General features: G+C 51.0%; 29 protein-coding genes and 1 pseudogene. 9 read left to right on the top strand and 21 right to left on the bottom strand.

Features of this window, described 5'->3' with window-relative positions:
* Window positions 1-98: 98 nt before the first annotated feature.
* From ACN4EG_RS15925 to ACN4EG_RS15915, 3 genes are all read right to left on the bottom strand, one after another.
* Window positions 99-1,934, bottom strand: a complete 1,836-nt coding sequence (locus ACN4EG_RS15925; RefSeq protein WP_431630857.1) for a tetratricopeptide repeat protein — start codon at window positions 1,932-1,934, stop codon at window positions 99-101.
* An 82-nt stretch (window positions 1,935-2,016) separates the two neighbouring features.
* A complete protein-coding gene (locus ACN4EG_RS15920; protein WP_431630855.1) occupies window positions 2,017-3,303 on the bottom strand; it encodes a M16 family metallopeptidase in 1,287 nt (428 codons plus the stop codon).
* A gap of 146 nt (window positions 3,304-3,449) precedes the next feature.
* A complete protein-coding gene (locus tag ACN4EG_RS15915; RefSeq protein WP_431630853.1) occupies window positions 3,450-3,725 on the bottom strand; it encodes a hypothetical protein in 276 nt (91 codons plus the stop codon).
* 280 nt (window positions 3,726-4,005) lie between these two features.
* Between ACN4EG_RS15915 and ACN4EG_RS15910 the strand changes: the two genes are divergently transcribed.
* Both ACN4EG_RS15910 and ACN4EG_RS15905 read left to right on the top strand, forming a co-directional pair.
* Window positions 4,006-5,088: a DUF3474 domain-containing protein gene (locus ACN4EG_RS15910; RefSeq protein WP_431630852.1), complete on the top strand. Its 1,083-nt coding sequence runs from the start codon at window positions 4,006-4,008 to the stop codon at window positions 5,086-5,088.
* A gap of 440 nt (window positions 5,089-5,528) precedes the next feature.
* Window positions 5,529-5,747: a hypothetical protein gene (locus ACN4EG_RS15905; protein ID WP_431630851.1), complete on the top strand. Its 219-nt coding sequence runs from the start codon at window positions 5,529-5,531 to the stop codon at window positions 5,745-5,747.
* 601 nt (window positions 5,748-6,348) lie between these two features.
* Here the strand turns inward: ACN4EG_RS15905 and ACN4EG_RS15900 are convergent.
* The 3 genes from ACN4EG_RS15900 to ACN4EG_RS15890 all read right to left on the bottom strand — a co-directional run bounded on the left by ACN4EG_RS15900 (window position 6,349) and on the right by ACN4EG_RS15890 (window position 10,834).
* On the bottom strand, window positions 6,349-8,727 hold the full coding sequence (locus ACN4EG_RS15900) for a DUF3769 domain-containing protein (RefSeq protein WP_431630849.1): 2,379 nt from the start codon (window positions 8,725-8,727) through the stop codon (window positions 6,349-6,351).
* A 142-nt stretch (window positions 8,728-8,869) separates the two neighbouring features.
* Window positions 8,870-9,025 carry a photosystem II reaction center protein I gene (locus ACN4EG_RS15895; protein ID WP_431630848.1) on the bottom strand — a complete coding sequence of 52 codons (156 nt, stop codon included), beginning with the start codon at window positions 9,023-9,025 and terminating at the stop codon, window positions 8,870-8,872.
* 78 nt (window positions 9,026-9,103) lie between these two features.
* Window positions 9,104-10,834, bottom strand: coding sequence for a hypothetical protein (locus ACN4EG_RS15890; RefSeq protein ID WP_431630847.1), 1,731 nt, complete (start codon window positions 10,832-10,834; stop codon window positions 9,104-9,106).
* 155 nt (window positions 10,835-10,989) lie between these two features.
* Between ACN4EG_RS15890 and ACN4EG_RS15885 the strand changes: the two genes are divergently transcribed.
* On the top strand, window positions 10,990-14,340 hold the full coding sequence (locus ACN4EG_RS15885) for an alpha-mannosidase (protein ID WP_431630846.1): 3,351 nt from the start codon (window positions 10,990-10,992) through the stop codon (window positions 14,338-14,340).
* On the opposite strand, the gene pruA is transcribed toward ACN4EG_RS15885, so the two are convergent.
* The 4 genes from pruA to argZ form a co-directional block, all read right to left on the bottom strand.
* Entirely contained in the window at window positions 14,337-17,366 is a 3,030-nt protein-coding gene (gene pruA / locus ACN4EG_RS15880) for an L-glutamate gamma-semialdehyde dehydrogenase (RefSeq protein ID WP_431630845.1), read from the bottom strand. The two genes, ACN4EG_RS15885 and pruA, sit on opposite strands and share 4 nt — an antisense overlap.
* A 348-nt stretch (window positions 17,367-17,714) precedes the next feature.
* The gene (gene cphA, locus ACN4EG_RS15875; RefSeq protein ID WP_431630842.1) at window positions 17,715-20,438 is read right to left on the bottom strand and encodes a cyanophycin synthetase; all 2,724 of its coding nucleotides are present in this window, start codon (window positions 20,436-20,438) and stop codon (window positions 17,715-17,717) included.
* A gap of 83 nt (window positions 20,439-20,521) precedes the next feature.
* Entirely contained in the window at window positions 20,522-21,328 is an 807-nt protein-coding gene (locus ACN4EG_RS15870; protein WP_431630840.1) for a cyanophycinase, read from the bottom strand.
* 320 nt (window positions 21,329-21,648) lie between these two features.
* Window positions 21,649-23,790, bottom strand: coding sequence for a bifunctional arginine dihydrolase/ornithine cyclodeaminase (gene argZ / locus ACN4EG_RS15865; protein WP_431630838.1), 2,142 nt, complete (start codon window positions 23,788-23,790; stop codon window positions 21,649-21,651).
* An 871-nt stretch (window positions 23,791-24,661) separates the two neighbouring features.
* Between argZ and ACN4EG_RS15860 the strand changes: the two genes are divergently transcribed.
* The gene (locus tag ACN4EG_RS15860; RefSeq protein ID WP_431630836.1) at window positions 24,662-24,883 is read left to right on the top strand and encodes a DUF4327 family protein; all 222 of its coding nucleotides are present in this window, start codon (window positions 24,662-24,664) and stop codon (window positions 24,881-24,883) included.
* Between the two features lie 13 nt (window positions 24,884-24,896).
* Here ACN4EG_RS15860 and ACN4EG_RS15855 read toward each other — a convergent pair whose 3' ends face one another.
* Complete coding sequence (locus ACN4EG_RS15855; protein ID WP_431630834.1) at window positions 24,897-25,127, bottom strand: DUF2283 domain-containing protein; 231 nt, start codon at window positions 25,125-25,127, stop codon at window positions 24,897-24,899.
* 418 nt (window positions 25,128-25,545) lie between these two features.
* On the opposite strand from ACN4EG_RS15855, the gene ACN4EG_RS15850 reads away from it, so the two are divergent.
* The 4 genes from ACN4EG_RS15850 (at window position 25,546) to ACN4EG_RS15835 (ending at window position 29,028) form a co-directional block, all read left to right on the top strand.
* A complete protein-coding gene (locus ACN4EG_RS15850; protein ID WP_431630833.1) occupies window positions 25,546-25,722 on the top strand; it encodes a hypothetical protein in 177 nt (58 codons plus the stop codon).
* A 120-nt stretch (window positions 25,723-25,842) separates the two neighbouring features.
* Entirely contained in the window at window positions 25,843-27,483 is a 1,641-nt protein-coding gene (locus tag ACN4EG_RS15845; RefSeq protein WP_431630830.1) for a transglutaminase-like domain-containing protein, read from the top strand.
* Between the two features lie 20 nt (window positions 27,484-27,503).
* The gene (locus ACN4EG_RS15840; protein ID WP_431630828.1) at window positions 27,504-28,427 is read left to right on the top strand and encodes an isoaspartyl peptidase/L-asparaginase family protein; all 924 of its coding nucleotides are present in this window, start codon (window positions 27,504-27,506) and stop codon (window positions 28,425-28,427) included.
* A 175-nt stretch (window positions 28,428-28,602) separates the two neighbouring features.
* Entirely contained in the window at window positions 28,603-29,028 is a 426-nt protein-coding gene (locus ACN4EG_RS15835; protein ID WP_431630826.1) for a hypothetical protein, read from the top strand.
* Here the strand turns inward: ACN4EG_RS15835 and ACN4EG_RS15830 are convergent.
* The 3 genes from ACN4EG_RS15830 to ACN4EG_RS15820 all read right to left on the bottom strand — a co-directional run bounded on the left by ACN4EG_RS15830 (window position 28,995) and on the right by ACN4EG_RS15820 (window position 35,261).
* Entirely contained in the window at window positions 28,995-32,675 is a 3,681-nt protein-coding gene (locus ACN4EG_RS15830; RefSeq protein WP_431630825.1) for an nSTAND1 domain-containing NTPase, read from the bottom strand. The two genes, ACN4EG_RS15835 and ACN4EG_RS15830, sit on opposite strands and share 34 nt — an antisense overlap.
* 21 nt (window positions 32,676-32,696) lie before the next feature.
* On the bottom strand, window positions 32,697-34,619 hold the full coding sequence (locus ACN4EG_RS15825) for a phosphorylase family protein (protein ID WP_431630824.1): 1,923 nt from the start codon (window positions 34,617-34,619) through the stop codon (window positions 32,697-32,699).
* 66 nt (window positions 34,620-34,685) lie between these two features.
* Complete coding sequence (locus tag ACN4EG_RS15820) at window positions 34,686-35,261, bottom strand: hypothetical protein (protein WP_431630823.1); 576 nt, start codon at window positions 35,259-35,261, stop codon at window positions 34,686-34,688.
* A 228-nt stretch (window positions 35,262-35,489) separates the two neighbouring features.
* On the opposite strand from ACN4EG_RS15820, the gene ACN4EG_RS15815 reads away from it, so the two are divergent.
* Window positions 35,490-38,111: a U32 family peptidase gene (locus tag ACN4EG_RS15815; RefSeq protein WP_431630821.1), complete on the top strand. Its 2,622-nt coding sequence runs from the start codon at window positions 35,490-35,492 to the stop codon at window positions 38,109-38,111.
* Window positions 38,112-38,128: 17 nt separating this feature from the next.
* Here ACN4EG_RS15815 and ACN4EG_RS15810 read toward each other — a convergent pair whose 3' ends face one another.
* The 7 genes and pseudogenes from ACN4EG_RS15810 to ACN4EG_RS15780 all read right to left on the bottom strand — a co-directional run.
* A complete protein-coding gene (locus ACN4EG_RS15810) occupies window positions 38,129-38,656 on the bottom strand; it encodes a hypothetical protein (protein ID WP_431630820.1) in 528 nt (175 codons plus the stop codon).
* Window positions 38,657-38,940: 284 nt separating this feature from the next.
* The gene (locus tag ACN4EG_RS15805) at window positions 38,941-41,313 is read right to left on the bottom strand and encodes a tetratricopeptide repeat protein (RefSeq protein WP_431630818.1); all 2,373 of its coding nucleotides are present in this window, start codon (window positions 41,311-41,313) and stop codon (window positions 38,941-38,943) included.
* Between the two features lie 364 nt (window positions 41,314-41,677).
* The gene (smpB, locus tag ACN4EG_RS15800) at window positions 41,678-42,166 is read right to left on the bottom strand and encodes an SsrA-binding protein SmpB (protein WP_431630816.1); all 489 of its coding nucleotides are present in this window, start codon (window positions 42,164-42,166) and stop codon (window positions 41,678-41,680) included.
* 64 nt (window positions 42,167-42,230) lie between these two features.
* On the bottom strand, window positions 42,231-43,016 hold the full coding sequence (locus ACN4EG_RS15795; RefSeq protein WP_431630815.1) for a molybdopterin-dependent oxidoreductase: 786 nt from the start codon (window positions 43,014-43,016) through the stop codon (window positions 42,231-42,233).
* 43 nt (window positions 43,017-43,059) lie between these two features.
* A complete protein-coding gene (locus ACN4EG_RS15790; RefSeq protein WP_431630814.1) occupies window positions 43,060-43,686 on the bottom strand; it encodes a Uma2 family endonuclease in 627 nt (208 codons plus the stop codon).
* 40 nt (window positions 43,687-43,726) lie between these two features.
* Window positions 43,727-44,593 carry a universal stress protein gene (locus tag ACN4EG_RS15785; RefSeq protein ID WP_431630812.1) on the bottom strand — a complete coding sequence of 289 codons (867 nt, stop codon included), beginning with the start codon at window positions 44,591-44,593 and terminating at the stop codon, window positions 43,727-43,729.
* A gap of 177 nt (window positions 44,594-44,770) precedes the next feature.
* Window positions 44,771-44,905: pseudogene (locus ACN4EG_RS15780) on the bottom strand (IS110 family transposase); the annotation flags it as partial.

The raw sequence follows: 44,905 nt of genomic DNA, 5'->3' as shown, positions 1-44,905 counted from the left end.
CCATCGTTGTGTTTAACCCAAATACTTATGTTAAAGGAATCTCACTCTCAAAATCAGCGATGCGTGAAATTGAAACTCGTTTGCAGCGCAATCCAGATTTACCCAAATGGGACATCCTGATTCAACCTGCTGCTGGGTAGATTTGTTCCTGGAAATCTCCTAAGGACTTGTTGGAGATTGATATAGGCGTTTCGCTGGGTATCAGCAATGGAGATTTTATTCCGATCGCTCAATCCTGCTCGCAGAGACTCTTGAATAGTGATAGCAGTCCGTAAAATGGATTCTGCCTCTCTCAGTCGATTCAGTTTGAATAAGGTCAGACCTAGATTACTGAGAGATATACTTTCTCCCCATCGGTCTTTAATTTGCCGCTTGATGGCTGAACTTTGTTCATAATATTCAAGGGCTTGGGCATAGTTACCCAGCGCATCGTAAGCAATTCCTAGGTTGCCGAGAGAGCTTCCTTCTCCCAGTCGGTCTTTGATTTGCCGCGTGATAACTAAACTTTGTTCCTGATATTCAATAGCCTTGGCATAGTTACCTAGCGCATAGTAGGCAGTTCCCAGATTGCTGAGAGAGCTTCCTTCCCCCCGTTGGTCTTTGATTTGCCGCTTGATGACTAAACTTTGTTCCTGATATTCAATAGCCTTGGCATAGTTACCTAGCGCATAGTAGGCAGTTCCCAGATTGCTGAGAGAGCTTCCTTCCCCCCGTTGGTCTTTGATTTGCCGCTTGATGACTAAACTTTGTTCCTGATATTCAATAGCCTTGGCATAGTTACCTAGCGCATAGTAGGCAGTTCCCAGATTGCTGAGAGAGTTGCCTTCCCCCCGTTGGTCTTTGATTTGCCGCGCAATGGCTAAATGTTGTTCGTGATATTCAATGGCTTTAGCATAGTTGCCCATCGCGTGGTAAACCAGTCCCAGATTGCCAAGAGAGTTGCCTTCCCCTAGTCGGTCTTTGATTTGCCGCGCAATAGCAAAACTTTTTTCGTGATATTCAATGGCTTTAGCATAGTTGCCCACTGCATCATAAGCCAGTCCCAGATTGCCGAGAGAGTTGCCTTCCCCTAGACGATCTTTGATTTGCTGCTTAATGGCTAAACTTCGTTCCTGATATTCAATGGCCTTGGCATAGTTACCCAGTGCATAGTAAACCAGTCCTAAATTACCGAGCGAGTTACCTGCCCCCTGTCGGTCTTTGATTTGCTGCTTGATGGCTAAACTTTGTTCGTGATATTCAATGGCTTTAGGATAGTTACCCAGCGCATAGTAAGCCAGTCCTAGATTGCCGAGAGATTTGCCTTCCCCTCGTCGGTCTTTGATTTGCTGCGCAATGGCTAAACTTTGTTCCTGATATTTAATGGCCTTGGGGTAGTTGCCCAGCAACTGGTAAGCTAGTCCCAAGTTGCCGAGAGCGTTACCTTCTCCCCATTGGTCTTTGATTTGCCGCTTAATAGCTAAAGCTTGTTCCTGATATTCAATGGCCTTGGGATAGTTGCCCATTGCCTGGTAAGCAAGTCCCAAATTACCGAGCGAGTTGCTTTCCCCCTGTCGGTCTTTGATTTGCTGCTTGATGGCTAAACTTTGTTCCTGATATTCAATGGCCTTAGGATAGTTGCCCAGCGCGTGGTAAGCATTTCCCAGATTGCCGAGAGCGTTGCCTTCTCCCAATCGATCTTTGACAGATCGATAAAGCGTTAATGCCTGTTGCCAGGATTGTAATGCAGCTTCGACCTGACTGATGTCAAATTGTTGAATGCCTTGCTGAAGGAGTCGCTCAGCTTCGCTGGCTCGAAGGGCATCGGCTTCTGCTTTTTGGGCAATAGGACTGGTTTGCGCGATCGCCACAGGTGCAGGCAACACCACGATTCCCGGAGCGATCGCAACACCCATCAAGCTTACCCACAGCCCCAGGGATAACTTTCCAGCCATTGACATTTCTAGTCCTCTTACTGCCTATTCCTCCATAAATTGAACATCTCAGAACCTATGCGTTCAGGAAGAACTCAGCAGACTACAGGGTGATCCAAGATTCCGGGCCAAGGAGAGAAACGCAGGGGTGACCCAAGTAACTTTCGGCGGCTGCCTGGGCAATGTCCGGCGTGATAGCGGTTATAGCCGATGGGAAATGCCGATCGAAATCCACCCCTACGCCTAGAAACTCATACCACCCCAACGTTTGGGCAATTTGACCGTTGGTTTGCTTACCCAAGGCATACTGCCCCAGTACCTTATTTTTAGCCGTTTGCAATTCTTCGTTGGGCAGGGTGTGTGCAGCGAGGCGATCGATCTCCGTCTTCAGGCCATCCAACGCCGTCTGGGTATTTTCCGGGGCAGTCCCCATATAGGCCACAAAATGGGAAGTCTCTAAGCGAGTTGGATAGAACGCCGAAACCTCATAGGCCAGCCCCCGCTTTTCCCGCAATTCCACAAACAACCGACTGGACAAGCCGTTCCCTAAATATGTGCAGAGTAGCTTAAGGGCTGCAAACTCCGTCAGGCTGTTTAAATCCGAACTCATGGCAGGCGCGAGATAGCCCAACATAATAATGGACTGTTGCGTTTCCTGGGGGGTCAAGACACGGGCTGGCTCAGTCTCGATCGCAGGCAAGGACACCGTCGGCTGAAGTTCCGTCGGAATGGCCCAGTCTCCAAATACAGCCTCCACCTGCGCGATCGCGGTTTTGGGATCAATCCGCCCTGCAATGCTGATCACGAGGTGGTCAGGCCGGAACCAAGTTTTGTGGTAGTGGTGCAGGTCTTGGGCGCTAATGGTCGCGATCGTTTCTGCCGTACTGACGCTAGTGTAGGCGTAGGGATGGTTGCCATAGAGCGCTTGCCGCAACTTCTCCATGGCTACAGCAAAGGGTTGTTCCTGCTGGGAGAGGATGGCTTGGAGGGTAAGCTTCCGTTCCAGTTCCACCTCTGCTTCGGGAAAGCTGGGCGATCGTAGGATTTCTCCTGCTAATGCAAAAATTTCTGGGAAGTCCGCAGAAACTGTTTTTACACTAGTCATAAAATAGTCAGACGAGGCTTCGACTCCTAAGCTTGCGCCGACGGATTCCACCTGCTCAGCAATCTGCATGGAGGACTTGCTCTGGGTTCCTTTGGTGATGACGGAGGCGACCAAATGACAGAGTCCAGCTTGATGAACGGCTTCCGATCGGTGCCCGCCCTGGAGAAACAGACGAGCGGCGATGATGTCGGCAGCGGGATTTTCCGTGACGAGAACGACGATACCGTTACTCAGGACGGTACGGTGGACCGATCGATTTTGGGCGAGATCAATGGTTTGAGTCACGGAGCGGAAACCTCAAGGCATAACACAGATCTATCCATTATACGAAGACGGATGGCTCCTTCTAAGGACAATGGCCTGCTCCTGGGACGAATTCGGGGAGGATTTGTCAGGAATTGCCCGATCGGGCGGTTCGATCGCGGGGTTGTCTAAGGGCGTCCTGAAGAATGCCCTAAACCTTCAGCATCTGGTTCGAGGCTATTTTCCAGCAAAAAGCGCCGTGCTAGACGGTTATAGGTGCCGGGGCCGACATACTGCGGGTACTTATGCCAGCGGGTATAGGCCCAGACAACTTCGCCACGCTCCAGGATCCGGATCTCATCGAAGAAGCCTTTGCAGTTGGGAATGAGGCCATTGGCCGTTTCTAGGGCATCACTCCAGCGATCGAATTCCTGGGAAAATCCGCGTGTAATGACCTTAAACATTGAGTGCTCGCCCCTCCACTAACAAATTCAGCCAAAACTCAGCCAGTAAAATTCAGCCATTAACCAGTTGCAAACCGAATCTGGCTCAGCCTGATCATAGCAAGCCTGATCATAGAGGGGTTTGGGTCTAGGTTGCGTTGTCGGGATTGGGGATAGGGAGGGTGGGCAGGAGGGGCAGAGGGGTAGTGAAGCATACCTGGGGGCGTATTGGAGGATTATTGTGACGAAATTCCCCACTTTCTTTACATTTCTCTCTACTAAGCGCGATAAGATAGCGAAGATGTTTGACTTTTGGTGCTACGTGCAAACTTTACCGAATCCTTCAACCCGTTCTCAGGATCTACCGTTTACCCTGGCAGATGTCCGCAATGCAATCCCGGATGAGTGTTTTCGGCCTTCGACTTGGCGATCGATGGCCTATTTTTTTTGGGATTTAGGGGTCATTGCTGCGCTCTGTGCGGCGGCGGCTACGATCGATTCTTGGTGGTTTTTTCCGATTTTTTGGCTGGCTCAGGGCACGATGTTCTGGGCTTTATTTGTGGTCGGGCATGACTGCGGCCATGGTTCCTTCTCGAAACATAAGTGGCTGAACAATTTAATCGGACATTTGTCCCACAGTCCGATTTTGGTACCGTTCCATGGTTGGCGGATTAGCCATCGCACCCACCATTCCAATACGGGTAATATTGAAACCGATGAGAGTTGGTACCCGATTACGGAAAGCAAATATAACCAAATGGGCTTTCTGGAGAAACTGATTCGGTTCTATTTGCCCTTGTTGGCCTACCCGATTTATTTGTTCCGTCGATCGCCGGGTAAGAAGGGTTCGCACTTTTTGCCTAGCAGCCCTCTGTTCAAGCCGTCTGAGCGCAATGATGTGATTGTCAGTACGCTGTGCTGGGGCGCGATGATTGCGTTTCTGGGTTGGTTGGGAGTCACCTACGGTTTAGTGTTTCTGCTGAAGTACTATGTGGGTGGTTATATTGTGTTTGTGATGTGGTTGGATTTAGTGACATTCCTGCATCACACGGAGGCAGATATTCCTTGGTATCGGGGGGATGATTGGTATTTCCTAAAGGGTGCCCTTTCGACGATCGATCGAGATTATGGGTTTATCAACTGGATTCACCATGACATTGGGACTCACGTTGCCCATCACATTTTCTCAAATATGCCACACTACCGTCTGAAGACGGCGACGGAAGCAATTAAGCCGTTGTTGGGTGACTATTACCGCAAGTCGGATGAGTCAATCTGGACATCGTTCTGGAATTCCTACTTTGCTTGTCACTTCATTGCGGATGAGGGCAGCAAGATTTATTACCAATCTCCTAGCAATCCGTCTAAGGGTTCATTGAACTAGCGTTGATTGAACTCAAGATGGTTTGAGTTGAGAATTTATTTTTGGTGCAGGAGGACGATTCGATCGTCCTCTTTTTTTTGGCAGTTTTGGCATTGAGGCAAAAGCGGGGGAGTTTCTGTTGCCATATGACATGCTGGCGAACGCATGTTGCTAGATATCACGGGATTGTAAATTATCGAAATACGGTTGACAGAGACGGGCTTTGTCCATAGGCTTAGTTTTCATAGCTGAGTGTCGAGCCAGCTAGTTTCCCAGAAAATAAGGCGCTACCCAGAGTTGTTCGCACCAACCGTGGGCAGCTAAACCCCCAAGCTGAAAGAGGCAGCGAGGCGGTCTGAGACGGATTTTAACATTCGATCGGGCCACCCTACTTGTCCTGCGCAAAGGGTGGCCTTAGTTTTTGGGGTTTCTTCCTGTCACCTCATTGAGGGGAAATTCCCATGTTTATTGGTTTTGATGGTTCCGATCGTGTCACCGATCCGGAGCGTAGACCGTTTCGATTTTATTTATTTGGCACTCGTGAAGAGGTGCAGTCCGCGATTAACCAATTGCATGCTTTGCGGTTTAGTGACCGAGTGCGCTGGAGTCCGCCGATGCCTGTGCCCGGTTCAGATTGGCAGTATGTGAGCATGATGGAGCGCGATCGATCTGTAGGGTAGGCGCGATCGAACTGTTTTCCCGAGGCTTGTAGATCCCCCCTGGCCCCCCTTATTACTGGCCCCCTTATTAAGGGGGGGAACTGGAGAAAAGAGGAGAAAATGTGATTAATCAGGAGATGGCGGTAGCCAAAATCGTTAGGACAAGCATATTATCGTTAGGACAAGCATATTTGTGCTTGCAAATCGTTCAATTCCCCTAAATCCTCGCACTACGCGCCGCTGCCCTAGAAATAAGGGGGATTTTGAAAGAATTTGACTGAATTTCTTCCCTTATTAAGGGGGGGGAGGGGGGATCGAATCTAGCGCATTAATGAATCAATTTGATATTACTGTCCTAAACTCATTGTCTACCGCGATAAAACTGGGATGCACTCGCGTTACAGGCCAATTCGGATCTAATGAGGACTCGCTAGAACAGGCTAATTAACGTGAGTTCGACAAGCAAAATTTTCCCTCACAAATCCCCTGTACTGGGACGGAGCATTCACTTTCGGGGGAGTAGAGTCCCCTGACGTAGCAGGGGGGCGGGGAGAAGTTCCCCGATCTTCGCTGCGGAGCAGCCCCGACGATCGAACCGCCCCGCGAATTCATCGAACTCACGTTAATTAGGGCGAGAGACTCCGGACCCGACGGGCACAACCTCATTCCCACTAAAGGGCTCTGAACCACCCGACCAATTGAAGTCATTAATAGTGAGACTAATGGAGCCAAGTGAAAGAACTGGATTGTATCGCAGCCGCACATTGTAAGTTCGACGGCTATATTCTACAAAATAGTCGGTACTGATTTCTCGGGTGGGATCCAGGTTCCAGGCCGTTTGTACCCCTAGCCGAATGGGGCCATAGATTTGCTGCACAAGCCCCACCGACAAGATGCTGTTGTCCACTGCCCGATCGAACAAAAAGGGTGATAGACCATCGGGTAGCGTACGAGAATAGGTCACACTAAATCCGGTGTAATCAAAGAAAGGTCGAGAAAAATGACCAAATTGCCCCGATAGACTGGCACTGATAACAACGTTATTTTGCACATCACCGCTGCTATAGGCTGTAGCAACCCCTGTTGTCCCCAGTCCTAGAGCTACATAGGGCACCACTGGAGTGGGGGTGTAACGTAATCCCTCAGTGGCTGTGGCCGGTAGGGGTTTGCCCTGCCACAGGAGGAACCCTTTGCTAAGAGCCACACTGCCTTGGAAACGGCTGAGACTAATACGATTGTTATCCCGAACCGGTTTGAGCAGATCGATCCGATCGGTATCTGCATTAACGTACTGGTAGCCCACTTGGTAGCTCAGATTAATGCCCGTTTTACCCAGGGAAATGGGCGGAGAGAAGAATAACGCGCCAACACTACTCTGCACGTCCTGAAAACCCAAGGAGTTATTAAACAATCGATCGCGGTAGCTGGCCTCCAACGCCAACACGTGGGGACCCCAACCGGTATTGATGGGTTGGGCGGCTCGCAAATTGGCGCGGAAATTCGTTTCAAACTTATCGAAATCCAAACTCGTCAGGTTGGCACTCCCGCGAATCACCCCCCCATTCCCAAAGGGCGCAACTAACTTGGCCTTAAGCCCAAACCAATCCGCTGCCGATCCACTGTCTTGAACTGCCCGTTGTAGATAGAACTGGGGCGTTACTACAAACTGAACGGCCCCCGGTGGCAGGACATCGAAGGGACGCTCAATGAACAATCCCCCCCGATCGTCACTATCTAAGCCGATACTAAACAATCCCGGTTGCCGGGGACGGCGATCGATGACCACGCGATTGCGCAACAGGGGCAAACTGAAGCGCTGATCAAACACCAGGCGAGGCTTCTCTGCCCGAATTTCATCTCGTAGGGGCGAAAGACGGGTAAACGTCGCAGTTTTAGCCCGCAGTTCCAGTTCCGGTGGCGAGAAGGGGTCGTTGGTAATTCGCACATCCCGAGCTGTCCAGCCTTCGGGGTAAAAGTCCGCATCCGCCGCTTCAAACCGAATCCGGCGCACCCCCTGTCCGCCCCGTTGGGGTACCACTTCACCGCCACTGGGATTATTCCGTGCGCCTAGGGTAAAGCTACCCCCACGTCCACCGGTCACATTTTGGGCGGGTTGGTTGGTGTAGACCCGATCGATGACGGGTTGGGTCAGGATGGCTCCGGCGGAAATATCTGTAGGCAAGTTGGGGGCAAAATCCGTGCCAGCGCTGGGCAGAAATACATCCCCCCGCAACGATCGCACCTTGCCTTCCCCTTGCACAAAGTTATATTCAAACCGTTCGCCTTGTATTACCTGATCGCCACGGGTCAGTTGCACATTGCCATCGGCTACAGCAAAGCGATTGAGGAGGTTCACCTGCAAGCGATCGGACTTGAGCAAGGAGCCCTGAAACCGCATGGAGACATTCCCTTCTGCGGTAAAAATTTGTCGCCGTTCATCATAATCTTGGCGATCGGCTTTTAGTTCTAGTAATCCTTCCTGGGCCAGCTTGGCGGTTGGCGTAACAGGGTTGGTATTACTGGGGGCTGGATTAGAGGTTCCCGGCTTGGGGTTGGAGGTTCCCGGTGAGGCAGATGGAGGAGGAGACTGGGTGGGAGAGGATGCAGAGGAAGCGGGGGAACCCTCAGTCGTCGAGTTTTCAGTCGTCGAGTTTTCAGTCGTCGATTTCTCAGCCCCAAAGTCTTCCGTTGTGGGGGGAAGCGGTGTGGTCAGCGACGATTTTGGAGAAGATTGCGCTCCTGCAGCATCCGTAGTATCTGTAATACCTGTAGCACTGGTAAAACTGGGAGGGCGCGTAGTGCGGGCTGGGCCTGAGGCATCTTGTAATTGCAACAAATTTTGTGAAATTGTCCAGCCGGAGGGTTCGATCGCAATTTGCGCTTCAGGGAATACATTCGCTGTCGCATCCACCTTCAACGTATCCGCCGTTAAGGAAGGCCGAGACTGTTCAAACGATCGAATATAGGCTGGCGGGTCAGGTGGCGCAACCGGATAGGGCATAGGGATCCAATCAACTCACAAAAAAAGGACAGAGACTAGCTCAGGGACAACCGGGCTAAACATCTGACGTTACAGATTTTAGAAGGTTGCAAACCCAAGGATAATCTACTGCCCTCAAACTCTAATGGGCAAATCCTGAAAATTAGTCAAGATCGCGGCGGTTGGGGTTCCGGGCGGGATCGTTGTTCAGGAAGCCGAAGAAGAAAACCAGAATAAAGAAAGCAACAACGATGTTAACTACGATTTTTAGCGTAAGCATGGGAATGACTCCAGCAAAACGAACACGATCGGTTGTCAAAAACGGGAAATCCCGTAATACCAAAGATGATTCTCTATCTTACCTGGTATTGCAGCCTGCTTGGTCACCTAGCCCAGTTTAGCGATGCCCAGTTTCACGACGGGCTTTAAACCAACGCCAAAGTTGCAGGATGCCCTGCTCAACCCACACCAAAATTCGATCGCACCAATCCAGCGCTTTTTCCCACCAGGTCTGCTCATACCCAAGGGGTGTGGCTTCGGCCTCTAGCCAAGCGGCAGCAAATTTATCGGGTTGGTGGGTTGCGGTATCTGCTTCAACGATCGCATGGGTAGCAGTCCCATCTGTACCAGTTGCATCTGCACCAGTCAGAATTTCCGCCTCATTTACAACTGCGGTTTGCTCAGTGGGAGTAGTTGAGAGCGTCCAAGTGTCAATATCGACATCGATTAACGAACTTGCTGCGCTACCCGTAGCCTCTGGGTTGGCGATCGCATCCACTGTGAAACTCGCAAACAGCTTGCTTCGGATGGCACCCCGGCGATTCAGAACGATCGCCTTCGTGCGCTTCTGGCCTGCTTTTGGATCAGACTGGCTGAGGGCGGACTGGCCAAGGGCAGACTGGCCAAGGGCAGACAGTGGATCGGCTAGGGTTGTTTGAATCCACTGCTTCAGGGTGCCGCCCAGAGTGGGTTGGGGCTGTTCCGGCAGGGCAGTGGTGACGACGCCGAATAGGGTGGTGGGCACATCCTCGGTGGGAACGCGCCAACGATCGAGCCAAGAATCGGGAGTCAGACGGCTGATGCCACCGGATCCAAATACATCCTGGGTGGTTAGCCAGGGATCTTCGACCATGACAAAGGATTTTGGTTGTCCCGGCGCTTTTCCCGGCAGAGACGCAACGGTTCTTGCGGCAGGATAGAGCGTCCTTGCGGCCTGTTCTGTGGCCCGTGGCCCAAAGAAATAGCGAATGGCGGCTTGAATTAAGTCCGGCACCTCCCGCAGCTGGGGTAAGCCCTGGCCCAGGGCATCAAGCTTGGTGCGTAATGCGGCCCCGATCGTCTTCCAGCGCAACGGATTGCCTTGCATGACTCCCACGCCTCGGGACAGCGTCAGGGCATTAGCGGCAGGATCGGCTGGACTTAGGTTCGGCTTAAAACCTTGCAAAAGTGGGGGATTGGCACCCGTCAACTTGGCTTCCTGGAAGAGATTGGTCGAAACGGCGATCGGACTGGATTGAATCCAAGCCATGAGTTGCCAGAATAGCCGTAACGGCAAGGCCAGGGAGGAGCGATCGCGAACTACCAGCGCACTGCCCGTCTTGAGTTGGTGCCGTCGCCAGTAGCGATAGTAGAGCGCCAATTCGAAAATAATGCGCCGCTTGAGTTGGTGCTGCTGCGATTGGGTCAGCACATCCAGAATTTGATTATCCTGAGCCACCAGCACCATCCGCTGGGTAGAGACCAGGGACGCCACGCCGCGAATTTTCGTGCCTTCCGTCAGCAGCACCAGCAAGGGATCCACCTGTCCAACGGGAGCCGGAGCGATCGTATTTTGGGTCAGGGCGGAGAGTACGGTTTGAATGGCGGCATCCGTTGCTACCGGCTCCTCGGAGGGTTCCACCCCCGCTGTCAGCCACAGCGCCGCCTGCCGCACTCCTGCATTCAATTGCTTACCCACCAGGCGGAACGCTTGGAAGACTGCATAAATTGGGTAGAGGGACAACTGCGCCCCCCAGATCGCCGCCAATTTGAAGTTACGCCAGAGCACCCCTGCCCGATCCTTGAGCTTTTGGGTTTGGCGCGAGAAGAAGTTGAGAAATTGACTTTGGTAAGGGCGATCGAGGGCCATAGCATCCCACCCAATGAAACAATAAAGAACTGGATCACCTGTCACAATGACCCGCTGATTGGGTCTTAACCTATTTCACAAAAATTTTCGCGAAGTCAGTGATCCCTAACGTGAAAATTGTACGCCTTCCGTTTGAAGAAGATCTGTAACTGATTATGACAAACCTGCCAGATTCGATCGAACTTGCAACACAAATTCTGAATAGTGTGATTCAAGCCCTGCGAAATCAGGTGCAGCAAGACACGATCGCCCATTGGCAGATTGTAACCAATCATGTCAGAGAATCTGAGTCTGGGCATGAATCTTGTGGGAATGCATTGCCCTTGGCCAGTCCTAGCGATCGAGCAACCCTAGCCATTCCAAACGAAAAGGGTCACATTGCTTGGGACAGGGGGCGTCAAGAGATTGTATTGCGTCAGGTGTTTCAGTTACCCCAATGCCTCGATCGCAGCGCTTCAGGCTCCTACGACCTAACTGGACTGACGGCAAGACTCTGTTTAACGTGGTGGGCGGAGCTGGCGGAGGTTTGGGTCAATGGCGAAAAGGTGCAGGAAGGCGATTTGTTTGACCATTCGGCGCGGATTGTCCTGAGTCGAGCCGTCCAACCGGGCGAGATAGTAGAGATAACGCTACGGTTGGTCAGTCCCGGCCATGATAACGGTGCATTGATGCGATCGCGGTTAATTTTTGAATCGGCCTATGACAGCTTGGATCCTGGTTTTGTAGCCGATGAATTTGCTGTGGTGACGCAGTATTTAACCACGTTCGCTCCCGAAGAACTGTCTCCACTAGCCCAACAGATTCACCCTCCCACCCCCTTCACCCCTCGCACTCTAGTAGCATTGCGGAATTGCCTATTGCCCTACCGCGATCGGCTGAAGGACTACACGATTTACCTCCTAGGCCATGCCCATCTAGATATGGCTTGGTTATGGACGGTGGAGGAAACTTGGAAGGCGGCGGAACGAACCTTTCGATCGGCCCTGCAATTACAACAGGAATTTCCCCAATTAACGTTCTGCCACACGACGCCAGCGCTGTATGAATGGATGGAGCAGCACCGTCCGGCGTTATTTCATGCCATTTGCCAGCGGGTGCAGGCGGGGCAATGGGAACCCGTGGGCGGACTGTGGATTGAACCGGAGTTGAATGTCATTGGGGGGGAATCGATCGCGCGTCAGATTCTCTATGGTCAGCGCTATTATCAATCCCGTTTCGGCAACATTAGTTCCATTGCTTGGCTACCGGATACCTTTGGCTTTTGCTGGCAGTTTCCGCAATTGTTGCAACAGGGAGGCATGAACTATTTCGTCACACAAAAGTTGCGCTGGAATGACACGACAAAGTATCCCCATGAGGTGTTTATTTGGCAGGCTCCCGATGGCTCGCAGGTGACTGCATTGATGTCGGCTCCGATCGGGGAGGGAATTGACCCGATCAAGCTGAGTGATTACTGTTGGGAATGGCAGCAAAAAACGGGCGATCGTATGCCTCTCTGGTTAACGGGCATCGGTGACCATGGTGGTGGCCCTACCCGCGACATGCTGGACTTGGCGACCCGTTGGCAACGATCTCCCTACTTCCCCAACCTAGAATTCACCACGGCGGAAACCTATTGCGATCGGCTTCAGTCTTCCCTATCCACAACCGCATTACCCGTTTGGAATTCCGACTTGTATTTAGAATTCCATCGCGGTTGCTACACGACCCATGCAGATCAAAAAGCTTGGAATCGAGATTGCGAAGATGCCCTGTACTGTGCGGAATTGTGGGCGTCTTTAGCCTGCTTGGCGATCGACCAGCCCTATCCCAAACCGGCATTGGAAACCGCTTGGAAACAGGTGCTGTTTAATCAATTCCATGACATTCTGCCCGGTACGTCGATCGCGGAGGTTTACCCCACGGCCAATCAAGCTTGGGAACAGGCTTATCAGCAATTACGAGCGATTACAACCCAGGCTAGACAAGCGATCGCCCAAGCGATTCAACCCTTCGTGTTACCTTCAGGATCAACTTCGCCGAACGATCGGATCATTGTTGTCTTTAACGATTTATCCTGGCAGCGGAGTGAGTGGGTTCGTTTGTTTATTCCAGAATTGGCTGGGGTAAATCCTGAACAATTCGTTGATGCGATAACGGTTCATCCCCCTAAATCCCCCTTCATAAGGGGGACTTTGAAGAATTCAGCAGAGTCCCCTAAATTACCCTTGAACAGGGGGACTTTGAAGAATTCAGGAAACAACGTGCAATGCCAGATTAGATCGCATTATCAGGATGGCCGCTCGGGGTGGCTGGTGGAGTTTTGGGCGGAAGCAATTCCCGCGATGGGATACCGTTGCTACAGCTTATCGATCGAGAACTTCAGTGATGTTGTAGAAATCGGTCAAGAGAGTGCAACTGAGAGTTGTAATGCCATTTTTGATGGTAATCAAGATTATCAGCTAGAGAATCAATGTTTACGAGTTGTTGTTGATTCAGAAACGGGAAATATTACGGAACTATTTGATAAAGTTAATTGTCAAAATGTCTTGAATGGTGATGGAAACGCATTGCTAAGTTTTCAAGATCAAGGTCAGTACTGGGATGCCTGGAATATTGATCCAGATTACAAAAATTACCCTTTGCCACCCGCGCAACTTCAATCGATCGAATGGTTGGAACAGAGTCCGGCGCGATCGCGGTTGCGGGTAGTTCGCACGATCGGGCAATCGACCTTTACGCAAATTTATGCGCTGGAAGCCCATTCGCCATTATTGGAAATCCAAAATCAGGTTGATTGGCAGGAAAAACATGTGCTGGTTAAAGCTGCATTTCCGGTCAATTTTTCAGCGGAGATGGTCAGTTACGAAACCGCCTGTGGAGTCATAGATCGGCCCACACGCCCCGCAACTGAAGCAGAAAAAGCTCAATGGGAAGTGCCGGGACTCCGCTGGGCTAGCTTGAGTGGAGAGATAGAGAGTCAAACTAATGATCAGACCAGTAATCAGGTAACCTATGGCTTGAGCATTCTCAGCGATCGTAAACATGGCTACAACCATCAGCCCAACGAAATTCGACTATCGCTTTCGCGGGCACCGGAATGGCCCGATCCCCAAGCCGATCAAGGCCATCACGCATTTACCTATTACCTGTACCCCCATGCCGGAAATTGGCAAACCGCTAAAACACCCCAAAAGGCGATGGAGACTACTTTGCCATTGCAAGCGATCGTGCTGCCAGCCCAGGCATTACAGGGCAATTTGCCATCGTCAGGAAGCTTATTAACCATCCCGACAGAGAATTTAATGCCCATGGTGCTAAAACAGGCGGAAGATAACCCAGAACAATATATTCTGCGCTGTTATGAATGGCTAGGAGAATCAGCCGAATTGGAGATCGGAGGATTGCTAAAACTCCAAGTGAGCGATCGGGTAGATTTGCTGGAGGGATCGCTCAGGAACCCAGACCCAACCATCTATCCTTGGCAAATCGCTAGCTTTTCCTTAAGCAAGTTCGGAGAGCATTAAGTATCGACTCCCTCGATCGGGGCGAATCCTTGGCGTTGAATATTTTCCGTCACGGTGCGCGGTTCCAAAAACTGCAATAAGTAATCCGGCCCCCCCGCCTTGGAGCCAACGCCAGATAACTTAAAGCCGCCGAAGGGCTGTCGTGCCACGATCGCCCCCGTAATGCTGCGATTAATGTATAAATTCCCCACTTCAAACTCCACCTTGGCCCGTTCAATGTGGGAGGGGGTGCGGGAAAACAGTCCGCCGGTTAAGGCAAAATTCGTGCCATTGGCGATCGCCAATGCCTGATCAAAATCCGTTGCCTTCATCACTGCCAACACGGGGCCAAAAATTTCCTCTTGGGCGATCGTGCTCTGCGGATCAACGTCGGTAAAAATGGTTGGCCCCACAAAATAACCCGTTTCCGGACTGGGCAATTCGATCGCTAGGGTTGCCTCAGCTTTCCCCTTGGCAATGTAATCGCGAATTCGCTGCTGGGCGGCGGCATCAATCACTGGCCCCACCTGCGTACTGGCATCGACGGCATCCCCCACATTCAGGGATTTCGTTGCTTCCACTAACCGCGCCACAAAGGTGTCATAAATCGGCGCAAGTACGACCACCCGTGAACAGGCGGAACATTTCTGTCCGCTGTAGCCAAAGGCGGAATACACCACCCCCTGTACAGCCTGATCCAAATCTGCGCTCTCATCAATGATGATGGCATTTTTACCTCCCATTTCCGCCACTACCCGCTTCAGGTGTTTCTGGCCCGGTTGCAAAACGGCGGCATCGGCGTAAATCTGGCAACCCACCTCCTGGGATCCGGTAAAGACAATCATCTGCACATCACGATGTTTAACGAGGTAGTTGCCAACCGTGGAACCCCGACCGGGAACGTATTGGAACACGCCAGGAGGAATGCCTGCTTCCACCAAAATCTCACTTAATTTCGCTGCAATCACAGACGTTACTGCGGCTGGCTTGAGCAACGCACAATTCCCCGTCACCAATGCCGCGATCGTCATGCCTGTGGGAATCGCTAAGGGAAAGTTCCACGGCGAAATCACCAAGACAATGCCCTTCGGTTGGTAAAAATAGCGATCGGTTTCTCCGGCCACATCGTAGTTGAGTTCCTGGGACAGCCGTTCCATCTCAGCGGCATAGTAGCGACAAAAATCAACGGCTTCTGAAACTTCCCCATCCGCCTGCCGCAGAGGTTTCCCCGCTTCATACACCATCCAAGCGTTCAACTCATGGCGACGGGCTTCTAGTAAATCGCCCACTTTACGAATAATGGCGACTCGTTCCTTGACAGGAGTATGCTTCCAAGTGGTAAAGGCATTTTTTGCGGCTGTAACGGCTTCCTCTGCTTGGTCTAAATTGATCTGCCCGATCGTTCCCACCACTTGACTCGGCTGTGATGGGTTGACCGAGGGAATCGTGACATCTGTCGTCATCGATCGACCGTTGATCAATGGCCAATAGGGTTGTCCCAACTGTTGTTTAATCTGCGTGAGTCCAGCCGTTGCTCGATCGCGCAGGGTTCCAAGGGCGTAGTCCGTATCTGGGGCGGGCTCAATCCGACTGAGTGAAGGCGAGCTAGGGGCGATCGCAAAGGGATGCGCCTCAATCAAGTCATCCCCTTCTCCCCAAACCGGAATGGCCAACAATTCCTCCGTCGGTCGCGCTTCTAAATTCTGCCGCAGGAACGAACTGTTGGCGGTATTTTCCAACAGGCGTCGAATTAAATAGGACATGCCCGGAATTAACTCGCCATAGGGACAATAAATCCGCACCCGCTGCCCCCGTTTGGCGATCGCGGCGGCTAGGTTGTCCGCCATACCGTAGAGCATTTGGAACTCAACCCGCCGTTTGGGAATGCCCAACGCTTCCACGATCGCTAAGGCATGGGCTTGGGAGCGCACGTTATGACTCCCGATCGCCGCATACAAATGGGCGTGATTTTCCAGTAGCAGGGCTATCATCCGCTCATAATTGGCATCGGTGGAGGACTTATGGTTATACACAGGGGTGGGCCAATGGTTCTGGCGCGATAGAATCGTTTCCTGATCCCAATAGGCTCCCTTAACTAAGCGGAGGGTTAGGGGATGCCCCCGTTCCTTCACCCAAGTAATTAAATCTTTCAAATCGCCATAGCTATCGCGGAGGTAGGCTTGCAACGTCATACCAATGTCCGTACGATCGCGAAATTCCTCTTCCAACAGCAATTGCTTCAGCGCCGTTAGGGTGGCATCTTTATAGCGGTATTGCTCCATATCAAAATGGACGGCCACCCCGAGTTGTTTGGCATGCCGTAATAGGGTACGGATGCGATCGCTAACCTTGGCTTGAGATCCAGCAGTATCCAAGGGATCAAACTGAGAATAAAAGGCTGTTAATTTGACGGACACTTGCACCTTGGGTAGGGCATCTCCCTCCGCAGTATCAATGTTCGCCACCGTTGACCAACCTTTCGCGGCATCAGTTAACTGCGCCATTAAATCTAAATACTGCTGTAAATACGCCTGCGCTTCCGTTTCCGTAATGACAGCTTCACCTAACAGGTCGATCGTAAAGGCCATCGACTGTTTGCGTAACTGTTCAATACTTTTGAGCGCTTGCTTTAGCGTTTCACCCGCAATATACTTCCGCGCTAGGGTTTCCACCGCCGTTGCTAAAGTCGTCGCCGCAACCTGTCCCGGCACAGAATCTGGGTTGGTGAAATTCAACAATCCCTTCAGGGCTTGGGGCAATTCCACCGCCGCATCACCGAGGTATTCCTGGAGATGACGGGCGATCGCGGCTTTGGTTTTCAAGGCTGGAAGACAGTCGATCAAGCGAAATAACTGCACCCGCAGCCCCGGATTTTCCATCGTCCAGGCCAATAGTTTGTCATCCCAGCGTAGCTGATCTTGGAACTTTGCAAAGAACGATCGCTTTTCTCCCGTTTGCGCGAGTAGTTCCCGCGCGATCGCTTGGGTTTGCACCTCATAGGGTGACTCAGAACGACCTGAAACCGAGCTAGATGCAGACATTGACATAGACGTCTCCCGAATGATGCGAAGGGAAAGGGATTAGACTGATCTGATTCATATCAGACAAGAAATCTGATATGAATCAATGAATTAAATTTCTAGAATGAAAGATTTGCAATCAGTGAACAATTCACGAGCAACTTGGACAGATAACTTTGAGCTCAATTGCCAGAAGTGATGGGTAGCAAAACACTCAAGTGATCTAGCAATCCTCAACGAAAGCAATCCTAAATGACGGGTGAGTTCTGCGCATTTTGCCCTCACCCTAAATCCCTCTCCCAGTCTGGGAGAGGGACTTTGAATGCCGTTGGGAGATAGACTTTGGACTCTGGTTCCCTTTATCGCCCAGAAAGACTACGACGATTGCGCCACATCCATCGCCGAAACCTTGGTTTTCCGGGATCCCGATCGGGTCGATTTCTTAGCAGGAGCCGCCGGTAAAGGCGTTACTTCCATTGCCTCTGAAATCGGATTGCGCGCTTTAATTAAGTCGATCGCCCGCGTTACGCTTTCCGGGAAAATCACGACCAAACCATTATCCGGTGCATGGTCGAGGGCATTGTTGATCGCTGTGGTTTCATCCAATTGAATTTCATAGGGCGGCGTTTTCTTCGTCCCTTGTTGAATGCCCTCCACCAGCAACTCGGCTACTGCCCCCGGTTCCCGACCGCGTTTGTCATCATCCTCTTTGATGATCAGTTGGCCAAAGATCTCTGCCGAGAGTTTGCCCAAGGCTCGTAGATCTTCATCCCGGCGATCGCCAGGACCACCCACGACCCCGACCGTTGGGCCCGTCCAATTGGAGACAAAGCCACCCACTGCTTCATAGCCCGCCGGATTGTGGGCGTAATCGACCAGCACATGGTAACGACCCAAATTAAACAGGTTCATGCGCCCCGGCGTTTGCTGGGCCGACGCTCGAAAACTGCGCAAGGCCGACTGGATTGCCTTAATTTCCACACCTTGCACAAAGGCTGACAAACTAGCTGCGAGGGCATTGGCAATCATAAATGGAGCGCGTCCACCCATGGTTAACGGTACCCGATCGGCCTTTTCAATGCGATAGATCCAATCCTGTTGCAGGATCGACAGATAGCCATCTTCGTAAACCGCTGCAATGCCACCATTTTGCAGGTGCGATCGCAGGAGTTCATTTTCAGGATTCATCGAGAAATAGGCCACCTTTGACTTGACCCGATCGGCCATGGCAGACACCCAAGGATCATCTGCATTCAGCACCGCATAGCCATCGGTATGGGTTGCTTCCGCCACTACTGCTTTCAACCTTGCGAGGTCTTCGATCGTGTCAATGTCGCCAATGCCGAGGTGATCCTCCGCTACATTCAGCACCACGCCTACATCGCAATGTTGGAACGCCAACCCCGATCGTAAAATACCGCCCCGTGCCGTTTCCAGAACTGCTACTTCCACCGTCGGATCACGCAGAATCACCTGCGCACTGTACGGTCCGGTGGTGTCCCCCTTCTCAATTAGGTGATTGTTAATGTAAATCCCATCGGTGGTCGTAAAACCAACCGTTCCATACACCTGACGGAAAATGTGGGCAATCAATCTTGTGGTCGTCGTTTTACCATTCGTCCCCGTCACGGAAATAATGGGAATGCGTGTGGGTGTCCCCGCTGGGAACAACATGTCTAGAATTGGAGCCGCCACATTGCGGGGAATTCCCTGGCTCGGTGCTAGGTGCATGCGTAAGCCCGGAGCTGCATTGACTTCTACTACCACTCCATTGGCATCCCGCAGGGGACGGCTAATGTCGGTTGTGACGACATCAATGCCCGCCACGTCCAAGCCAATCAACCGCGACACCCGTTCAGCCAGCCAAATGGTTTCCGGGTGAATGTCATCGGTCCGATCGATGGCAATGCCCCCCGTACTCAAATTAGCCGTGGCCCGCAGGTAGCAGACCGCGCCCTCAGGCAAGACCGAATCCAAATCACAGCATTGCCGCTGCAACATTTCTTCAGTGGTTTGATCGAGAGCCAGTTCCGTGAGTAAATTTTCGTGGCCGCGTCCCCGTCGTGGATCTTTATTTTCCCGATGCACCAATTCCGCAACGGTATTTCGACCATTGCCCACGACATGGGCCGGAACCCGCTCTGCTACTGCCACCACTTTGTGATTGACGACCAAAACCCGGAAATCATGGCCTTCATAGTAATGCTCAACAATGATTCCCTTGGATACTTCCCGTGCTTTTTCGTAGGCAGTTTCCACCTCGTCCCAATTGCGAATATCTAGGGTAATGCCTCGCCCGTGATTGCCATCCAGCGGTTTGAGAACGATCGGATAGCCCCCCAGGGTATCGATCGCGCTTTCCAATTCATCCAAGGTATAGACTACTAGCCCTTTTGGCACAGGAATTCCCGCATTGTCCAGAACCTGCTTCGTGCTTTCCTTATCCGAAGCTAATTCCACCGCTAAAACATTGCTTAAACTGGTCAGGGAAGCTTGTACACGATGCTGGTACTTCCCATGGCCAAATTGCAGGAGATCCCGCGCTCCCACGGGTTGCCAAGGAATGCCCCGCAGTTCTGCTTCCCGCACCAAGGCTTCTGTAGTGGGACCCAGGGATGCTGCTAACTTAAAGTCGCGCAGATCCTGTAAATCTTTGTCTAATTCAGCCTGCGGATAGCGTCCTGTCTCTATAATACTGCTACAGAGTCGAACCGCTGCCCGCGCTGCATAGCGCCCTGCGCGCTCGTTTTCGTACTGAAAGACCACTTGGTAGATTCCTGGAGTGGCTGTTTCGCGAGTCCGCCCAAAACCCACCGACATGCCTGCGAGGGTCTGTAACTCCAGGGCCACATGCTCCACAATATGGCCCATCATGGTACCCTGCCGTACACGGCTTAAAAAACCGCCCCGGCAGCCCGGTGAACAGAAATGTTCCTCCAAGCTAGGTAATGCTTTCACTAGCCCGTCATAAAATCCTGGAATGTCATCCGAAGCCCGATCGGCTAAGTCTTCTAGGTCTAAGCGCACCACGATCAATTGACCGTGGCGAATACTCCAATAATTAGGGCCACGGAGGGTTTGAGTTTTGAGGATTTTCATAACATCTGTAGAGACACGGCACTCGTCTGGAACAAGGTGAGAACAACCGACTCAAGCCAAACAGCTCACACAAGCTAATACTGCTACTCAAGCACAATACGATTGTGATAATCGTATCGGTTACCCGGAGTCAGTACATGCAACTTTAAATTGTGTAGACTGAGCGGTGACGTTTCACCCGTAACGGAATAATTTGTCCGAACTGAATTACCGGGATCGACCACTGTAATGGTACCTTTGCCTAACACTTCAAAAGCTCCCTGCCCATCCAAAGCAGCGCAGGTATCTTCATCAATGCCAATGCCTACCCGATCGGGAAAGGCCGCCACCGCGCTCAGTAAACGAGCCATGCGATTGCGATTGTGAAAATGCTGATCAACGAGCAATTCTGGGATAACGCCCAGTCCTTCGGAGAGATCGACCAGCGATCGATTGGGGGATTCTCCGCTGCTGCCCCCTGCGATCATTTTTTCACCCATCATGGCTGCCCCAGCGCTGGTGCCTGCCAGAACCAGTTTGCCAAGATAGACATTGGCCTTAATCATTTCAAGAAAACGGCTATTGCCGATCAAGTGACAGAGACGAATTTGATCTCCACCGGTGAAAAAGACGCCTGTACATTGATCTAACAGATCTAACCACCGGGGTTCATCGCATTCCTGAGGATGGCGAATATCCAGAATATGAACCTGTTTAGCGCCCATACCAGTAAACAGTTGGAAATAACGATCTCCAACGATATTCGGCTCTCGGGAAGCACAGGGTACAACCCCAATCACTGCATCCTCTCCCCCTGCGTTGGCAACAAACGCATTGAGAATTTTGCAATCATTGACCTTATCTTCCGCGCCCCCAATCACCATGACTGGGTACTGGTAAGGAATCATCATAAACTTCTGCACTAACCCTGGCTCTAGTTCCAATATAAACGCCTATCCTAAATTGATTGATGCCAAACAGAACGATCCTGATAAGTAAATTATCAAGAAATCTTGATATTATTCTGTATGCGATTTGACGAATTCTCGAACTAGGTAAATTGGGAGGGGACACCGCAATATCCGGGTCACGGAGCCTCATAGACCTATCTAGATTCGTTAGTCTAAAAGGGGGATGTCCATCCTGAGCTTCGACTTAACGAAAACTTAATCTAGATAGGCCATCACAGCGCTTATTCAAAACATCTGGAAGTTCCTAAACTTCCAATCCCCTACATCGGCACGGTCTGTGGGGAGCCATACTGGCCTTGCAATTTATGGAGTTGCTGTACCAGTAAGCTTAGGAATAATCCCACATCGGTGACAACGCCCGTAGACTCGATCGATCCGCGATCGCTGAGCTTTGTTACCACTGCTGGATTGATATCCACACACACCATTTTCACACCAGAGGGGGTCATATTGCCCACTCCGATCGAATGCAACATGCTGGACAGCATTAAAATCATGTCTGCACCGTCAATGAGCCGTGCATAGTCTGCCTGGGCCGCCAGCAAATCCATTTGGGTGTCTGGTAGGGGGCCATCGTCCCGAATGGAACCCGCTAGGGCAAAGGGAACGCCATGTTTAACACAGTCATACATGATGCCGCTGGTGAGAATGCCTTGCTCAACGGCTTGGGCAATACTACCGCAACGACGGATCGCATTAATGACTTTAAGGTGATGACGATGACCCCCATGGACGGAAACCCCACGTTTCATATCCATCCCCAGGGAGGTGCCCAGCATGGCCTGTTCCATATCATGAACCGCGATCGCATTCCCGCCCAGCAGCGCATGTACGTACCCCTCGCGAATCAATTGGGAGAGATGTTCACTGCCGCCGGTATGAATGACAACGGGGCCAGCCGTGACAACCACTTTCCCGCCGCGATCGCGTATGCGGCGCAGATCCCAGGCAATTTGTTCCACCACCAGTTCCACCCGCCGTTCGCTGGACACCCCCGCGCCCATAAAGCTGAACTCTTCGGTTTTGCTGGATTTGAGAGAATTCTCATTGCGCAGGGTCCGTAGACCTTCGCTGCCCACAACCACGGATTCTCCCAATTGCAAATCCCGCAAAAGCTTACAGCGAGCGATGGGGCCTTCTGCTGTTTGGGTCACCGCGATCGCGCCATCCATGCGCTGACCTTCAACCCTGATCCATTGGTCTTGAATGCGCACTTCTGTGGGATAAATCGTCGTGACGTAGAAATCATCCGGTGCAACCCCGGCTTTTTCTACGGGTTCCAGCGTTGCGTTGCTGGCCTGCTGGGGCGGACTCACGGCTCCTAAATCAATCAGTTGCCCCATGATATCGGCCATGACGCTGGCATCGGGCGCAGACACCTTCACTTCGGCGCGGGACTGATCTTGCCGTTGTTCTCCCAGGTCAAAGTTCAAGACCTGGAAGCTGCCGCCGTTTGCCAGAATGGTATCGAGGGCACGACTGACTAAACCGGAGTCTAACAAATGGCCTTCCAATTGGATGACCCGGCTTTGCAAGGCAGACAGGTGAGGGGTGGCGTGACGAGGTTCGGTGACCTTAAGGGTTAAGCATTTGGCCGCACCACCTGCTTTCAGAAATTCTGTCAGTGGGGTTTCAATGACGGTAAAGCCCCGATCGTGCAAAATCTGTTTTAACCCAGTGCTGGCTTGGTTCATGACCAAAATCCGCTCCAGCTTGCCATTCTGGAATGTATCCACATTCACTGCATTACAGGCAAAGTTAATAGCATCCACTTCGTCAATGGCAATGCGCTTGTCCGCTGGAACTCGCAACTCAATTAAGCGGTTGGAATAGGTGTCAAAGGCGGGGGGGTAATAGAGTAAATAGCCATCGGTCAAGGGGCAAAAGCAGGTGTCTAAATGGTAAAACCGCCGATCGATCAACCGAAGGGATAATACTTCCACATCCAGCCATTTTGCTAAATAAGGATGGGCATCTAATTCCGATCGAAAACCATAGCCCGCCCACAGCCAACCGCCCGCTCGATCGAATAAGGCATCCCCTGCGCCTTCAAAGGGCAAGCTTTTAGGTAAGGTGTGAACTTGAAAGCCATTTTCAGCGAACCAATTCTGGAAATAAGGTTCTTCCCCTTGGCGCTCGGGATGAAAAAATCGACTTAGTACCGCAACATTCCCCAGCACCAGTCCTGCATTGGCAGTAAACACCATATCTGGCCAGCCCTGCTGGGGGGGAACGAGATCAACGGTGGCGTAGTTTTTGAGGACTTGGTAGAGCTGATTCCATTGCTCTTCGGCTAAGTCTCGGGACGATCGGTGGACATTCCCTTCCATCCAAGGGTTGATGACATAATCCACATCATAGTGGTGCGGCGCACACATTAAAATCCGCACGGGTTGAGTCATGTTAGAGTCCTGAAACGGTAGTAAATATTGGCAAGCTGAGATGAAATCAAAATCAAAATAATTTATTAAAAGTATATTTCGCAATCAACATACATCGCACGAAATACAACAATCACCTAGCGCCTAAATTTCTCGTTCTCCAGCATACATAAATTTCGTTTATAAAACTGATCAGGGTGATGCTAAATCTTTTTACTTTCATAAAGATGTTATGACTTCATGAATTCCCGAATACCGTGTCCCCGTGAATGGGAACCTTCCATCGATCTCGATCGATTTAGTATGCAATCTCTCTAGGCACTTTTTTATCAATTTATGCCCTAGATATAGTGTTTTAAATTGTTTTTTTTCTAATCCTACTCATCCCCTAGCATTTACCTACGGCGATAAAGCCGAAATCGTTTTAGGTGGAATTTGGGTGCTGTGCAAACTACAGTTGTAATTAGGATTTGGGAAAAATTTCTTCGCTGTGAGAGGTCTAGCAAGCATGACCTGCTTCATCAGTCTAGGCTGGTTATCGCGTTTTCCAGAGAGTTGATCCTAAAAGTAATTCAAGGGAACTATTCAATACTGATCGCAATTCTCTTATCACGATCATAAAGAATGCCAATCATAAAGATAACCATCCCAATCCTAACAAAGTTCAATTTTTTTCTAAAAAGGTCAACTTTATATAGCAATTCTCAGGCTGAATAGTTGATACTAATATTGCTGGTTCATTAGCTTTTTAATGCAGTTCATTCTTGATGTGTCCCAAATTGTATCACTAATGAACAATTGAGCATGTGTGAATCGTTGATTCACGGAATATTTCAGACATTTCTCAGTCACTCGGATCAGTAAAACTGCCTTTATACTCAGAGGACGACTTATGTATACCGTACGCCTATATTCGATCGAAGATCTTCGGGATGAAGTGAAATCGTTAGTTGACCGGGGCTTAGTGAGTCGGCAACATTGCATTTATGAACTGATCAAACATTTCAGCGATCAAGAATGGCTCAATATTGAACGGGTTCTGGAAGAGAACGAGTACCTACTGCGCGATCGGGTGATTGATCTAGTTGGTAAAGAGTCTTGGGTAAGCGACTAGGCCGAATCTTCAATCACGGGGTCTTGGGTTGCGGTTTTTCTACATTGGCTTCCCCAATGGAATAGGCAATGGAATGCGGATCAGTAATTCGCTTAGATGCCTTGCGGACTTCTACCCCAATCACCTGCCCATCTTCGTCGTAATCTAGGATTAATCCTGGAGCGATTTGTGCTGTCTCATCAATTGGGCAATCAATGAAGGAAATTTGTAAAATGTCCTGCTGGGGATCGTAAACAACTTTCATTCAAGTGGAGCCTTCGGTCGCTATCTATGCACAAGCCTCAAATCCAGCTTTAGTGCGATGATTTAACACTTGACATTGTAGAGAGAGATGCTTAGTGAAACTGCATCATCGGTCACAAAACGCAGGGATAAATTAGATTACGTTAAAAATCATGCCTAACCTCGGTGGCTGTTACTACTGCTGTTACTACTACGGTTCTTCAACTACGGTTCTTCAACGCCGTCCTTAAAAGTTGCGCAAGGATGGAGTTGTCTGAATCCTGGCTAAATTCAGGTAATACCCAATCAATTTGTGATTGCAACCCATGACGATCCCCCCCTAAATCCCCCTTCATCAGGGGGACTTTGAATGTACTGTTTCGAGTTCCCCTCATGAAGAGGGCTATGGGGATCAGAGCTGTGGCAGTCATCAGTTCAGTTTGGGATCAATTTGGGATCAATCATCCAATGCGCAGGCCAGCAATATTCAGATCAGCAACATTCAGGCCGTTACCCTAGCTGCTTGGGCTATCGGAGTTAAGGTGGATGGGGGCTATGGGTTGGTGCCAATTTGGTCTATTGAGGTCAAGGCTGAATATGTGCTTAAGCCCCCTTAATGCTCCCCATAGTCAACGGGCTTCGGTAGATAATTAGTTTATTTTTTAAACTGCCCGTTAGATAGTTCATTGACATCGTTCTTGTAAACTCTTTACCTAAAGGTTATTCATCCATTGGAAGTGGTATCTGTTCCATTCGGCCCATCAGTCATTCGACCGATCGGCGCTTATGCCCTATCAGGATTGGCGGTAGAGGGCGATCGTTTATTGGCGGTCGATCGCGTTCGTGGCTATTTACTCCAAATTGATCCCACGAATGACCACACCACCATTCTGAACCCCCAGCACGCTAAGGACTGGATCAACACGGCAGGTCTAGCAATTTCTCTAGGAGAAGCTTGGCTAGGGAAAAGGCGTTGGGTCATCCGTTACGATTTGCAGAACTTTTCACCAACTCCCTTCGTTGAACTGCCCTACGATGTGGATGGAGTGGCCGTTTGGGATGGCTTGGTTTACGTTACTTGCCAAAAATCAGGATATATTCACGTATTTGATAGCAAGACTACGCAATTACTGACGAAATTTTCTCAACCCGGTGTCGGTGTGGCGAATCTGGTGGCGACGGAGGATGCGCTGTGGATTTGTGATCGAGAAGAGCAAACGGTGTTTTGCCTCGATCGTGCCACGGGGGAATTGCGCTGGAGCGCCTTGACGCCCTACAAATTTCCCACGGCGATCGCTCTCTACCCAGCGGATCCGGAGCCTATTTGCTATGTGGCCTACACAGAGGAAGAACCCTACGTGCGGGATGATCCCAATGCGCGCTTTCCCTACCAACTCACCTTTCGCGATCGCACTTGGATTCATGCTTTGCAGGTGGCCCACAATTGGCAGGAGCATTACACCCTTTCCAATGGCTACTTAGTGGAGCTGTCCTATGTTGAGGAATTGCAGCCATTGGATGCAGTCATGCTTGAGCAGGTGGAGTGGCGAATCGCTTTACCTTCAGAAACCGTGCGGCAACGGGTACGCAAAGTTGAACCGATCGGCCATCCCTTTACGATCGAAGAAGTGGATGGACAAAAATTTGCAGTGTTTAAATTTGACCAACTCCAGCCCTACCAAAATGGGCTGCTCGGGTGGAAGGCGTTAATAGAACTCTACAGTTTTAAGTCCTATCTCACACCCGCTGATGTGGATACTCATGCTAAGAAACGTATTCCGAAAGCGCTGAAGGAACAGTATTTAGTAGACAATGATGAATTGGCAATGGATACGCCAACGATTCAGAATGCTGCGAAGGAAGCCGTAGGAACGGAAACGAATATTTTACGCAAAATGCTAAAGATTCGGAATTACGTTTACGATCGCTTGAGCTATGGCATTCAACCGAAAATTGATACGCCCGATGTCGCGTTAGATCGAGGTATTGCTTCCTGTGGGGAATACGTGGGGATCTTGCTAGCCCTAGCTCGGCTGAATGGCATTGCTTGCCGCACGGTGGGGCGATATAAGTGTCCTCCCTTTCCCGATCGTCGTAACGTTCCCTTGGAACCGGATTTTAATCATGTGTGGTTAGAGTTTTACGTGCCCGGTGTGGGTTGGTTACCGATGGAATCGAACGTGGACGATGTCATCGATCGGGGACCCTATCCGACACGCTTTTTTATGGGCTTGGCGTGGTATCACGCTGAGTTAGGGAAAGGGGTAAGATTCCAGAAAATGACCGCTGAGAACTTACCTGAGAATTTTACTTTAGGTGATTTAGCGTTGAACCATATTCGGTTTACGATTATCGATGAACTATCACCTACAGTGTAAACGGAAGGATTCACTCAGCAATGACGAATGGTTATTCCTTAATGATTCACGGCGGCGCAGGCGCGTTGGAGGATCTGAAGTATGAAGCAACAGAAGCGGAATTTCGTAGCAGTGTTTTAGAAATTCTAGAAGCAGGTCGATCGCGGCTGGCAAAGGGCGATCGAGCCTTGGATGTGGTGGAATATTGCGTCACGTTGTTGGAAGATAATCCACTGTACAATGCAGGGCGCGGATCGGTTTTAAATGCCCAGGGCCAAGTGGAGATGGATGCAGCGTTAATGGATGGGCAAACGCTGAAAGCGGGGGGTGTTACTTGTGTGAAGGGGGTAAAAAATCCGATCGCGTTAGCGCGGCAGGTACTGGAACAGGGCGATCACGTTTTGCTAGCCGCAGAAGGGGCATTGGAGTTTGCCAAGGCGCGGCAGGTGGAATTGTGCGAGGATGCCTATTTCATCACAGCAGCACGGGTGCAGCAGTTGCAGGAAGCCCAGGCAGCGGGACGGATGACTCTGGATCACGAACGGATTAAGCAAAAGCTGGGTACCGTGGGAGCTGTGGCGCGGGACTTATCGGGCAATTTGGCGGCGGCGACCTCCACGGGTGGGCTGGTCAATAAGCGCTGGGGCCGGGTGGGGGATACCCCGATCGTGGGTGCAGGGGTGTTTGCGGAGAATGAAACCTGTGCGGTGTCTGCTACGGGTTATGGAGAGCAGTTTTTACGGACGGTGTTTGCCAAGACGATCGCCAGCTATGTGCAGTTTAAGGGCATGGATGCGGCGGCGGCGGCCCAGGCGGGCATTGATGAGCTGGTGCGGAAGGTGAATGGGGATGGCGGCGCGATCGTAATTGATGGCGCGGGGCGTTGTGGTGCGGCGCAGTCTACGTCGGGATTGATTCACGGCTGGATCGAATTAGGCGGCGAAGCAATTTGTAAGTTGGGGTAGTTCGATCGAGTATGGAATTGGGAATGGCGGCTGCAATGGCAACGGCAATCCTAGCCATACTTAAGAATTACGTCAATTCAGAACCGTGCGTCAGGATTTATGCCACGATCGAAACACTAATGAGGTCATGGTTTCGTGTCATCGCGATCGGGCTGGAAAAAGGAGGAGCAAGGATATGCCACGGACAGTGGGGATGAATTCTCTCATCAATCACCTGGTGAAGCCTCTCCTGGGAATGGGGCTGACGATCGGGCTAGGGGTTTTGGGTGTGGTGGGCACTGTCAGTCCTGTGGAGGCATCCCAGGAAGTGGGGGATGTCAAAATTAGTGCATTCCGGTGTTTCCCGAATAGCAATACCTGCACGCTGACAATTAACAAAGACCATGGAACCTCACCTGGCACCCGAGCCTGTGTCAAACGCACCTTTGCCTGGAATAAGAAAACTAGGCCCCTTGTGCTAGATCGGGTCAATGTAGCCTACTATCGGCGGAGATCGGTTAAGCTGCGGTATTCCGATAGGCAGTGTTATGATGCGCGGCGCGATGGCGGGCGGATCTATGGCAAGCTCTACATGGCGCTGGAAGATCTTTGGCTGCAATAGGAAAGGTCTTGGGCGGCTTGGGGGTGGCTCTGGAGGTAGGGTTGGAGCCATTGGCAGCCTTGGGTCAGCAGGGAGGAGAGATCTGTGGGCAACAGGCTGACCACGCCGTCCGGGGTGGCGAGGGCGATTTGTTGGCCGTTGGGGCTGAAGGCAAAGCTGCTAATACCGGGGAGCGTAGCTTGCAGATTCCCCTGGGTATCCCAGAACTGGAGGGTGTCTTTGGAGAGCGTCGCAATTTGTTGACCATTGGGACTGAAACTCACGCTATTGACGGCATCTCGCCCCTGGAGGGTAGCCAACTCTTGGCCTGCGGCATTCCAGAGGCGAACCGTTGCATCGTCGGACGCGGTAGCAATTGTTTGGCCATCGGGGCTGAAGCGAATGCTAGTGACGGCATCGCGGTGTCCTGCCAAGGTTTGTAATTTCTGACCTGAGAGATTCCACAGAGTGACTTCCCCGCTTTGCATTCCACTCACAAAGATTTTTCCGTCGGGACTAAAGCTAAGGCTTGTAATTGGCTTAGGCTGTTCTTGCAGTGTTTTTAACTTTTTCCCCTGGGCATTCCACAGTGTGATGGTACCACTGGAATCACCGCTAGCGATCGTTTGACCGTCAGGACTGATACTGAGGCCAAGCACGGTATCGCCTTGTTGTTGCAGTGTTTCGTTTGCCCCCTGGGCATTCCACAGCGTGATGGTGCCGTTGACACTTCCAGTCACGATCGTCTGGCTGGCACCTTGCGAGGATAAGGGTTGAGGGCTGCTGATAGCACGACTGATAATGAGATCGCGATCGCCTGAACTTAAGGTCTTTGGCGCTGGGATAGGTCTGTTTGCCTTGGGATTCCAAAATTGGACAAGCCCGTTTGCTAAATCCATGCCTGCCTGCTGCCCATCGGGGCTAAACCAAAGACGCAACACCGATTGCTTTGATTGGAATTGAGCGATCGCGGTACGGTTTTTCAATGGCCACAGTTGCAGGGTGCCCTGATCCGTCAGTATGGCGAGTTTTTGCCCGTCGGGACTGATGCCTAGGAAAGTGCTATTGCGTATTGGGGTAATTTGGGTGAGGCTTTGTTGTTTTTTGGGATCCCAGAGTTGGATTTTGCCATCCGTACTGACGATCGCGAGGATGTTCCCCTGGGGGCTGAAGTGCAAACTGATTGCAGAATTGAATTCTGGCACCTGGGTGGGTGGCTTTTGGGTGGGCCAGTTCCAGAGCTGTAGAATTCCATCGGTTGTGATTACAGCCAAGGTTTTGCCATCCGGACTCAGATCAAGACTTACGACTTGGTGGGAGGTTTTGACTTTAGTGAGGGGTTGTCCCGTGTGACTGTTCCACACCTGCACGGTGCTATCTCCGGTTGCGGTGGCCAGCGTTTTTCCGTCTGGGCTGAGGGCAAAGTCCAAAAAATTCTTTACTGATGGAAGTGTGGTGAGTTTGCGATCGGTTTTCCAATCCCACATCTCCACCCGGAAGGGTTTAGAAAGATTGGGATTGCTGATCAAGAGGGCGATCGTGCTGCCTTGGGCACTAAAGCGAAAGTTGGCGGGGGATTGCTGGGAGATTTGCGGCAAAGGTTGCATTTGGCCCGTTTGCCAATTGCCCCGCTGCACCTTGCCATCGTCTAAAACAACGACTAAATCTGTTCCATCAATGTGAAGATCCACAATTTTGCCTGTGACCGAAAATCGGTTGAGTTGTTTACCCGTTGTGATCTCGCGGACTTCGATCGTGCCGTCCGAAAATGCCAGGGCCGCAATTTTCCAGTCCGCACTGAGATCCAAACTGGTTAGCTGGCCGGAGGGGATTTCCAGTTGGTTTTGCACCTGGACTCGCATCAGCATTTGTTGCAGGGTGGCAGTGGATTGTTGAATAGCCTGATTTTGTTGATCACCCAACAACCAGCGGAATGGACTTTTTTGCACCCGCTGGTTCACTGTTTGCCCAGTTTGGATGGCCTGTTGTAAGCCCTCCAGTTGTTGTCCATTGTTAAATTGCTGAAGCGCTTGTTGGGACTGCTTGATCAATAAATCCACTTTGCTTCGGTAAGCGTCTGCTGTTTGCCAGCCAAAAAGAGCAATGATGGCAGTTCCTACAAAGGTTCCCATCATTAAATTTTTGCTGATTTTCCAGTGTTTCCATTGTTGTTCCTGTTCTCTTTTTTCCTGCTCTTTTCGTTCCTGTTCCTTTCGTTGTTTGTCTACATATTGCATTCGCCATTGCAGGATTGCAGCAGCTAGGACATCGTGAAAAATTTCATAGCGTTCCACATCGGGCCGATCGGGTAAACTACCAATCCGACGAATAATCCGTTGATCCTTCGTGAGTTGATCGAACAAGCGATCGAGATCCTGCGCTTCGCAGCCCACCAGGTTCGCTAAATCCGCCGTAGAGTAGGCATACTTCGTCCCCGACGGCGTAACCAAATATTGGAAACTCCGCGCCGCAATATCCTGTTCCTCGATCGATAGATTTCGCAGCGTTTCCGCCACATGTTCTTGGACAATTTTATCGATCGCGATCGTAATTTTTTCATCCTCATCCGCGATCGTCGGATCTGCAATGCGAGTCAGCCTGTCCAGACTTAAACAATAGGACTGCTCCTGCACCATCTCATCCCACAGACGCATCATCACCAGTTGCAAATAGGGCGCAAGAATTTGATTCCCCAGCACCGCCTCCAACTTCTCCAGCCCCGCACGACCCTCCCCCCCGCGCCCCACCCGAGGAATCCCCTGCAAAATCGCATTCACCAAGTCAGGCGTAATCGTCACCTGCTCCTCAGCCTCTACTCTTTGGTTATATTTCTCGATCGGCAGTACGATCGCCTCACGGGCCGCATCCCGATCCAAATGCTCAATCTGCAAACAGATATCCAGAATATTCGGCAGATATCGCCGCAACAAATTCAACTTGGCATAGGCATCTTCCCGCAGCGAAATCAGAAAATTCACCCGCAGATCCGGAGAACTCATCACCCGCGCAATCTCCGCAATCAATCCCCCTTCCGGCTCCGGAGATGGATGATATTGGAAATACTCCTCAAACTGATCCAAAATAATGAAAACGCGACCATCCAAATGTTCCCCACCCAACTGGGCCGTCAACGTTTGCAGCATTTCCAGCAACGAAGTTCCCGGCTCCGGCATCTGAATCGGGAAACCACTGGCCTGCATATCAGCGACAATCTGCTGCATCAGACTTTGTAGCGGATCTTGCTGCCAAAAATGCTCCCCCTGCTGGGACGGAAACAGCACCACCGCCAATTTAGGAAACCCATAATCCTCAAGATTTTCCTGAGCTTCGGCCTGGAGGGCATGAATCACCCCCGCCTGCAAAACAGAACTCTTGCCCACCCCACTTTCGCCATAGAGCACCGTTAACCGCCACGCCAACAGATTATTCACAATCCGCTGAATATCCCGCGTGCGCCCAAAAAAGATATCGGCATCCTTGTCGGTGTAGGGACGCAAACCCTTGTAGGGGGCGCTAGTATTCGTCTCAGGCGGGTCATTGTTGGGTGGGTCGGTAGTCGTTGGGTTGACAGGTTGAGCTACAGGTTTATTGACAGGGTCGGGCACAGGCTGAACCGATTCACCACTCTCCGGGAGCCAAGATTGGGGCTTCATTGAATCAGATTTCATGACGTTTCACTCCTGCATCTCTCATCGCATCGGTTCTACAACCCTAGGCTTTAAGCTTTCTAGCTCCTGCTGTAGGGCAGCCACAAACTCTTCAGGAGAACAAGCAACGGACAGCAACTCCACATTTCGCTGGTCTTTCCAAATCTTTTTCTCTAAATCACCGGGATGGGATTGGTGCACCAACCGCGAAACACTTGGTAATTTTTGATCGGGCCATAACCAATTCACCAACTGTTGAAGATCGGAGTCATTGGGGCTGTATCCCAGAAATAAAATGCCCGCTTCCCCCAGGATTCTTTTTAAGCCCGAAGGCAGATTCTTAATCGGGCTACCCACCAAAGAATTGAGGTGATCCTCCGTGACCACAAAACGGTTCTCCTGCGTTCCATACAGCTTCAGGATGATGGGGTAACTGGAATGCTGCTCCCGGATTCCCATCGTGCTCCCAGCCTGCCGCATGGGCAATTGATCGTCATAATTTTGCGGGTCATCAATAAGCTGTGCCGTTTGGGATTGGTAGCGACGATGCTTATATTTGCCCCGATCGATTCCATCGGCAATGTAGTAGATCACGTCATAGGGTTGCTGCGCTTGTTCAAAAGCCTGTTCTAGTAAGTTATCGCAATTGGTCGTCACAATGAGCTGGTAGGGCAAACCAGGACAGCTTCTGGGGTAATTTTTCGCCAGCATTTGGTGAGGAAGCCCCGCCCAGAACGAATGGACTGGATTAGGACGACGACCACTTTCTAGAGACTCCAAAATTTCATAGAGCTTGTCGTAAAATGTATCTAAATTATTAATGAGTTTGTAATACTGCGAGAGATAGCGCAGATTCGTTTTAGCGACAGCCAATCGCTGTTCTAGATATACCGGACAGCTATCCGCTCTCTCGATGCCCTGGAGCATGGGACATTGCTGAGGTCTTTCATCGGGTAAATAGTGACAAATCTGACAGGGAACGCCGATTAAGCGTTGAATCAAATTGCGTTCAACCGGATTCTGACTAGACTCTTGGGGCAGTTCGGCTTCAATAGATTCCGTTAACCGCGAAGCCAGTTGAATATAAAAATTAGGATTAATCCCCGGCCCAAGGAACGGCACAATATTACCGAATTTCAATTCATCGATGATGGGCTTATATTGCCCCGGTGTTGGCATGGCGCGAAGGGGTGGATTCCGGGGTTCCAAGGGCCGATCGAGCAAGAAATGTTTCGTAAAGTCCGCTGCCACCGCCGCTGCATAGGAATGCCAACGATCGCCCTTACTAGCATCCCCAAAGTCACAAATGGCCTTGATAACGAGGTACCGCACCCGATCGAAACTTTGCCAACTCGCCGCGCTAAATCCATAGCCCTCCATTTCAATGGCAGCAATTTTGCGATCGCTGGCTGTAATCTCATCGCGGACAACACTATCCGCAATCACCTTTTCCCCTGATGCGATGACCCCGTAGTGAATTTTGGGTTGGGTGGGCGAGCCATCGGGGCTGAGTAAATTGGGGGGCAGGCTCCACTCCGGCAGCGCCTGCACGTGGTTCAACAGCGTGGCATCCGCACGATACATGATGGGTTCGGGCTGTTTGCCTTCGGGGGTCAGTTTGCCGCGCTCATAGTAGTAGATATCCCGACCAACCACCACATCCCCCATCTGCTGCTTTTCAGGATTGACACCGGCTGCAATGCCCACCAGCAAGATTGCTGCGGGATGCCAGTGATGAAGAATATCAGAGACGAGAACGGCAGCATCTACCCCAGCCATATCGGGAGATTGCGCCACAATCAGGTTATAAAACTCGCCATGATTGAGATCGATCGATTTGCGCCAGTAGACCCGGGATTCCTGAAAGACACGATCGCGATCTGTGATCTGAAAGCGTTCACAAACGGCGCGGCGCTCGACCTCGATCGCAGTAATAATGGCAAAATCAACTTTAAGGTCTCCCATATCGCCTATTCCCTGTCTCTATCCTGACCTAGCCCCTTTTAACGGAGGGGGATGCAGCAAATCAATCTAACGACCCTGGGCCCGATCGGCATAGCGGATAATTTCGATTCCGAGTCCCAGCAAGAACAGCAACTCCAACCCCCACAACACACTGATCAACCCATTCTGCCAAGGCGAAATGAAATGGCTAAAGGCTATGAGTGCAGCGATGCCGGAGAGGACAAAAGCAATCTCATCCACGATCATTTGTTTAAACTTACGGTGTTGCCGATGGCGATCGCTACGATGGGCAATTTCCCAACCTAAGATCGAATCCGCTCCAGGATGATCTGAACCGAGATGGTGGCTGATTTTCTGCACTAAGGTGTGGCGGATATAGTGACCGATCGCCGTAATTTTTTGATCATTAACCAGGTAGTTCCAACCTAAAACTAAACTCACCCACGGCAAAATTAATAAAGCGTAAGGATTCTTAGCCTTATCCCCTAGGGTCTCACCCAAGGCCAGCCCTAAAACGACGCCATATAAGCTCAGCGTCACATACAGCAAATTATCCCGCCAACCAATGCGCTGGATTTGCTCCTGCTTTAACTGGCTATATTCTTGAAGATAGACATTGAGCCTTGATTCGTCTTCTTTCATGGAACGCCCCTTCCCCCTGATAGGATCCGAAAGCCCTTCAAATTCTTTGGCTTCAGTATAAAATTCAAAGTTGAGGAAGTTATGAAGGCTATCTTGGAAAGAAATTGATATTGTCCATGGCAGCACCTAGGGAAATCGGTCGAAGAGAAGTGGACAGAGGGCGATGTCCAGTTGAGGCTCGTAAATCAACGAGCTATGATGACTGGGTAAACTCCCGCTACTCCTGTCATGTCCCAGTCGTCTTCCCAATCTGTGCCAATCTCTGAGCGATCGGTAGCCCTCCGGAGGCCGGAACTGTTGGCTCCGGCAGGTAACTGGGAATGCGCCCGCGCGGCAGTGGAAAATGGAGCCGATGCCATTTATTTTGGTCTCGATCGGTTTAACGCACGGATGCGATCGCAGAATTTCACCGAAGCTGATCTACCAGGGTTAATGGCCTATCTCCATCGTCGCGGTGTCAAGGGCTATGTGACGCTAAATACCCTCATTTTCCCCCAGGAACTCGCCGCCGCTGCCCAGTACCTCCGCAGCATGATTAGCGCCGGCGTGGATGCGGTGATTGTCCAGGACATCGGGATTTGTCGGTTAATTCGTCACCTATCGCCGGATTTTCCGATTCACGCTTCTACCCAAATGACGGTGACCAGTGCGGCGGGGGTGGAATTTGCCCAGAAGCTGGGTTGTCAATTAGTCGTGTTGGCGCGGGAATGTTCGCTGAAGGAAATTCGTAAAATCCAAACCCAAATCCACGATCGCCAAGTGGCGTTGCCGTTGGAAGTGTTCGTCCATGGGGCGTTGTGTGTCGCCTATTCTGGACAATGTTTAACCAGTGAATCCCTGGGGGGGCGATCAGCCAATCGCGGGGAATGTGCCCAGGCGTGCCGGATGCCCTATGAGTTGATTGCCGACGGCAAGCGGGTTGATTTAGGCGATCGGCAATATTTGCTGAGTCCCCAGGATTTATCAGGCTTGGCGGTGTTGCCGGAATTGGTGCAAACGGGGGTGAGTTGCCTGAAAATTGAAGGCCGTTTAAAAGCGCCGGAATATGTGGCCAGTGTGACGCGGGTCTATCGGGAAGCCCTCGATCGGGTAATGGCTCAGGCAATGGAGAAAATCGCAGCCGATCGGGATACTCGCGATCGTAATCGGAGCGATCGCTATGCCTTAGAAATGTCTTTTTCACGGGGCCTTTATACCGGCTGGTTTGAGGGCATTAATAATCAAGAACTGGTTCATGCCCGCTTTGGGAAAAAGCGAGGGGTCTATTTAGGCGAAGTGCTGCGGGTACAGAAAGATCGCGTCACCCTGCGGTTAGAAGCTCCGTTGAAACCGGGGGATGGGGTGGTGTTTGACAATGGCCATCCGGCAGGTAAGGAAGAAGGTGGACGGGTCTATACCTTGGATCAACGCGGCAAGGAAGCCACGCTCACCTTTGGTCGGGATGCGGTCAATTTTCGGCGCGTGTATGTAGGCGATCGGGTTTGGAAAACCAGCGATCCAGAGTTTGATAAACAAGTACGACAAAGCTACGAAAAAGAATACCAATTCCAACAACCCATCACGATCGAACTTTATGGCACGGTTGGGGAAACACTGGTGGTGATCGGTCGCGATCAGCAAGGCCATACGGTACAGGTAGAATCCACCATGGCGCTGGTCGCCGCCCACAGCAAACCGCTGACCACGGAACGCTTACAGGAACAGTTAGGCCGCTTGGGTAATACGCCCTTTAAGCTCGATCGATTAGATAACCACCTTGAGGGAGCGGTGATGCTTCCCGTCAGTGAGTTAAATCGCTTGCGCCGATCGCTGGTGGAACAGTTGGAAACCCTGCGGGCTCAACCCCAACGGTGGCAATTGAATTCCTCGGTACAGTGGCAGGAATTACTGCCGGAGATGACGCGCGATCGAGAATCGCGATCGGGTCAAAAAGCGATTCAAGATCACCGTAATTTATCGGTTAGCCCGTCACAGGAAGCATCACCAGAATTAATCGTTCTTTCCCGTAATCTAGATCAACTAAAAGTCGCATTAGAATCTGGAATCAAAACGCTCTATTGTGAATTTGAAGATCCTTGTAAATACCGGGATGCGGTGCAATTGGTCATGGCTTATCGCGGAGAACAGGCCACGATACCCCGCATTTTAGTCGCGCCTCCTCGCATTACGAAACCCAGCGAAAATTGGATTTTGCAACAGGTGCTCAAGTCCGATGCCGATGGGTATCTGATTCGCAATTATGATCACTTGGAATACTTTGCCGATCGCTTCTGCGTGGGTGATTTTTCCCTGAATGTGGCCAACCCCATTACAGCCAACTATTTCAAAACGCAGTGTAATCTGGCTGGGTTAACGGCATCCTACGATCTCAATGTGCAACAGTTACAGGATTTGTTGCAAGCGGTGCCGACGGATTGGATGGAAGTCACAATCCATCAACATATGCCGATGTTCCACATGGAGCACTGTGTCTTCTGTGCCTTTCTTTCAGAAGGGACTGACTTTACCAACTGCGGGCGACCTTGCGAAAGCCATGTAGTCAAATTACGAGATCGGGTCGGCACAGAGCATATTCTGCAAGCCGATGCGGGCTGTCGCAATACAGTATTTAACGGCACGGCACAAACGGGGGCGGAATACGTGACGCACCTGATGGACTTAGGCGTTCAACGATTTCGCATTGAATTTGTTAACGAATCACCAAAACAAGTACAACGCACGATCGAATGCTACCAGCAACTATTGAAGGGTGAGATAACAGGAGCTCAATTATGGCGTGAATTGAAATTACAAAATCAACTAGGCGTCACTCGCGGATCGCTAGAGAAAACGGGTGTAATGGTTCAGTAATCAGCGTTGCTATGAACTTACCGTCCCAAGAAAAAGTGCAGTTGCACCGCCGTTAACCCAAGCCCTAGTAATCCTCCAGCAATAACTTGGGGTACTTGCTGGCGTTTGGACAGAACACGCGACATACCCACGATCGGAATCAGGGAATAGAACGGTAACATTACAAGGCCAAATTGATAGGTGAGTGCGACGATCGGGCCTGCAATGCCAGTGGTATGGAGACTAATTTTCCAGCGTCGTGTGATCATTAGAATGATCAAGGTATTGGCAGCATAGCAAAACATCAATCCGCGCAGCAGCATAGGCATCTTGAGCATAGTCAGAAAGACATAACCTAGGGAATAGCTCAGAAGTGCGACGGTGAGAGGAATAATTCTCTCTTCACGCTGACTCAGGTCGGTTGATTTAATGACACCGAGGTATTTCAGATAAAATACATACCCAAACACGATCAAACTAGAGAACAGAATCGTAATTGAATAAGCCAGTATCTTCAACCACAGATTCAGTTCACTACTTGTAATAACTAATAAAAAAAAAGCCATTGACGAAATGACTAGGGGATTAAAAATATCGGAAATCACTTGAGCGATTTTTTGCATCTCTAGTCAGTAAAATATGATCGCTAGAAGCCATCATATAGCAACTATGATGACTTGTCTGAAATTCCTAATACAAAAGTCAGCTCTATATCAAAGGTCAGCTCCATAGGGCTATCTCTATCAAAGCCTCTCCCTAGGGCATGCATGGATCGCATCAATTCACTCTAGATCTGTCTGGAATCACCCTGAATCCAAAAACCGTCTGACAGGTACCCATCTTGGATCTATTAATTCTGATCTGCTTTTGCTAATTGATCCAGCAGATGGTAAACCTGTGTCCGATCGCGCAATGCAGGTTGGAAGTCCGGTTTATTGGACAGTGCCGTTTCCAGGGAATGTAATGCCTCTTGATATTGTTTGAGTTCAATCAATATCCGACCTCGCCAATACCAAGGCACATGGCTTTCCGGCTTCAGGTGAATCGCCCGATCGAAGCAGGAAATCGCTTCGCGATAGCGCTTCAGTTTGACAAGTGCACTGGCCAAACAGCACCACAGGGACGGATTGTCTGGCTGACGGTTAATGGCACGATCGTAGATGGCGATCGCTTCTTCGTGACGACCTAAGGCAACGAGTACATTTCCTCGGGCTTTGAGTGCTTCGGGATCGTCTGGATTAATCTTGAGGGTTTGGTTATTACCCATCATTAAAACAGAATGGTTCCGCACCTTTTCCCACAATCCCCCCCGCATCAAGAACGAAGAACTAGGTTCAGAGCTATGAAGATTTGCTAGAGGCGAAGATGACTGAGCTAATGCCAAGGCAGACAGCAAACTCGGTGCTTCGGTCGTGACCACATTGCCCCCAGTCATCACGGTGGAATCTTCCATCTCTTCACTGACTGGCGTCTGTCCTTCCCACTGAATCTTTTCTAGTGCTCGGGATTTACCTGCCAGCGCCGCAGCCAATTCGGGTTGGAGTTCCAGCGCTTGATGATAGGCCAGCAACGCGTCCTCAGGGTTACCTAATTTTTCTAGGAGCCAGCCCCGATGGTGCCATGCCTTCGCTAAAGCCCCTGTTTGTTCCGGATTCTCTGGTGTCGCACCGGCGATCGCCTGATTCATGCAAGTGAGTGCATCGTCCCATTGCTGCAACTGACTTAGGATAATGCCTTTCTCAACCAATGCTCCAAACTGATTGGGTTGGATGGCCAGAATAGTCTCTACAATTACAAGAGCTTCGTCGTAGCGCTTCAATTTGGCTAACGTAATGCTGTGAAGCACCTGATAGTGGGCATTATCAGGCTGCTGCTGCCGGAGTTGTAGTACAACTTCCAATGCTTCTTGGCGGTGGCCCATCTGCAAAAGCCGTTCCACCTGCCCTCGTGCCATCATTAACCGTTTGCGACTTTCGACCGCTAATTGAAAGGTTGGCTTAATTTGAATTGCGCGACTGTAGGCCGTAATCGCTGCATCCCACTGCTCCAAGGCTTCCAGCAACTTACCCCGATCGTGCCAAGCCCAATAGTTATCCGGCTGTAACTGCACCACATGGGTGTAGCAATCGAGGGCGTCTTCTAGGCGTTGCAAATTTTCCAGCACCATGCCGCGCTTTAGCCATGCCTTACAATGGGTGGGTTGTAATTGGATTACGCGATCGTACCCAGCCAGGGCTTCTTCAAAATATTGAAAACTATCGGCGGCCAAAGCTCGCTTAAACCACAATTGAGCATCTTCACCTTGCATTTGCAGGGCCTTATCGTAGGCCGAAATTGCCTCACGATAGTGGTGCCGTTGGAGTAAATAATCCCCCCGCTCCTGCCATGCTTTGCCCCCATCCTCCGGCGGCGTTGAGTTTTCCAGAACTTGGATCTGTTCCAAGATCGTTCGCGCCGAGGGATAGCGCTGCTGGCTATCGTAATGCACCATGCGATCGAGGATATCCGCTAGCTCCGGACTGACTTCCGCTTGATCTCGCCAAATGACCTCCTGGGTATGAGGATCCCGTTGGAGATGTTTGGGGGAACTGCCTGTCAGGGCTTGAATCGCCATCATCCCCACGGCGTACAGGTCACTCTCAAACCCCGCTGCCCCGGCTAATTGTTCCGGAGGAGCATAGCCCGATGACCCCACAATCATGTCCGGATCTTCGGCATGGGAGAAGGCCATTTGTTTGACCGCACCAAAGTCAATTAAGACTATTTTCTGATCTCGGGTGCGGCGCATGAGGTTACCCGGTTTGATATCGCGATGCACCACTTGGTGATCATGGACAAAGATCAGTAGGGTCAGAATTTCCTTGAGAAAGGCTCGTACCTCCGATTCCGGCAGCGGTAGTTTTCCTTTCCAGGCTTGGCTCAAGACAATGCCTTCAATGTATTCCTGAACCAGATAAAATTCTTGATTTTCCTGAAAGTGGGCGGTCAGTCGAGGAATTTGATCGTGGTAGCCTAGGGCATGAAGTACTTCTGCTTCCGCTTCAAATAACGTTTGAGCGGCTGCAAGAATGACTGCACTATTGACCTTGGGTTTGAGTTGCTTTACAACGCAGGCCGGTTTACCAGGTAGGTGGAGATCCTGCGCAAGATAGGTTTGTCCAAACCCACCTCCCCCTAGCTGGCGAATGATTTGATATCGCCCGCCAAGAATTTGGTTGGACATAGTTGAGTCACAAGACAGTTGACTGACCGAAATAGAATGTGAGGGCATTGCAAAGGACGCTAGGAGGAACCTTTAGGTATAGCTTTCCCTACGATCATGCAAAAGACGCAAGGTTAGAAGCGGGAACTGGAACTAAGTTGCGGCGAGGAGCCTCGATTGACCTAGTCTTGACTTAGTGTGCCGATCGGGATCAAAAAAAGTGACAGTTGCACTAGCAAACTTCATTAATCCTTCATTAATCGATCGGTTCCCTCCGTTAGCGATTTCGCGCAGTGGAGTTCTTGTTGTTTTGGGGTCGTATCACCTGGGAGATCTATAGGTTTCCTTCTAGGAAGTTCATCTAAGAATTTCGATACCCGATCGTCTATCGATTCTTCATCGCCCGTTGCATGTCTCGCTGGTCTTCCCGACGGCGTACGTCTTCCCGTTTATCATGCAGTTTTTTACCGCGCACCAGAGCGAGATCAATCTTGACCCAACCGCGCTTGAGATACATTTTGAGCGGCACTAGGGTAAGTCCTTGCTGTTCCACTTGGCCGATGAGTTTGCGGATTTCCTGGCGATGCAACAGGAGTTTCCGAGTGCGTCGGGGGTCGTGGTTAAAAAATTGGGCGGCGGTTTGGTGGGGCGAAATATGGACATTCAGCAATAGCACCTCACCATCGCGAATCAGGGCGAAGCCATCCCGCAGGTTGACCCGTCCAGCCCGAATGGATTTGACCTCCGTGCCCACTAGTTCAATTCCGGCTTGGTAGGTCTCCAAAATTTCGTACTGAAAGCGGGCTTGACGGTTATCGCTGACGATTTTGAAGCCTTCTGCTTTGTTGTCTGTCTTGGTGGATTTAGTATTCATAGCTCTATTTTAAAAGACCCGATCGCATTGGTTCTAGTCAGGTTTTGGAGGATAGTCCAGCGGGTTATAGTCCAGCAAACCATTCGTAGCCTTGGTCTTCCCAAAAGCCGGTGCGCGGTTGGTAGATGCCCCCGTAGGCGAGGGCGGCTTGCAGGGCGGGGTCACGGGGTCGATCACGCAACCAGTCCGGCGGCAGGAGGGTCTTCGTGAGGGTGACGCGGGTGACCCATTTGCTTTGCTTGTAGCCTAGTTTGATGGGGGCAGCGAGGCGCAGGGGGGCCCCGTTGGGAATGGGTAATTCTGCGCCGTTCATTTCGTAGGCCAGCAGGGTTTGGGGATGGAGCGAGGAGGCAATGTCCCAACTTTCGTAGTAGCCGTCGGCAGATTGGAAGTAGGCGTATTTCACGTCGGGTTGCGGTTGGGCCAGTTGCACCAAATCCCGCAGGGCCACGCCTGCCCACTGGACGATCGCCGCCCAGCCTTCCACGCAGACATGGCGGATGACCATGGAGCTTTTGGGTAACTTGTAGAGTTCCGGTAGGGTCAGGGATAGGGGCCGATCGACGGCTCCATCCAGCTCTAGGTGAAAGGTCGATCGATCTAAGGTGGGATAGTAGCGGGAGTAGCCGTTGACGATGAGTTTGTCCGGTTCGATGCGATCGAGGGAAAATTCGGGGACGGGCTTTTGGGGGTTGAGCAAGAGGGATTCGATCGACTGATTCAGGGGTTCCGACAGTTGACCGACTAAGTTGGCCAAGTCCGCTGAAGCGCAGCCCCCCAAGGCTAAACTCGTGGTCGAAAGGCCGGCCATGCGCAAAAAGTGGCGTCTAGTCCAAAGTAAATCAGTCATGGTTTACGAGAAATTTTCAACCTAATCTATGTCTAATCTACGCCTATTTACCCACGGAATTTTCCAGTGTTAGGACTTGAGCCGCTGTTAGATTGAGGGCTGGGAAGGTGGGTGAGAGGATCATGTCCTCCCCCCGAAAGCGATGGATTTCATACTCACCGTCAATCAGGGTGCAAACGGTTAACGTGGGTTGTTTGGGCTTGCCGATATGGCGAGTGCCGCCCAGCCCTGCGTAATCGACAATCCAGTATTCAGGAATGCCCATCGCTTCATAGTCAGCCATTTTGAATTCGTAATCATCCTGCCAATTGGAGGAAACGACTTCAACGACCAGTTTGACGCTAGAACCCCGATCGATAATCGAACCACTGTCCCAACGCGACTCGTTACCGATTTCGGTTTCATCCAAAATGATTACATCGGGTTCATAGCCCGTATCCTCCGATCGACGCAGAATACATTCCCGAGGAATAAAGTACGGTAAGTCGGCTTGTTCGATGATGGAATTCAGTTTTCCGGCCAATCTGCCCGCCACTTTGGAATGATCACCCCTCGGTTTTGGCATTTCGATAATCTCTCCCCGTCGTAGCTCGTAGCGGACGATCGCGCCCTCTGGATACCAATCAATAAATTCATCAAAGGTGACGGGTTTCACCTGCGTAATCTGCATTGGATCTCCTTGTGAGGGGATAGAATCTAGCGATGGGATCCTAGCGGCGGGGGAGGAATAGCACGGGGTGCCAACTGCGCCGGAGCAGTTCTGCGGCTAGGCTGGGCACTGACCATTCGATGAGTTTGCCGAGGGTGTTGGAGGAAATTGCGATCGCGCTGACGTCGTAGGTTTGGGCAGTTTCTAGTAGCGTTGTCGCAGGTTCGCCTTGACGAATGACTTGAATGGGTTGAACGTTGATTGCTTGCAATTGGGCAGCGATTTTGGTTAGCGTTGTTTGGGCTTGTTCGATTTGCGTTTCTGGAGATGGGGTAAGACGACCTCCTTCGGAAACGACCCAGCAGAGGATACAGCGTTCGATCGATTGTATCTGACCCGCTAGGGATTGGATTTGCTCGACGGCGTATTGGGCGGATTCGCTGCCGTCAAAGGGAACTAATACCGTGCGATAGAGGTGGCGACAGCGCAGGTCTAGTTCCTCAGCGGTAAAGGTTAAAAATAAGGGGGGACGAATGGCCAGGATTGGGACGGTCAGTTTTTGCGCTAGTTCCCGTGTGGTGCTGCCAAACAGTTTTTCGGTGAGTAGGCTTTTGCTGGCTGTTCCTAGAATGACACCATCGCATTGCCGTTCCCGCACGACCCGCAGCACGTTATCCACCACGCGCCCCACTTCCACCCGCACTTGGACATCTATACCGTCGGTGTGGGTCAAACCTGCCATGAGCCGATCGCGGGCTTGGTCTTGCCGATCGGGGTCAACTCGGGCGATCGCGCCTTCATCGCTGACGGGAATGCTGTGCAAGAAGGTGATTTGTTGGGCACCACTGGCAGCCAAGCTAGGCACAAATTGCGTGAGCCGATGGAGGCCGTCGTGAAGGTCGGTGCAGATAAGAGGTCGTTGAAACATACCGAAAATCCGTAGGAAAGGCGATGTGCAGTCGATGGAAATCGTCGTCGATCGCGGGTGGATTGATCCCCCTAAATCCCCGCGCTAACGCGCCGCTGCGCTAGAAAAAAGGGGGACTTTGAGCATGAATTTTCCGGTTCCCCCTTTTTTAAGGGGGGCTAGCGATTATCTTGAAAGTCAAGTAGGTTGGGGCAGAACTTGCCCTGGATTAGCTATGGCCGCAGGGTTCCAGAAGGTTCCCTGCTTGACCATGGCATTGAGAATCGTCAGCAACTTTCGCATACAAGCCACTAACGCAACCTTCTTGGCCTT

Origin of the sequence: Alkalinema pantanalense CENA528, from assembly GCF_050753345.1 — a bacterium.
Lineage (GTDB): Bacteria > Cyanobacteriota > Cyanobacteriia > Leptolyngbyales > Leptolyngbyaceae > Alkalinema > Alkalinema pantanalense.
Note: the sequence above shows the minus strand (reverse complement) of the source record. Positions and strands in the feature narration are given on the sequence as shown.

Bases quoted from the DNA above. Each gene is read 5' to 3' on its own strand.
- ACN4EG_RS15825 (WP_431630824.1), bottom strand. From the start codon at position 34,619: ATGGGAGACCTTAAAGTTGATTTTGCCATTATTACTGCGATCGAGGTC.
- ACN4EG_RS15890 (WP_431630847.1), bottom strand. From the start codon at position 10,834: ATGGCCCTCGATCGCCCTTACCAAAGTCAATTTCTCAACTTCTTCTCG.
- ACN4EG_RS15910 (WP_431630852.1), top strand. From the start codon at position 4,006: ATGTTTGACTTTTGGTGCTACGTGCAAACTTTACCGAATCCTTCAACC.
- ACN4EG_RS15870 (WP_431630840.1), bottom strand. From the start codon at position 21,328: ATGATGATTCCTTACCAGTACCCAGTCATGGTGATTGGGGGCGCGGAA.
- ACN4EG_RS15915 (WP_431630853.1), bottom strand. From the start codon at position 3,725: ATGTTTAAGGTCATTACACGCGGATTTTCCCAGGAATTCGATCGCTGG.
- ACN4EG_RS15925 (WP_431630857.1), bottom strand. From the start codon at position 1,934: ATGGCTGGAAAGTTATCCCTGGGGCTGTGGGTAAGCTTGATGGGTGTT.
- ACN4EG_RS15855 (WP_431630834.1), bottom strand. From the start codon at position 25,127: ATGAAAGTTGTTTACGATCCCCAGCAGGACATTTTACAAATTTCCTTC.
- ACN4EG_RS15820 (WP_431630823.1), bottom strand. From the start codon at position 35,261: ATGAAAGAAGACGAATCAAGGCTCAATGTCTATCTTCAAGAATATAGC.
- smpB (WP_431630816.1), bottom strand. From the start codon at position 42,166: ATGAATACTAAATCCACCAAGACAGACAACAAAGCAGAAGGCTTCAAA.
- ACN4EG_RS15885 (WP_431630846.1), top strand. From the start codon at position 10,990: ATGACAAACCTGCCAGATTCGATCGAACTTGCAACACAAATTCTGAAT.
- ACN4EG_RS15810 (WP_431630820.1), bottom strand. From the start codon at position 38,656: ATGGCTTTTTTTTTATTAGTTATTACAAGTAGTGAACTGAATCTGTGG.
- pruA (WP_431630845.1), bottom strand. From the start codon at position 17,366: ATGTCAATGTCTGCATCTAGCTCGGTTTCAGGTCGTTCTGAGTCACCC.
- ACN4EG_RS15790 (WP_431630814.1), bottom strand. From the start codon at position 43,686: ATGCAGATTACGCAGGTGAAACCCGTCACCTTTGATGAATTTATTGAT.
- ACN4EG_RS15805 (WP_431630818.1), bottom strand. From the start codon at position 41,313: ATGTCCAACCAAATTCTTGGCGGGCGATATCAAATCATTCGCCAGCTA.
- cphA (WP_431630842.1), bottom strand. From the start codon at position 20,438: ATGAAAATCCTCAAAACTCAAACCCTCCGTGGCCCTAATTATTGGAGT.
- ACN4EG_RS15905 (WP_431630851.1), top strand. From the start codon at position 5,529: ATGTTTATTGGTTTTGATGGTTCCGATCGTGTCACCGATCCGGAGCGT.
- ACN4EG_RS15785 (WP_431630812.1), bottom strand. From the start codon at position 44,593: ATGTTTCAACGACCTCTTATCTGCACCGACCTTCACGACGGCCTCCAT.
- ACN4EG_RS15815 (WP_431630821.1), top strand. From the start codon at position 35,490: ATGTCCCAGTCGTCTTCCCAATCTGTGCCAATCTCTGAGCGATCGGTA.
- ACN4EG_RS15860 (WP_431630836.1), top strand. From the start codon at position 24,662: ATGTATACCGTACGCCTATATTCGATCGAAGATCTTCGGGATGAAGTG.
- ACN4EG_RS15795 (WP_431630815.1), bottom strand. From the start codon at position 43,016: ATGACTGATTTACTTTGGACTAGACGCCACTTTTTGCGCATGGCCGGC.
- ACN4EG_RS15835 (WP_431630826.1), top strand. From the start codon at position 28,603: ATGCCACGGACAGTGGGGATGAATTCTCTCATCAATCACCTGGTGAAG.
- ACN4EG_RS15900 (WP_431630849.1), bottom strand. From the start codon at position 8,727: ATGCCCTATCCGGTTGCGCCACCTGACCCGCCAGCCTATATTCGATCG.
- argZ (WP_431630838.1), bottom strand. From the start codon at position 23,790: ATGACTCAACCCGTGCGGATTTTAATGTGTGCGCCGCACCACTATGAT.
- ACN4EG_RS15830 (WP_431630825.1), bottom strand. From the start codon at position 32,675: ATGAAATCTGATTCAATGAAGCCCCAATCTTGGCTCCCGGAGAGTGGT.
- ACN4EG_RS15840 (WP_431630828.1), top strand. From the start codon at position 27,504: ATGACGAATGGTTATTCCTTAATGATTCACGGCGGCGCAGGCGCGTTG.